This window comes from Pontibaca salina (genome assembly GCF_016307205.1).
Classification (GTDB): Bacteria; Pseudomonadota; Alphaproteobacteria; order Rhodobacterales; family Rhodobacteraceae; genus Pontibaca; species Pontibaca salina.
The window spans coordinates 111,818-168,358 of the sequence record NZ_JAEIJD010000004.1 but is presented as its reverse complement, the minus strand read 5'-3'; the positions used below and the strand labels follow the sequence as shown (position 1 = coordinate 168,358).

Annotated in this window: 54 protein-coding genes (2 of these 54 only partly in view); 28 read left to right on the top strand and 26 right to left on the bottom strand. The window is 59.9% G+C overall.

Going from position 1 to position 56,541, the window contains the following annotated elements:
- From JAO82_RS07305 to JAO82_RS07285, 5 genes are all read right to left on the bottom strand, one after another.
- Positions 1 to 412, bottom strand: the 5' portion of a protein-coding gene (locus JAO82_RS07305) for an ABC transporter ATP-binding protein (RefSeq protein ID WP_198685715.1). 341 nt of this gene lie to the left of the window's left edge; only the first 412 of its 753 coding nucleotides appear in the window; its start codon is at positions 410 to 412; its stop codon lies off the left edge, out of view.
- The gene (locus tag JAO82_RS07300) at positions 409 to 1,395 is read right to left on the bottom strand and encodes a branched-chain amino acid ABC transporter permease (protein ID WP_198685714.1); all 987 of its coding nucleotides are present in this window, start codon (positions 1,393 to 1,395) and stop codon (positions 409 to 411) included. The genes JAO82_RS07305 and JAO82_RS07300 overlap by 4 nt, the downstream gene beginning before the upstream one ends.
- Entirely contained in the window at positions 1,392 to 2,312 is a 921-nt protein-coding gene (locus tag JAO82_RS07295; protein ID WP_198685713.1) for a branched-chain amino acid ABC transporter permease, read from the bottom strand. Before JAO82_RS07295 ends, JAO82_RS07300 begins: the two co-directional genes overlap by 4 nt.
- A gap of 25 nt (positions 2,313 to 2,337) precedes the next feature.
- Complete coding sequence (locus JAO82_RS07290) at positions 2,338 to 3,507, bottom strand: ABC transporter substrate-binding protein (RefSeq protein ID WP_198685712.1); 1,170 nt, start codon at positions 3,505 to 3,507, stop codon at positions 2,338 to 2,340.
- 320 nt (positions 3,508 to 3,827) lie between these two features.
- Complete coding sequence (locus tag JAO82_RS07285) at positions 3,828 to 5,201, bottom strand: NAD(P)-binding domain-containing protein (protein WP_198685711.1); 1,374 nt, start codon at positions 5,199 to 5,201, stop codon at positions 3,828 to 3,830.
- A 150-nt stretch (positions 5,202 to 5,351) separates the two neighbouring features.
- Here JAO82_RS07285 and JAO82_RS07280 point away from each other — a divergent pair, with 150 nt between their 5' ends.
- On the top strand, positions 5,352 to 6,653 hold the full coding sequence (locus JAO82_RS07280; RefSeq protein ID WP_198685710.1) for an ABC transporter substrate-binding protein: 1,302 nt from the start codon (positions 5,352 to 5,354) through the stop codon (positions 6,651 to 6,653).
- Positions 6,654 to 6,675: 22 nt separating this feature from the next.
- On the opposite strand, the gene JAO82_RS07275 is transcribed toward JAO82_RS07280, so the two are convergent.
- Positions 6,676 to 7,407: a FadR/GntR family transcriptional regulator gene (locus JAO82_RS07275; protein WP_198685709.1), complete on the bottom strand. Its 732-nt coding sequence runs from the start codon at positions 7,405 to 7,407 to the stop codon at positions 6,676 to 6,678.
- Positions 7,408 to 7,681: 274 nt separating this feature from the next.
- Positions 7,682 to 10,051 carry a DUF1989 domain-containing protein gene (locus JAO82_RS07270; protein ID WP_198685758.1) on the bottom strand — a complete coding sequence of 790 codons (2,370 nt, stop codon included), beginning with the start codon at positions 10,049 to 10,051 and terminating at the stop codon, positions 7,682 to 7,684.
- Between the two features lie 270 nt (positions 10,052 to 10,321).
- Between JAO82_RS07270 and JAO82_RS07265 the strand changes: the two genes are divergently transcribed.
- The 6 genes from JAO82_RS07265 (at position 10,322) to JAO82_RS07240 (ending at position 16,966) form a co-directional block, all read left to right on the top strand.
- Positions 10,322 to 11,248, top strand: a complete 927-nt coding sequence (locus JAO82_RS07265; RefSeq protein ID WP_198685708.1) for a LysR substrate-binding domain-containing protein — start codon at positions 10,322 to 10,324, stop codon at positions 11,246 to 11,248.
- A 111-nt stretch (positions 11,249 to 11,359) separates the two neighbouring features.
- Complete coding sequence (locus JAO82_RS07260) at positions 11,360 to 12,610, top strand: sarcosine oxidase subunit beta family protein (RefSeq protein WP_198685707.1); 1,251 nt, start codon at positions 11,360 to 11,362, stop codon at positions 12,608 to 12,610.
- Positions 12,611 to 12,623: 13 nt separating this feature from the next.
- Positions 12,624 to 12,911: a sarcosine oxidase subunit delta gene (locus tag JAO82_RS07255; protein ID WP_198685706.1), complete on the top strand. Its 288-nt coding sequence runs from the start codon at positions 12,624 to 12,626 to the stop codon at positions 12,909 to 12,911.
- Positions 12,908 to 15,943 (top strand): sarcosine oxidase subunit alpha family protein, encoded by a 3,036-nt coding sequence (locus JAO82_RS07250; RefSeq protein ID WP_198685705.1) that lies wholly within the window; start codon positions 12,908 to 12,910, stop codon positions 15,941 to 15,943. Before JAO82_RS07255 ends, JAO82_RS07250 begins: the two co-directional genes overlap by 4 nt.
- Complete coding sequence (locus JAO82_RS07245) at positions 15,936 to 16,502, top strand: sarcosine oxidase subunit gamma (RefSeq protein ID WP_198685704.1); 567 nt, start codon at positions 15,936 to 15,938, stop codon at positions 16,500 to 16,502. The genes JAO82_RS07250 and JAO82_RS07245 overlap by 8 nt, the downstream gene beginning before the upstream one ends.
- 119 nt (positions 16,503 to 16,621) lie before the next feature.
- The gene (locus JAO82_RS07240; RefSeq protein ID WP_198685703.1) at positions 16,622 to 16,966 is read left to right on the top strand and encodes a hypothetical protein; all 345 of its coding nucleotides are present in this window, start codon (positions 16,622 to 16,624) and stop codon (positions 16,964 to 16,966) included.
- A gap of 21 nt (positions 16,967 to 16,987) precedes the next feature.
- Here JAO82_RS07240 and JAO82_RS07235 read toward each other — a convergent pair whose 3' ends face one another.
- The gene (locus JAO82_RS07235) at positions 16,988 to 17,995 is read right to left on the bottom strand and encodes a GlxA family transcriptional regulator (protein ID WP_198685702.1); all 1,008 of its coding nucleotides are present in this window, start codon (positions 17,993 to 17,995) and stop codon (positions 16,988 to 16,990) included.
- A gap of 111 nt (positions 17,996 to 18,106) precedes the next feature.
- Here JAO82_RS07235 and JAO82_RS07230 point away from each other — a divergent pair, with 111 nt between their 5' ends.
- The 5 genes from JAO82_RS07230 to glnT all read left to right on the top strand — a co-directional run bounded on the left by JAO82_RS07230 (position 18,107) and on the right by glnT (position 23,879).
- Positions 18,107 to 18,766 carry a helix-turn-helix domain-containing protein gene (locus JAO82_RS07230; RefSeq protein WP_198685757.1) on the top strand — a complete coding sequence of 220 codons (660 nt, stop codon included), beginning with the start codon at positions 18,107 to 18,109 and terminating at the stop codon, positions 18,764 to 18,766.
- 717 nt (positions 18,767 to 19,483) lie between these two features.
- Entirely contained in the window at positions 19,484 to 20,380 is an 897-nt protein-coding gene (locus tag JAO82_RS07225) for a class II glutamine amidotransferase (RefSeq protein WP_198685701.1), read from the top strand.
- A gap of 1 nt (position 20,381) precedes the next feature.
- A complete protein-coding gene (locus JAO82_RS07220) occupies positions 20,382 to 21,065 on the top strand; it encodes a GltB/FmdC/FwdC-like GXGXG domain-containing protein (protein WP_198685700.1) in 684 nt (227 codons plus the stop codon).
- 11 nt (positions 21,066 to 21,076) lie between these two features.
- Positions 21,077 to 22,417, top strand: a complete 1,341-nt coding sequence (locus tag JAO82_RS07215; RefSeq protein WP_198685699.1) for an FMN-binding glutamate synthase family protein — start codon at positions 21,077 to 21,079, stop codon at positions 22,415 to 22,417.
- 106 nt (positions 22,418 to 22,523) lie between these two features.
- Positions 22,524 to 23,879: a type III glutamate--ammonia ligase gene (glnT, locus tag JAO82_RS07210; protein WP_198685698.1), complete on the top strand. Its 1,356-nt coding sequence runs from the start codon at positions 22,524 to 22,526 to the stop codon at positions 23,877 to 23,879.
- A gap of 80 nt (positions 23,880 to 23,959) precedes the next feature.
- Here the strand turns inward: glnT and JAO82_RS07205 are convergent, their stop codons facing one another.
- Together JAO82_RS07205 and hspQ are read right to left on the bottom strand one after the other, a co-directional pair.
- Complete coding sequence (locus JAO82_RS07205) at positions 23,960 to 25,060, bottom strand: TRAP transporter substrate-binding protein (protein ID WP_198685697.1); 1,101 nt, start codon at positions 25,058 to 25,060, stop codon at positions 23,960 to 23,962.
- Positions 25,061 to 25,329: 269 nt separating this feature from the next.
- Entirely contained in the window at positions 25,330 to 25,656 is a 327-nt protein-coding gene (gene hspQ, locus JAO82_RS07200; RefSeq protein ID WP_198685696.1) for a heat shock protein HspQ, read from the bottom strand.
- A gap of 186 nt (positions 25,657 to 25,842) precedes the next feature.
- Here hspQ and JAO82_RS07195 point away from each other — a divergent pair, with 186 nt between their 5' ends.
- Complete coding sequence (locus JAO82_RS07195; RefSeq protein WP_198685695.1) at positions 25,843 to 26,421, top strand: transglycosylase SLT domain-containing protein; 579 nt, start codon at positions 25,843 to 25,845, stop codon at positions 26,419 to 26,421.
- Between the two features lie 48 nt (positions 26,422 to 26,469).
- Here the strand turns inward: JAO82_RS07195 and JAO82_RS07190 are convergent, their stop codons facing one another.
- The 3 genes from JAO82_RS07190 to JAO82_RS07180 form a co-directional block, all read right to left on the bottom strand.
- On the bottom strand, positions 26,470 to 27,066 hold the full coding sequence (locus JAO82_RS07190; RefSeq protein ID WP_198685694.1) for a LolA family protein: 597 nt from the start codon (positions 27,064 to 27,066) through the stop codon (positions 26,470 to 26,472).
- 78 nt (positions 27,067 to 27,144) lie between these two features.
- Positions 27,145 to 30,027: a DNA translocase FtsK gene (locus JAO82_RS07185; RefSeq protein ID WP_198685693.1), complete on the bottom strand. Its 2,883-nt coding sequence runs from the start codon at positions 30,025 to 30,027 to the stop codon at positions 27,145 to 27,147.
- Positions 30,028 to 30,433: 406 nt separating this feature from the next.
- Complete coding sequence (locus JAO82_RS07180) at positions 30,434 to 31,765, bottom strand: amidase (RefSeq protein ID WP_198685692.1); 1,332 nt, start codon at positions 31,763 to 31,765, stop codon at positions 30,434 to 30,436.
- Positions 31,766 to 31,851: 86 nt separating this feature from the next.
- Here JAO82_RS07180 and JAO82_RS07175 point away from each other — a divergent pair, with 86 nt between their 5' ends.
- Positions 31,852 to 33,078, top strand: a complete 1,227-nt coding sequence (locus JAO82_RS07175; RefSeq protein ID WP_232897277.1) for an FAD-dependent monooxygenase — start codon at positions 31,852 to 31,854, stop codon at positions 33,076 to 33,078.
- A 7-nt stretch (positions 33,079 to 33,085) separates the two neighbouring features.
- On the opposite strand, the gene JAO82_RS07170 is transcribed toward JAO82_RS07175, so the two are convergent.
- From JAO82_RS07170 to JAO82_RS07150, 5 genes are all read right to left on the bottom strand, one after another.
- A complete protein-coding gene (locus tag JAO82_RS07170) occupies positions 33,086 to 33,238 on the bottom strand; it encodes a Trm112 family protein (RefSeq protein WP_198685756.1) in 153 nt (50 codons plus the stop codon).
- 38 nt (positions 33,239 to 33,276) lie between these two features.
- A complete protein-coding gene (locus JAO82_RS07165) occupies positions 33,277 to 33,921 on the bottom strand; it encodes an LON peptidase substrate-binding domain-containing protein (protein ID WP_198685690.1) in 645 nt (214 codons plus the stop codon).
- A gap of 27 nt (positions 33,922 to 33,948) precedes the next feature.
- A complete protein-coding gene (gene trxA / locus JAO82_RS07160; RefSeq protein WP_198685689.1) occupies positions 33,949 to 34,866 on the bottom strand; it encodes a thioredoxin in 918 nt (305 codons plus the stop codon).
- A 72-nt stretch (positions 34,867 to 34,938) separates the two neighbouring features.
- Positions 34,939 to 35,727 carry an exodeoxyribonuclease III gene (locus tag JAO82_RS07155; RefSeq protein WP_198685688.1) on the bottom strand — a complete coding sequence of 263 codons (789 nt, stop codon included), beginning with the start codon at positions 35,725 to 35,727 and terminating at the stop codon, positions 34,939 to 34,941.
- 224 nt (positions 35,728 to 35,951) lie between these two features.
- Positions 35,952 to 36,638: a response regulator transcription factor gene (locus JAO82_RS07150; RefSeq protein WP_198685687.1), complete on the bottom strand. Its 687-nt coding sequence runs from the start codon at positions 36,636 to 36,638 to the stop codon at positions 35,952 to 35,954.
- A gap of 154 nt (positions 36,639 to 36,792) precedes the next feature.
- On the opposite strand from JAO82_RS07150, the gene ribA reads away from it, so the two are divergent.
- Both ribA and JAO82_RS07140 read left to right on the top strand, forming a co-directional pair.
- Positions 36,793 to 37,884, top strand: a complete 1,092-nt coding sequence (gene ribA / locus JAO82_RS07145; protein ID WP_198685686.1) for a GTP cyclohydrolase II — start codon at positions 36,793 to 36,795, stop codon at positions 37,882 to 37,884.
- Positions 37,881 to 38,393: a L,D-transpeptidase family protein gene (locus JAO82_RS07140; protein ID WP_198685685.1), complete on the top strand. Its 513-nt coding sequence runs from the start codon at positions 37,881 to 37,883 to the stop codon at positions 38,391 to 38,393. Before ribA ends, JAO82_RS07140 begins: the two co-directional genes overlap by 4 nt.
- A 57-nt stretch (positions 38,394 to 38,450) precedes the next feature.
- Here JAO82_RS07140 and JAO82_RS07135 read toward each other — a convergent pair whose 3' ends face one another.
- Positions 38,451 to 39,104 carry a YggS family pyridoxal phosphate-dependent enzyme gene (locus JAO82_RS07135; RefSeq protein ID WP_198685684.1) on the bottom strand — a complete coding sequence of 218 codons (654 nt, stop codon included), beginning with the start codon at positions 39,102 to 39,104 and terminating at the stop codon, positions 38,451 to 38,453.
- 105 nt (positions 39,105 to 39,209) lie between these two features.
- A complete protein-coding gene (locus JAO82_RS07130) occupies positions 39,210 to 40,193 on the bottom strand; it encodes a porin (protein WP_198685683.1) in 984 nt (327 codons plus the stop codon).
- A 265-nt stretch (positions 40,194 to 40,458) separates the two neighbouring features.
- On the opposite strand from JAO82_RS07130, the gene JAO82_RS07125 reads away from it, so the two are divergent.
- The 4 genes from JAO82_RS07125 to holA all read left to right on the top strand — a co-directional run bounded on the left by JAO82_RS07125 (position 40,459) and on the right by holA (position 45,116).
- Entirely contained in the window at positions 40,459 to 40,953 is a 495-nt protein-coding gene (locus JAO82_RS07125) for a DUF3576 domain-containing protein (protein WP_198685682.1), read from the top strand.
- Between the two features lie 71 nt (positions 40,954 to 41,024).
- Positions 41,025 to 43,568, top strand: a complete 2,544-nt coding sequence (gene leuS, locus JAO82_RS07120) for a leucine--tRNA ligase (RefSeq protein ID WP_198685681.1) — start codon at positions 41,025 to 41,027, stop codon at positions 43,566 to 43,568.
- Complete coding sequence (gene lptE, locus JAO82_RS07115) at positions 43,555 to 44,088, top strand: LPS assembly lipoprotein LptE (RefSeq protein WP_198685680.1); 534 nt, start codon at positions 43,555 to 43,557, stop codon at positions 44,086 to 44,088. Before leuS ends, lptE begins: the two co-directional genes overlap by 14 nt.
- Complete coding sequence (gene holA, locus JAO82_RS07110) at positions 44,088 to 45,116, top strand: DNA polymerase III subunit delta (RefSeq protein ID WP_198685679.1); 1,029 nt, start codon at positions 44,088 to 44,090, stop codon at positions 45,114 to 45,116. The genes lptE and holA overlap by 1 nt, the downstream gene beginning before the upstream one ends.
- Here the strand turns inward: holA and JAO82_RS07105 are convergent.
- On the bottom strand, positions 45,113 to 46,321 hold the full coding sequence (locus JAO82_RS07105; RefSeq protein WP_198685678.1) for a TIGR03862 family flavoprotein: 1,209 nt from the start codon (positions 46,319 to 46,321) through the stop codon (positions 45,113 to 45,115). The two genes, holA and JAO82_RS07105, sit on opposite strands and share 4 nt — an antisense overlap.
- Before the next feature lie 96 nt (positions 46,322 to 46,417).
- On the opposite strand from JAO82_RS07105, the gene JAO82_RS07100 reads away from it, so the two are divergent.
- Positions 46,418 to 46,783, top strand: coding sequence for a SpoIIAA family protein (locus tag JAO82_RS07100; RefSeq protein WP_198685677.1), 366 nt, complete (start codon positions 46,418 to 46,420; stop codon positions 46,781 to 46,783).
- Here JAO82_RS07100 and JAO82_RS07095 read toward each other — a convergent pair whose 3' ends face one another.
- Together JAO82_RS07095 and JAO82_RS07090 are read right to left on the bottom strand one after the other, a co-directional pair.
- A complete protein-coding gene (locus JAO82_RS07095) occupies positions 46,784 to 47,392 on the bottom strand; it encodes an enoyl-CoA hydratase/isomerase family protein (RefSeq protein ID WP_198685676.1) in 609 nt (202 codons plus the stop codon).
- Complete coding sequence (locus JAO82_RS07090) at positions 47,389 to 48,138, bottom strand: SDR family oxidoreductase (RefSeq protein ID WP_198685675.1); 750 nt, start codon at positions 48,136 to 48,138, stop codon at positions 47,389 to 47,391. Before JAO82_RS07090 ends, JAO82_RS07095 begins: the two co-directional genes overlap by 4 nt.
- 172 nt (positions 48,139 to 48,310) lie before the next feature.
- On the opposite strand from JAO82_RS07090, the gene JAO82_RS07085 reads away from it, so the two are divergent.
- The 7 genes from JAO82_RS07085 to JAO82_RS07055 all read left to right on the top strand — a co-directional run bounded on the left by JAO82_RS07085 (position 48,311) and on the right by JAO82_RS07055 (position 55,379).
- Positions 48,311 to 49,801, top strand: a complete 1,491-nt coding sequence (locus tag JAO82_RS07085; protein ID WP_198685674.1) for a DUF2125 domain-containing protein — start codon at positions 48,311 to 48,313, stop codon at positions 49,799 to 49,801.
- Between the two features lie 122 nt (positions 49,802 to 49,923).
- Positions 49,924 to 51,270, top strand: coding sequence for a TldD/PmbA family protein (locus tag JAO82_RS07080; RefSeq protein WP_198685673.1), 1,347 nt, complete (start codon positions 49,924 to 49,926; stop codon positions 51,268 to 51,270).
- On the top strand, positions 51,257 to 52,045 hold the full coding sequence (locus JAO82_RS07075; RefSeq protein WP_198685672.1) for an inositol monophosphatase family protein: 789 nt from the start codon (positions 51,257 to 51,259) through the stop codon (positions 52,043 to 52,045). Before JAO82_RS07080 ends, JAO82_RS07075 begins: the two co-directional genes overlap by 14 nt.
- Before the next feature lie 76 nt (positions 52,046 to 52,121).
- Positions 52,122 to 52,364, top strand: coding sequence for a DUF4170 domain-containing protein (locus JAO82_RS07070; RefSeq protein ID WP_198685671.1), 243 nt, complete (start codon positions 52,122 to 52,124; stop codon positions 52,362 to 52,364).
- A gap of 4 nt (positions 52,365 to 52,368) precedes the next feature.
- On the top strand, positions 52,369 to 53,598 hold the full coding sequence (locus JAO82_RS07065) for a 3-deoxy-D-manno-octulosonic acid transferase (RefSeq protein WP_198685670.1): 1,230 nt from the start codon (positions 52,369 to 52,371) through the stop codon (positions 53,596 to 53,598).
- Positions 53,585 to 54,586, top strand: a complete 1,002-nt coding sequence (gene lpxK / locus JAO82_RS07060) for a tetraacyldisaccharide 4'-kinase (protein WP_198685669.1) — start codon at positions 53,585 to 53,587, stop codon at positions 54,584 to 54,586. The genes JAO82_RS07065 and lpxK overlap by 14 nt, the downstream gene beginning before the upstream one ends.
- Before the next feature lie 115 nt (positions 54,587 to 54,701).
- Positions 54,702 to 55,379 carry a hypothetical protein gene (locus JAO82_RS07055; RefSeq protein ID WP_198685755.1) on the top strand — a complete coding sequence of 226 codons (678 nt, stop codon included), beginning with the start codon at positions 54,702 to 54,704 and terminating at the stop codon, positions 55,377 to 55,379.
- 22 nt (positions 55,380 to 55,401) lie between these two features.
- On the opposite strand, the gene JAO82_RS07050 is transcribed toward JAO82_RS07055, so the two are convergent.
- From JAO82_RS07050 to JAO82_RS07040, 3 genes are all read right to left on the bottom strand, one after another.
- A complete protein-coding gene (locus JAO82_RS07050; protein ID WP_198685668.1) occupies positions 55,402 to 55,803 on the bottom strand; it encodes a c-type cytochrome in 402 nt (133 codons plus the stop codon).
- Between the two features lie 3 nt (positions 55,804 to 55,806).
- A complete protein-coding gene (locus tag JAO82_RS07045; RefSeq protein WP_198685667.1) occupies positions 55,807 to 56,217 on the bottom strand; it encodes a c-type cytochrome in 411 nt (136 codons plus the stop codon).
- A 106-nt stretch (positions 56,218 to 56,323) separates the two neighbouring features.
- Positions 56,324 to 56,541 carry the 3' end of an ABC transporter ATP-binding protein gene (locus JAO82_RS07040; protein ID WP_198685666.1) on the bottom strand. The gene runs 463 nt beyond the window's last position, so 218 of the gene's 681 nt are visible here — the last part of the coding sequence; its start codon lies beyond the right edge, outside the window; the stop codon is at positions 56,324 to 56,326.

The window sequence follows — 56,541 nt, the reverse complement described above, 5'->3', positions numbered from 1 at the left end:
GCCCGACCTCGGCCAGCGCCGCCATCGCAGCCTCGTTCAGCGCCCGCTCACGGGCCGCCGAACCGAAGAACCGGAAGCTAGACCCGGAACGGGCCTGCACCGCCATCGCGACGTTTTCCAGCATCGTAAAACCTGGCAGGATCGAGGTGATCTGGAACGAGCGCGCCATGCCCAGCCGCACCCGTTCGTGCATTTTCAGGCGGGTGATGTCGCGCCCCTCATAGGCGATCTGACCGCTGTCGGGGCGCAATTGGCCGGAAAGCTGCGCAATCAATGTCGTCTTACCCGCACCATTAGGGCCAATGATCGCCTGCAATTCGCCCTCGATAATTTCAAGCGAGAGATCGTCTGTCACTTGCAGCGCGCCGTAAGCCTTGTGCAGATTGCGAGCGGACAGCAACGGGACGCTCATGGCGCTCGGCCCATGATACGGCGGATCAACCCGGTCATCCCGCCCGGTGCGTAAAGCACGACGAGAACAAGAAAAAGGCCGAAAAACAGCCGCCAGTGCTGGGTCAGCACCGCCAGCCAATCCTCAAGCAACAATGCGATGATCGCGCCGCCGATGGCCCCGGTCAGATTGCCGATCCCGCCCAGCACCACCATCACGATCAATTCGCCCGAGCGGTGCCAATTCATGAAGGCCGGCGAGACGAACTCGCTCTGATTGGCCAGCAATACCCCCGCGACCGAAGTCATGCAGCCGGAGATAACGAAAGCGGTCAGCTGATAGGGAAAAGGCGAAAACCCGATGGCCTGCATCCGTATCCGGTTTTCGCGCGTACCGGTCAGCACCCGCCCGAACCGCGAACGCACAAGCGCGGCGCTGAACCCGAAAAGCGCGACCAGAAACCCCAGCGCAATATAGAACAGCGCCAGGTCGTTCTCCAGCAACGGCTGGCCGAACACGGTCGAGCGCTGGCGCAATGTCAGCCCATCATCGCCGCCAAAGCCAGACAGCGAGACGAAAAAGAAATAGGCCATCTGCCCGAAGGCCAGCGTGATCATGATGAAATACACGCCACGGGTGCGCAGCGAAATGCCCCCGGTGATCGCGGCAAAGATTGCAGAAACCACCAATGCCGCAAGCAGATGCAGCCCCAAATCGGTGATGCCGTAAGATGACAGGATCGCCACCGCATAGGCCCCGATGCCCAAATAAGCGGCATGTCCGAAACTGACCATCGCGCCATAGCCAAGGATCAGATCCAGCGCCATCGCGGCAAGGGCAAAGACAACGATCCGTGTCGCGGTGACCAGCAGGAACGGATCGTCAAGCCAGCCCGCCAGCACCGGAACCAACGCAAATGCCGTAAACAGAGCAATCGCGACCCATGTGCGCACAGCGACGCGGGGCGGCACTATCGCCGCAGGATCAGCGTTTTTCACCCTCACGACGTGTTCCGCCCAAACAGACCGGCAGGCCGGGCGAACAAGATCGCCGCCATCAGGATATACACCACCATCGGGGCCAGCGTGCGGCCGGTTTGCGATGCGGCCGCCGGGTCCATGATGGTGCGCAGCAGGATGGGCCCGAAACTGCGCCCCAGCGTATCCACCACCCCAACCAGCAGCGCACCCAGAAACGCGCCCCGGATCGATCCGATACCGCCGATCACAATGACCACGAAGGCAAGGATCAGCACGCTTTCGCCCATGCCGGTATCGACCGACAGGATCGGCGAGATGATCGCCCCGGCAAAGCCTGCCAACATCGCCCCAACCGCAAAGACCAGCGTGAACAGCCGCGAAACATTCACCCCCAAGGCCGACACCGTAGAGCGGTGCGACGCCCCTGCCCTTAGCAGCATGCCAATGCGTGTATGGTTGATGACCAGCCACAGCCCCAGCGCCGTGACCAGCCCCGCCGCAATGATTGCGACACGATAGACCGGGTATTGCAGCGGCCCGGCCAGCGGGATCGATCCGCTTAGCAGCGTGGGCATCGGCACGGTGAGCGGCGCGGTGCCCCAGAGGATCTTGACGCCCTCGTTCACGATCATCACCAGCCCGAACGTCGCCAGCACCTGATCCAGGTGCGAGCGTTCGTAAAGTCGTCGAAACACCAGAAATTCAAGCGCCAGCCCAAACACCAGCGTCGCCGCCAGCGCCAGCAGCAATCCGGCGGCGAAACTTCCGGTGATCATGGTGAAGGCCGCCATCAGATAGGCCCCCACCATGTAAAGCACGCCATGCGCCAGATTGACGAAATCCATGATTCCGAACACCAGCGTCAGCCCGGCGGCGATCAGGAACAAGAGCACGCCGAACTGAACCCCGTTCAGAAGCTGAAGCAAGAAAAGGCTGGTCATCTATCTGACGCCCCCGACATTGCCCTTAGTTGGGCATCACGCATTCCGAGGCGTAATTATCCTGATAATCCTCGAAAATCTTGCGCACCATTGAAGTCTGGAACTTGCCGTCGTCGCGCTTGACCACCTCGGCCAGATAGAAATCCTGAACCGGATAATGGTTGGGACCGAAGGCGAACTTGCCCCGCAGGCTCTGAAATTCGGCGGCTTCCAGCGCCTTGCGCAGCCCTGCACGATCCTCAAGATCGCCGCCGACCGCACGCACCGCGGCATCAAGCAGAAGGGCGGTATCATAGCCGTGCATGGCATAGCTGCCGGGCACCGAGCCGTACTTCTCCTCGTAAGCCGTGACAAAGGCGCGGCTTTGCTCGTTATCCGTGTCGGGGGTCCAGTTGGCACCGGAATAGAACCCGACAGCCGCGTCCTGCTGTGCCGGCAAGGTGCTTTCATCCACCGTGAATGCCGACAGGAACGGGATCGAGGCAAGCCCCGCCTGGCGGTATTGCTTGACCAGATTCACGCCCATCCCGCCAGGCATGAAGGTGAACAGCGCATCGGGCTGCATCGCCGCGATCTGCGCCAGTTCCGCCGAGAAATCGAGCTGCCCCAACTGGGTATAAATCTCGCCAGCGATGCCACCGTCATAGGAGTGTTTGAACCCGCTCAGACTGTCCTTGCCCGCCTGATAGTTCGGCGCCATCAGGAACACGTTGTCATAGCCCTGTTTCTTGGCATGGGCGCCCATCACCTCGTGCATCTGGTCGTTCTGATAGGATGTCGCGTAGAAGTTTGGGTGACAATCTGCCCCGGCAAAGGGCGACGGGCCCGCATTGGGGCTGATTAGGATCGTGCCGCTATCCGTTATCGGCTTGTGTATCGCCAGCGCAATATTTGAAAATGTCGGACCAACTACGAAATCGACCTCGTCGCGGGTCACAAGTTCGCGCGCCTTGTTGGCGGCGACATCGGGTTTTTGCTCGTCATCGACGATTATGACCTCGGTCGGCACACCGCCCAGATCACCGATCTGGTCAAGCGCCAGCAGAAACCCGTCGCGCCCCTGCTCGCCCAGCGTCGCCGCCGGTCCGGACAAGGTGAACATCAGCCCGACCTTCAGATCGTCTGCAGCGTTGGCGGCTCCGGCAAGCACCGTGGCCGCCAGAATCGAGGCAACAAGATTTGATTTAACGCTCATTTGGTCGCACTTTCCCTGTTCGGTGTTGAGTTCATTCCGGTTTTCCATTCCCGATATGCTCTACGTAATTTGGCGGCAAGTGTCGATGGTGCCGCTTTGAGCTAAAATGCTCTCCTGACACGGCTTTCCAGCCCAATAGTGACAGGTAAACAGCCGCCGCTTCTGAACAGGTGTATCAGGCTGAACAGATCTACAAATCGATGATGTTTGCCCGGCGTGCTACCCCCACGGCCCTGAAACGACTGCGCGCCCCCTCAGCATAAGGGGACGCGCAATTACGAGCCTTCAACCCTGCCGCAATGACGTCAGGGTAATTGTCTTCACGCCTTTTCTTTTTCCTTAACCAGTTCGTTTTGCAGGTAAGTTTCGAGCGAGTCGTCAAGCGCATCTTTCCACGGCGTATGGTGCGCAGGTGCCATCGTTCCGGTAATCACCGATCTGTAGGATTTATTACGGAAGGCCATGATGTCTTCCTTCTTATGATCCTTCCAAGCGAAAAACGCCTCGCAAGCCCCCTGCACATCGAAGTCGGGGTAATCGGTTTCCGCAATCAGCTCCTTGACGTAATCGCCCTGATACTGGATCGCATATTTGTCGCCGTCGCCGGCGTCCTCGCGGGCGATCCGCTCTTCGACATCCGCTTTGAGAACATTGAGGTCCGTGGGAACCTCGATCTTGCCCATGATGGCATCGCGGACCCACCACGCCTGCGCATCGAACATGTTAAAGGTGAACCACTGGTCCTGCATCCCCAGATAGAACATCTTGGTGTTGTTGATGAAAACGACACCTTTATAAAGGTCCGCCGTGGCGAGACGGTTGGTTGTCTTCAGGCGCAGATCGTCGGGCAGGAAATTGAAGAAATGCTTGTAGCCGGTGCAAAGGATAATCGCGTCCACATGACGTGAGCTGCCATCTTTGAAATGCGCGATATTGCCTTCCATCCGGACCAATGCCGGCACTTCGTCCCAGTTGTCTGGCCATTTGAAGCCCATCGGCGCGCTGCGATACGACGTGGTGATCGATTTGGCACCATATTTCCAGCATTGTGATCCGATGTCTTCGGCCGAATAGGACGATCCGAGCAGCAGCAGGTCCTTGCCAGCAAACTCACAGGCATCGCGGAAATCATGGGCATGGAGAATCCGACCCTTAAACTCCTCGAAACCTTCGTAATGAGGTACGTTGGGCGTCGTGAAATGCCCCGAGGCGCAGATCACGTGATCAAAGGTTTCCTCATAGGTGGAATCCTTCACCTGATCATGTGCGGTAACCGTGAAGGTTTCGTCGTCTTCGTTATAGCGGACGAACCGTACTGGCGTGTTGAACCGGATCCAGTCGCGAATGCCGGCCTTGAGCACGCGGCCCTCAATATAGTCGAATAGCACGGCGCGGGGCGGATACGAGGCGATCTGCTTTCCGAAATGTTCCTCGAACGAGTAATCGGCGAATTCCAACCCCTCTTTCGGGCCGTTCGACCATAGGTAGCGATACATCGAGGAATGCACCGGCTCGCCGTTTTCATCCAGCCCGGTGCGCCACGTATAGTTCCACAGACCGCCCCAGTTGCTCTGCCGTTCAAAGCAGACGATTTCCGGAATCTCTTCGCCCTTGCTCCGAGCTGATTCGAAAGCGCGCATCTGCGCCAGACCGGATGGGCCCGCACCGATAATAGCTATTCTCTTGGTTTTCATCACTTTCTCCCCTACTGGTATGGACCACTATCTTAACTTTGGCCCCTTTGGTCCTGCAAATGGTGCTATTTTCTATACCAAAGTGTCAACATTTATCCAAACGGGCAGAAAGCGGGTGAACATCCGGGCAAGCGGTGGTACTTAGGAACGATGACCCTTTCCAGTTTTGCACATAAGCTAGCCGTCTCAACGGCCTTCCCTCGCCTCTCGGTTGGGATGAACGAGGCAATAAACATCGGCTTTCTGGCCCCGCTGAGCGGTCCAGTACAGTCTTGGGGCCTGCCGGGGTTGAACGGCTGTCAGATCTGGGTCGACTGGCTGAATCGCAATGGCGGCCTGATGATCGGTGGGCGGCGTTACCCCATTGAAATCAAAGAATATGATTGCGGCTATAGCGAGCAGCGCGCAATTGACGGTGCCCATGAGCTGGTCGAAAAGCACGACATCAAACTGTTGATGATGCTGGGGGGAGATACCTATACGCCGCTGCGCGACTATCTGGGCGAACGGCGGATCTTGACCTCGACTCTCCTGCCCAGCGACCTGTCACCCGACAGCCCCTATCTGATCGCCCCCAGCGAATTGCATCCGGTCTACAATGTCACCGGCGTCGAATGGTTGGCTGCAAATCGCTCAGAGTTGAAAAAAGTCGCGCTGTGCAGCCAGAAAGATGCTCTGGGCATACCCTCGCTTGCGACTTATCGTGCTGCGTTTGCCGCCGAAAACATGCCATTGATCAAGCAGATTCAGTACGATGCCGACAGCACCGATGCGGCAGGGATCGTGCAGGCAATGCTGGACACTGACCCCGATATCCTGTGCTGGTGCACCAGCCGCACGCCAATGGTTCACGCCATGACGGAATATGCCCATGCGCAGGGGTTCAAGGGGCAAATTATCTCATGCACTCTGGATCAATACGAACATCTGGTCGCCCGCACATCTGCTGAATTTATGGAAGGTGTGGTGTTCCAGTTTCCGGATTTCGATGATCCGCTGCTGCGGGAAAAGGCCTTCTTTTTCAACCAGCCCCATGTTTTTTTCGAACAGTATAACCGCCGGTTTCCCGACACTTGGAGCGCAGTAAGCTGGGAATATGCGGCGATTCTGGACATCTGGCACGGCGCTGTCGAAAAGTGCAACAGTATCAGACCCGAATCGGTGCTGGCTGCGATGAAACAACTGGGGCATGTGACCCATGCCTTTGGCCCTGCGCACTGGTGGGGGCAGGATATGTTCGGCATCGATAACGCTTTGATCGGCGACTGGCCCATCGTCACTATCCAGAACGGCAAGGCCAGGATTGTCGACTTTGGCTCCATACCAGATTGGCTGACACGTCACGGCGACCTGCTCAAAAAGGAAATGAGAGACCTAGGGCAGCTGTGGCATCAGCGCATCCCCACGGATCGGACCAAGATGATTCAGCGTGAGCAATGGGCGACGCCCTGATCGCGATCGCAGATATGAAGCGTTAAAAGTCCTGCAAGAGCAGTTTTTGCTCTTCAATCAGATGCAGCTTGATGAGTTCGACAGCGCGCTCGACATCACGTGATGCAATGGCGTTGAACAGGGTATTATACCGCTGCTGGTATTCCAGAATCCGCTTGGGCGTCAGATGCCGTCGCAGCAAGGTCGTGCGAAAACTGACCCGGCAAGCCTCGATCGCCAAATCATAGCATGACGCTAATAGCGGGTTGCGGGTACCGGCTGCGATCTTGCGATAGATATTCTCCTCGCATTTCACAAACGCTGTCACGTCGGTGCGGACATGCTCGATCTCGGACATCAGCTGCTCCAGTTCCCTGATCTCGCGCGGCGTCATGTTGATAACCGCCAGTCGCACCATTTCGGGCTCCAGAATTCCGCGCACGACAAGATGGTCTAAGGGGCTGGTCTCAAAAGCGATGGACTTGTCGACCCGCTCGGCTGGAGGCGTTTCCGATCGATAGGTGACGAAACTGCCGCTGCCGGGGCGCCGTCTGATCACGTTGCGAGCCTCAAGAATGTCCAGCGCCTCACGCACGGTGTTGCGCGCCACACCAAGCTCCGAAGCGAGTGCTCGCTCGGACGGAAGGCGGGTATCCACCGGATATTCCTCATTTTTTATCTGGGCGAACAGACGATCCAAGACCACCTGTACCGTCGCACCGACAGAGTGAGTCGCGATGATCTGCGAGGTTATTTCCTGATTGTCGGTACTCATTTAACTGCCTTAAGAGAGGTTACGTCCTAACTGATGCCCAATAATCCTGACGGACACGGCAAGATAGCAGCAATTGGCAAATTTGGTCCAGCAACTAAACTCAGGAAAACTCAAAACCAGCGACGGGTCAATTTTGGCCAGTGCCGGTCCGGACAAACAAGGCAGAACAACATCCGCGAATATTTAATAGGCATGTCCGTTCATTTCTGGCTCGCACATGAGAAAGCCCCGGAAACTGTTCCGGGGCTTTTCATTTTTTCAACCGCTGTCAGGCTTAGCTGTAGTTGCCCTTGACCCGCTCTTTCTTGGGGTCGAAGTGCGGATAGGGAACAATCGTGGCCTTCAGGCGCTTCTGATCGCCATCCAACTGACCGATCTCGACCTCAGTGCCATATTCGGCATGAGCGAGATCCATCCGCGCCAGCGCGATGACCTTGCCAAGGATTGGCGATTTCATCGCCGAGGTGATTTCGCCGATTTGCGGCTTGCCGATATGGACGCAGTTGCCCGGCACCGGCACAATGCCGCCTTCCAGATCCAGACCGACCATCTTGCGCTGAGGGTGCGCTTTCCGGCGCTCCAGAGCCTCGCGCCCGATGAAATCATCCGTTTTCGACTTCAGCGGCACCGTAAAGCCAATTCCGGCTTCCATCGGGTCGGTTTGGTCGTCGAATTCGGAACCGGCAAAGATCAGCCCGGCTTCGATGCGCAGCAGGTCCAGTGCGGCCAGCCCCAGCGGGATCATGCCCATCGGCTCACCGACCTTCCAGATTGCTTCGAATACTTCTTCGGCATCCTTGGGGTGGCAGAACACCTCATAACCCAGTTCGCCCGAGTAACCGGTCCGGCTGACCACAACGGCAGGTCCGTGATAATCGCCAATACGACCGATGGTCAGACGGAACCAGTCCAGCTCTTCGAGGGTCGAGTTCTCTGGCGGGGTCCAGATCACCTGCTTCAGGATCTCGCGCGACAGCGGACCTTGCACCGCAACGTTACAGTGGTGGTCGGTCGAGTTGCGCACCCAGACATTCAGATTCCGCTCAACCGCTTGCTTGCGCAGCCACAGCCCGGACTGGTCGTTGCCGCCGATCCAGCGGAAGTTGGTTTCGCCCAGACGGTAGACTGTGCCGTCGTCGATCATGCCACCATGCTCATAGCACATCGCAGTGTAGACGACGCCACCGACTGGCAGCTTCTTCATGTTACGCGTCACGCAAAGCTGCATCAGCTTTTCTGCGTCTGGTCCGGTGACCTCGTATTTACGCAGCGGCGACAGATCCATGATCACGGCTTTTTCGCGCGCAGCCCAGTATTCGGCGATCGCACCGTGGTTGCTCATCTGGTTGGGCAGCCAAAAACCCTGATATTCGACGAAGTCCCGCGTGTGCTTTGCAAAGCACTCGTGGAAACCGGTCTTTTTCGTTTCTTCCATATCCGCCTCCGGAAATTTCCGCCAGCCGATCGAACGGCTGAATTCGTTGGTTTTTTCATAGGTCCGGACCTGAATGTCCGTGGGGTTCCAGCCATTGGCCGGGTCGATGTCGCAGGGACAGGCTGTCGAGATACAGACCAGATCTGTCATTGCACGCAACAACACATAATCGCCAGGACGCGAATAGGGGTCGTCCATGGTGATCGAGTGGGTATCGTCCAGCATTGTGTTGAAGAAGAAGTTGATCGCTGGCCAGCCGCCGCGCGGACGTACGCCATACTGACCCAACTCGACATTGATATTGTCCGAGCAGTTGAGGTGTCCCGGATAGCCGAGCTCCTCGTAATAGCGCGCGGTACAAGCCAGCCCGAATGTGTCATGCCGCCCGACCGTGTCCTGCACGATCTCGACCAAACGCTCCTGATCCGAAGAGCAGTAGCGCGAATGCAGACCCGGATTGGGATAGAGCGAGCCCATCAAGGCCCGAGTCGTGGTCGGGTCGATCTCGCGCTCAAGTCCCTTGTCCAGCGCGCGCATCGAAAACGCCTGGAAATCCGAACATTCGCGCCCCTGCACGTCAAGCACTTGGATATACTGGCCCTTGCGAACCTCATAAGCCTTTGCTTCGCCGGGCAGAATATTGATATCGACAAGCGGGTCGGCCAATGGCTCGGGCGGCAACAGCTTGCCTTTTTCATCTCCCGGATTGGCGCGGCTGATATACAGCGCGATTTCGGTCGGTATCCACTGCTCATGCGGGCTCGTCGCGACACCGGGCGCGCAGACGATCAGCAAGCCGTCGCTGGTGGCAGTGAATTTCTCGACCTCACCGGCGCGTGAACCATCGCTGAAAATCCGTGTTCCATCGGCGCGACCGATGTCGAAACCGGCAGCGTCCAGCGCCCGCAGCACCTTGGCTCCGGATTTATCGCTGAGCAGCGCGGCTTTCAGCCCTTCGGGGTCGCGTCCACCGCTGGCCCCGATCATTGCCGCATCCGAGGTTCCGTCGGGCGCAAAAAACACGAGCTCAACCGGTTGCAGGCCTTCCCGGTCCTGCACGGTGATTTCGTCACCTTGGAAAATCTGAACTGCGCGGCTGCCCCCACCCGGGATCGGATGCCGCTCAACCCCATGAGGCAGGATCGGCAATCCCGGCGTCACCACGCCGGCCCGTTCATAGGGGTTTTGGAAGATTACGTTGGTATTCATGGTATTCATGGCGGCGTCCCCCTTGATAGGGTCATAGGTGACTTCGAAGACCAGTCAGAGCGCTGGTCGACGCATATGGTTGCTTCGTCCGAATCAATTTTCGGACTGGCCCCACTATGGCAAGTAAGTTGCTTTTCTCTGAATGTTTTTTTGATACTCTATGCCCGCGTTAATTAGAGCCAAGAGGTCGCTCGCCATGGTTTGGCAAACATGCTGTATAGCAGCAAACGAATCACGGAGTGGAAATCCGGTCATGGACGGTCTGAACGAATGAGAAAGGGCAACCCATCGTTGCCGCCACTGGACTATCTGCTGGCCTTCGAGGCTGCGGCAGAAGATCAGAGTTTTGTCGGAGCCTCCCGCAAACTCAACATCAGTGAGACCGCCATCAGCCGAAAGGTCCGATTGCTTGAACACCACTATAACGTGCCGCTATTCATACGCGGGCACCGCTCGATCCACCTGACCCCGCAAGGGCAGCGGTTTCTGGGCGAGATCAAGCCCGCCCTGCAGGGATTACGCGATGCCTCGCGCCGGATTGTGGCCGAAGATCAGGTCCGGACGGTGACGCTGGCCGCGACCAATTCAGTTGCCGCGCTGTGGCTGATGCCGCGCCTGCAGGCATTCACTCGGGCCAATAAACATATCAAGATCATGCTTGTCGCTTCGGACAACGATGCCGAGTGTCTCGCTGATTCCGTCGATCTGGCGATCTTGCGCGGCAGCAGCGATTGGCCCGGCCATGAATCCCGTCTGCTTTTTGGGGAAACCATTTTTCCGGTCTGCACGCCCGAATATATGGCGGCGCACCCCGGCGTGCAGAATCTGGCGGACCTGCCAAAACAGGACCTGATCGAGGTGGCATCGACCCGCAGCGAATGGATGAACTGGAACACTTGGCTGTCCCGTATCGGCGCTTCAAGCGCGAATATTGACCAGGGAGCACTGTTCAACACCTATCCGCTGGCTGTGCAAGCGGCTGTCGACGGTCTGGGCGTCGCGCTGGGGTGGGGCCACCTGGTAGACCGACACCTAGAAGACGGCAGGCTGGTGCGCCCTCTGGAGGAGCGGCAGGTGCGCACCGAACAGGGCTATTATCTCCTACGTCCTCGCAAGGCCGATCATTTCGATGAGTGCCGTGTCGTCGAGAATTGGCTGCTCGAAGTCAGCGCTGCCGCGTCGAGGCCCGGTCCCTAATTCGAGAAAAAAGTGCCGCCTTGTCGGATCCGGTAAGGTGATTGTCCGATCCGAAGGTTAACTCCTCATTGAAATTGCGCATTGTCGTGTCGCAAATGAATGAGGTCATCCATGGGCTATTCCGGTTTTCGGGTCATCAAAGAAGCACTGACGGGTCACAAGGGTTGGAAGCCAGCCTGGCGTGACCCTGAACCACAATCGGCTTACGATTACATCATCATCGGTGGTGGTGGGCACGGGCTGGCGACAGCCTATTATCTGGCCAAGGAGTTCGGCAAGAAGCGAATCGCCGTGCTGGAAAAGGGCTGGCTGGGCGGCGGCAATGTGGGCCGCAACACCACCATTATCCGCTCGAACTATCTGCTGGATGGTAACGAGCCGTTCTACGAATATTCGATGAAGCTCTGGGAAGGGCTGGAGCAAGAACTGAACTATAACGCGATGGTCAGCCAACGCGGCATTCTGAACTTGATCCATACCGACCCGCAGCGCGACGCCTTTACCCGGCGCGGCAATGCGATGATCCTGAACGGAGCCGATGCAGAACTGCTGAGCGTCGAGCAGATCAAGAAGGAATATCCTTTCTTGAATTTCAACGACGCCCGCTTCCCGATCAAAGGCGGGTTGGCGCAGCGACGCGGCGGCACGGTGCGCCATGACGCGGTGGCCTGGGGTTACGCCCGCGCCGCGGATCGCCTTGGTGTCGATCTGATCCAGAACTGCGAAGTCACCGGCTTCCGCATCGAGAACGGAGTTTGCAAGGGGGTCGAAACCTCGCGCGGCTACATCGGTGCAAACAAGGTTGCAAGTTGTGTCGCCGGCTCGTCTCCGCGCGTGATGTCCCACGCCGGGATACGCCTGCCCATCGAGACCACGGTCATGCAGGCCTTTGTCACCGAAGGGCTGAAGCCAATCATGCCGGGGGTGATCACCTTTGGTGCCGGACACTTCTATTGCAGCCAATCCGACAAGGGCGGGCTGGTCTTTGGCGGCGACCCGGACGGCTACAACTCGTACGCGCAGCGCGGCAACCTGCCCACGGTCGAGGATGTCTGCGAAAGCGGCATGGCCCTGATTCCGGCTCTGGGGCGCGCCCGCATGCTGCGCATGTGGGGCGGCGTGATGGATATGAGCATGGACGGCTCGCCCATTATCGACAAAACCGAAATCGGCGGGCTCTACTTCAACGGCGGCTGGTGTTACGGCGGGTTCAAAGCAACGCCGGCCTCGGGCATGTGCTATGCGCATCTGCTGGCCACCGACACGCCGCACAAATACGCCGCCGCCTATCGTTTCGACCGCTTCCGTCGCGGTTATGTCATCGACGAAAAAGGCATGGGCCCATCGCCCAGCCTGCATTGAGGAGCAGCCAGAGATGATTATCAATCACCCGCTTCTTGGACCGCGCGACGCGCAGGAATTCACCTTTCTGGGCTCTGCGTCACTGATCGACCGCCCTGATTGGCAGGCCGAAGACGCATTGGAGCAGTTCAGCGATTACACCTATTTGCGAAACGACACCGGTGGTGAAAACCGTGAACTGTGGTTCCACGAAGCCGGCGATCGCAGCTGGCTGGTGGTGACGCGCAACACGTTTACCCACGAAATCACCAATGTCGAGATGGCCAGTGATGTGGCCCGCGCACGGGGGCGCAGCAAATGACCTATACCAATCGGGCAGATGGCAGCCAGATCAACCAGCCGACCGCGCGCGCCCAGACCGGCGCTCACAGCGGAAAAACACAGGTCAATCGACTGGCCGGCGGGCAGATCGATCAGCAATCGTCCATCAACTTCAGCTTCGACGGCAAGCAATATCAGGGCCATCCGGGCGACACGCTGGCCTCGGCGCTGCTGGCCAACAACGTGCGCTTAATGGCGCGGTCGTTCAAATATCACCGCCCACGTGGGGTGCTGACTTCGGACAGCGCCGAGCCGAACGCCTTGGTCGAACTGCGCACCGGCGCGCGGCAAGAGCCGAACACTCGCGCCACAACCGCCGAACTTTTTGACGGCCTGGTGGCCAAAAGCCAGAATCGCTCGCCCTCGCTGAAATATGACTTCATGGCGATCAACGACCGTTTCTCGAACTTTTTGACGGCGGGTTTCTACTATAAGACCTTCATGTGGCCGGTTTCGTTCTGGGAAAAAATCTATGAGCCGATCATCCGCAAAGCGGCCGGTCTTGGCTCGCTCTCGTTAGAGGAAGACCCGGATGAATACGACAAGGGGTTCCTGCACTGCGATCTTCTGGTCGTCGGCGGAGGTCCTTCGGGTCTGTCGGCTGCTTTGACAGCGGGCCGCGCTGGCGCGCAGGTCATTCTGGCCGACGAAGACTATCTTTTCGGTGGCCGCCTTAATGGCGAAACTTTCGGCATCGGTGAGCAGTCCGGGCAGGATTGGGTAGCCGCAACCGTGGCGGAACTGCATTCGCTACCGAATGTGCGCTGCATGTCTCGGACCACCGTCAACGGCGCCTATGACCACGGCATCTACAGCGCGGTCGAAAGGGTGTCGGACCATCTGCCGGTGCCGCCCGAGGGCAAGCCGCGCCAGATCCTGTGGCGCATCTACAGTAAGCGCACCCTGCTTTGCGCTGGTGCAATCGAGCGTCCCATCGCCTTTGAAAACAACGACCGCCCCGGCATCATGCTGGCCAGCGCCATGCGCGATTACGCCAACCGCTGGGCGGTAACCGCGGCACATAAGGTCGCCATCTTTACCAACAACGATGATGGGCACCGCACCGCGGTCGATCTGATCGCGAAAGGCGTCAAGGTTGCGGCGGTGATCGATACCCGTGCCGATGCACCGCGGATCGCCGATTGCGAATTGCTCGCGGGCGCACAGGTGATCGACACATCGGGTCGCCTCGGGCTGAAATTCATCAAGGTTCGGCTGGCCGATGGCTCGGAGCGCAGTATCGAATGCGGTGCCTTGGGTGTCTCCGGCGGCTGGAACCCCAACGTGCATATGACCTGCCACCAGCGTGGCCGCCCGATCTGGAATGAGCAGATTTCAGCCTTTGTGCCGGGTGAAGACAGCATTCCGGGCATGACCGTGGCCGGGGCCGCGAACGGCGATTTCTCGACCGCCGCCGCGCTGGAAACCGGTAGCGCACAGGCCGTTGCGGCACTGGGCGATCTCGGCATCAAGACCAGCAAGATCGACCTGCCCCAGGCCGAGGACGCGCCGGTGAACATCCAACCGTTCTGGCATGTCCGCCATGGCAAGGGCCGGGCGTGGCTGGATCAACAGAATGACGTCACCGTAAAAGACGTGAAGCTGGCCCATCAGGAAAACTATCGCTCGGTCGAGCACCTCAAGCGGTATACGACTCTGGGCATGGCGACCGATCAGGGCAAAACCAGCAACATGGGCGGTTTGGCAATCATGGCCGAACTGACCGGCCAGTCGATCCCCGAAACCGGCACCACGATCTTCCGCCCCCCTTATAGCCCCGTCGCCATGGGAACCTGGGGCGGGCGCGCACGCGGCAAGGATTTCCATCCGGTTCGCGAAACCCCAAGCCACAAGTGGGCGCTCGAAAACGGTGCTTCCTTTGTCGAAGTCGGCAACTGGCTGCGTGTCCAATGGTTTAGCCAGCCCGGTGAAACCCATTGGCGCGAAAGCGTGGACCGCGAGGTGCGGGCCGTACGGGCATCGGTTGGCGTGTGCGATGTGACCACATTGGGCAAGATCGACATTCAAGGCACCGATGCGGCACCATTCCTCAATACGGTCTATGCCAACGCATTTGCCAAACTGGCCGTTGGCAAAACCCGCTATGGATTGATGCTGCGCGAGGATGGCAATGCAATGGACGACGGCACCACCGCCCGCCTGTCCGAACATCATTTCGTGATGACGACAACGACCGCCAACGCTGTGGAGGTCTATCGCCACATGGAATTCGTGCGGCAGTGCCTGTTCCCGGACATGGACGTGCAGCTGATTTCAACCACCGAAGCCTGGGCACAATATGCCGTGGCTGGACCGAACAGCCGCAAGCTGCTGCAAAAGATCGTGGATCCCGAATTCGACCTCTCCAATGAAGGGTTCGAGTTCATGGCCTGTCGCGAGATCACCGTTTGCGGTGGCCTGCGCGCGCGCCTGTTCCGGATCTCGTTCTCGGGCGAGCTGGCTTATGAAATTGCGGTGCCGACACGTTATGGCGACGCACTGTTCCGCCGGATTATGGAAGCAGGCAAGGAATTCGATGTCGTCGCCTATGGCACCGAAGCGCTTGGCGTGATGCGGATCGAAAAAGGTCACGCTGCCGGGAACGAACTGAACGGCACAATCACCGCGCTGAACCTCGGGATGGGGCGAATGGTTTCGAAAAAGAAGGACAGCATCGGGTCCACCATGTCCGAGCGCGAGGGCATGAACCTGCCCGATGCGCTGAACATGGTCGGTTTCAAGCCGGTCAACAGCGCCGACAAAGTGACCGCCGGCGGTCACCTGATGACAAAAGGAACGCCTGTCGATGCGGAGCACGATCAGGGCTATGTCACCTCGGCGTGCTATTCGCCGATCCTTAACTCATCGATTGGCCTGGGCTTCCTGAAAGACGGTGCCAACCGCATGGGCGAAATTGTCAGCCTTGTCAGTCCGGTAACCAACCTGAATGTTGACGTCGAAGTCGTCAATCCGCAGTTCGTGGATCCAGAGGGAGTACGTGTCCGTGCATGATTTGAAACCGATTACGCCCCTCTGGGGCACCGTCGCGCAAGTCGATAACATTGGCGGGATGCGCATCTCGGAATGCCCCGATTGGGCGCTGGCATCAGTCGCGTCGCGCCGTGGAAAAGAGGACGCGGCGGCCGCCGCCGCGGCCAAATTCCTTGGCTTTGATCTTCCGGATGTGGCGCGCTGCGCCACCAAGGAACCGTTCGCCGCGTTCTGGATGGGACCCCATCAATGGATGATCGAGGCCCCTCATGACACCCATGAAGACCTTGCCGCCCAAGTTACGGCAGCCGTGGGCGAAAACGCCTCGGTCACCGAACAAACCGACGGCTGGGTGCGGTTCGACTTAGAAGGACCGCATTGCCATAGCGTGCTGGAATTGCTGTGCAACGCCAACACGCGCGCGATGGATCAGGGCGCTGCGCTCAGAACGCAACTGGCCCATCTGGGTTGCTTTCTGATCTGCCGTAAGACCGGCACGCATTTCAGCGTGATCGGCCCGCGTTCTTCAGCAGGATCGCTCCGCAATGCGCTGATCACCGCTGTCAAAAGCGCAACCTGAGCCAGCGCCTGCGGGCGTCTGTAGAAACCTTGTGGTCCGCTTCGGCGGGCCACTTTTCGTTTCACCGCTGCGAAAAAGGCGCAAACATGTTATGGTTACACCTCGGTTGCGAGGGCGCCATGTTTCGTTTGATTGCCGCGTTTCTGCTGGGTTTGTGGGCGACAACTTCCGCTTCACAAAACTGCTTGGAAATCCGATTCGACCGCGGCCATTCCTCGGGCGAGGTCAGCGGACAGGTTAGCGACGGTTGGCCGATGTGCTTTGTGTTCGGAACCGGTGCCGGCCAACTGGCACGATTGGAGCTTTTCGGCAGTGAAAACACCTGCTTTACCGTGCCCGACGTCATCGATTGCCAGGGCGACTACAGCTTTTACACCGGATCGGGTTTCTATCAGGTCATTGTATTTCAGCTGTTTCGCAGACCGGCATCCGAGCAATTCACCCTGCGCCTGTCCATCCAATAGCCTCGTCGGCGCACGTTCAATCTATGTCGACGGGATCGAGCGGTTGTCCTTGACCCGGAACATGTTGATTGTCTTGCGGTCCTCTTCCGGACTCAGCCCAAATGTCTGCCGGTAGTGACGGACCATCGGCGTTGCGGTGGCATAACCGACCGCGTTGGCGATTTCGGTCATCGTATCCTTTGAATATAGCACAAGCTGGCGCGCGGCGTTCATCCGCAACGAGCGATAATAATGCGACGGACTCTGGCCGGTCGCATGTTTGAAACTCCGCTCAAGCTGACGCGCCGAAACACCAATGGTCTGCGCCACATCAGCGACGGCGACAGGTTCGTCAATATGGTCAGAAAAAATATCGATCGCCTGCGCGACGACCGGCGGCAGCATGTCGGATGTGCTTTGGTTGCGTACGGTCGGAATTTTCTGCCGCACCCCCTGCCCCCGCACGAGCGGATGCTGGAACCAGCAGGCAACCTCGGTGGTGACATCCTCACCCAGCCTTTCCTCGATAATGTGCAGCATCAGGTCGAAAGCAGCCGCAGCCCCCGACACTGTATAGCGGTTGCGATCGATCCGGATCACATCATCGGTCATGCGGTGGTCAGGAAATTCGGCAGCAAAAGCAGCTTCGTAACACCAGTGCACGCTGCATTCGTACCCCGTCATCAGACCCGAACGCGCCAGCGGAAACACTCCGCCGCTGATGCCGCCCATCTTGACCCCGTGACGGGCAAGCCGCCGCAACAGGCCACCCGAAGCCTTGGGGTTTTCGAACGTAGACTGCGGACTGCTGAGCAAAAACAGGTAATCCAGATCATCGGCCTGATCCAGCGAAAGGTCTGGGTCAAACCCCACCTCGGCGCTTGAGCGTACCCGCGCCCCGTGCTCCGAGATTAGCTTCCAGCCAAAAGCGGTCTTTCCCGCGATTTCATTGGCCGCGCGCAAGGGTTCCACAGCCGAGGTCAGACAGGCCATCGGAAAACCCGGAAAGATCAAAAAGCCCAAAATCGTTGATTTTTCCGCCAAGGTCATTAATTATTCCTCACATGAAAGATTATGGACGACGCGGGCTGTGTGCAGGAGAGTGTATATGGCTTCTCCCCGGACAAATATGAAATTGAAACGTCAAGGATAAGGTCAATCATGCCCAAAACGGCTAAGCGCGATCTCAAGTCAGGCCGCAAGATATTAAGTCAGGACCCACACAAAGTCGCCAGCAGTCGCGAAAAAGTGCTTGAGGTCGCGATCGGTAAAGAGGTGCGAGCCCATCGCCGCCAGCAAAAGATGACCGTGTTCGCCTTAGCCGAGGCCACCGGTTTGTCCATCGGTATGCTCTCCAAAATCGAAAACGGCAACACGTCGCCGTCTCTGACCACCCTCCAAGCTCTGTCCCATGCGTTGAGCGTGCCACTAACAGCATTTCTGCGAGGTTTCGAGGAGACACGCGGTGCCATGCTCACCAAGGCTGGCGAAGGCGCAGAAACCGAACGGCGCGGAACACGGGCGGGGCATCAATATAATCTGCTTGGACATATCGGATCAAACGCCAGCGGTGTAGTCGTAGAACCCTATTTGATCACGTTGTCGGAAACTTCGGATACATTCCCGACGTTTCAGCATGACGGGATCGAGACGATTTATATGCTGGAGGGCGAGCTGGGTTACCGACACGGAAACGTCGTCTACTTTCTGGAAACCGGCGATACCCTATTTTTCGACGCCGATGCGCCCCACGGGCCAGAGGAGCTTATCAAGCTCCCGATCCGTTATCTTTCAATCATCGCTTATCCGCAGGCGAGCTAAGCGCAAGTTTTCGGCCAGACCGATTCGACCTGCTCTGGCTTCTCGTCAGACCCGATCTCCGTAGGTCTGGGCAGACCTCCCTTGACTAGCACCAGATATTCGAGCGCTTGGTGTCGTCACAGACATTTCACAGCCGCTCGGTGAGATTTCGAATCACATAGTGCCGGACCACGACCTATAGGCGGCCACTTTGGCTACGGCCTCTCTGCGGGCACCAGCGGGGTGCTTTTGTGGCGCATCGTCCCCTGCCGTAGGGGGCTATTTCCGCAGGTGTCTGGGCTATGCCCATCCCTCCATAGCAATACATCCCTGCCCCTTGGCAGAGGGGAGCGCTCCGCAAATTGCGAACCTCTCAGCGCGCTTAAGCGCAGCGCCGCAGCACAAGTTTCCTGCCAGGCAACGCAGCCGGCAAGAGGCAGCCTCTTCGACAATATATTGAAAGATTTCAGTTTCAGCGGCGGCTTGACCCTGCCCCAACACGCGGCGCGCAGCCTGCCATATATGGCGCTAGCCGCGAATTTCGCCGTCGTCCCCAGTGCAAACCAGCCCTGCCAACCCAAGCAAAAGCAGTGTTTTTAAGGCGCGGTTTCCACGCCCGCACTGGATGCAACGGGATGCAGTTCGATCCTCTGGTGAAAATAATATTCTTGCCAGTTGAATTGTGAAATTGAATTCGCTAGCCTGCGAATCGACAGTTCTCAAAAAAGGATCTATGCGATGTGTGGGATCGTTGGACTATTCCTAAAGGATAAATCGCTCGAGCCGCGTTTGGGCGAGTTGCTGACCGAAATGCTGGTCACAATGACTGAACGTGGCCCGGACAGTGCGGGTATCGCGATCTACCGCAATGGCGGTGGTGATGCGTCGAAACTGACCCTTCAGTCGGAAAACGCTGACGAAGATTTCGCAACTATCGATGCTGATCTGGGCAACGCGATCGGTGCGACAGTGACTTCCGAGCGGAATGATACGCACGCGGTGCTTTCCGTGCCAAGCGACAAGATCGACCTGGCGCGGGACGCCCTGAGCAAAATTCGTCCGGACGTTCGCATCATGAGCGTCGGCGAAACCATCGAGATCTACAAGGAAGTTGGCCTGCCCAAGGACGTGGCGGCGCGCTTTGCTGTCGAAAAAATGGGCGGCACTCACGCAATCGGGCACACCCGCATGGCCACCGAGTCAGGTGTTTCGACCCTGAGTGCGCACCCGTTCTCGACCGGTGATGATCAGTGCCTGGTGCACAACGGCTCGCTGTCGAACCACAACAGAATGCGCCGCCAGCTGCGCCGTGAAGGCATGGTCATCAACACCGAAAACGACACCGAAGTCGGTGCCGCATATGTCAGCTGGAAAATGAAAACCGGCAGCACGCTGGGCGAAGCGCTGGAAAGCACCATCGACGATATCGACGGCTTCTTTAACTTCGTCGTCGGCACGAAAGATGGCTTTGGTGTCGTCCGTGACCCGATCGCGACGAAACCTGCTGTGATGGCTGAAACCGATCAGTATGTCGCATTCGCCAGCGAGTATCGCGCGTTCGTAGACCTCCCCGGTATCGACAACGCCCGCGTCTGGGAGCCGGAGCCTGCAACCGTTTATTTCTGGAATCATTAAGATGAACACAGTAGACCTTGAAACTCAAAGCCTTCGCAGCTTGAACCAGTCCCTCCACGATCTGATCGGAACCACCGAAAAGACAAAGTGGACAGTTCTCAACCCCAAAGGTGCCCATGCAATCGCGGCCGGGATCGACTCTCCGATGGATATCACGATCGACGGGTCCGCCGGGTATTTCTGCGCCAGCATGAACAAGCAGGCCGATGTTCACATCAAGGGTTCGGCTGGTCCGGGCCTTGGCGAGAACATGATCTCGGGCACCATCACTGTCGACGGTGACGCCAGCCAGAACGCCGGAGCGACTGCGCATGGCGGACTGCTCAACATCAAGGGCAACGCCAGCGCGCGTACCGGTATTTCGATGAAAGGCGTGGATATCGTCGTCCATGGCAGCATCGGACACATGGCGGCATTCATGGGTCAGTCGGGCAATCTGGTCGTACTGGGCGATGCCGGCGAAGCCCTTGGTGACAGCTGCTATGAAGCGCGCTTCTTTGTGCGCGGCGAGGTTAAAAGCCTTGGAGCGGACTGCGAGAAGAAGGAAATGCGTCCCGAACATATCGAATTCCTCAAGGACATCCTGGAACGCACAGGTGCCGATGCAAAGCCCGAGGAATTCACCCGCTATGGTTCGGCGCGTAAACTCTACAACTTCGACGTCGATAACGCGTCAGCATACTGAGGATCATGACCATGAAAGATTACGATTCTAAGGGCATTCCGCACACTACGCCACGCCAGTCCGCCACTTATACACTGGACGCCAACAGCGACATCCGTCGCGCGGCGGCAACCGGTATCTACGATATTCGCGGCGGCGGTGCCAAGCGCAAGGTGCCGAGCTTTGACGATCTGCTCTTCTTGGGTGCGTCGATCTCGCGCTACGCGCTGGAAGGCTATCGCGAAAAATGTGATACCAACGTTGTCCTTGGGACACGGTTTGCCAAGAACCCGATCGAGATCGATATCCCGATCACCATCGCTGGTATGAGCTTTGGCGCCCTGTCCGGGGCCGCGAAAGAAGCCCTAGGCCGTGGCGCCAACGCGGCTGGCACGTCGACCACAACCGGCGACGGCGGGATGACGCCTGAAGAGCGCGGACACTCCTCCAAGCTGGTTTATCAGGTGCTGCCATCGCGTTATGGGATGAATCCAGACGACTTGCGCAAGGCCGATGCGATTGAAATCGTCGTTGGCCAAGGCGCAAAGCCGGGCGGTGGTGGAATGCTGCTGGGTCAGAAGATCTCGGATCGCGTGGCCCAGATGCGCAACCTGCCCAAAGGCATCGACCAGCGGTCGTCCTGCCGCCACCCTGACTGGACTGGCCCGGATGATCTGGAAATCAAGGTGCTCGAGATCCGCGAGTTGACCGACTGGAAGGTTCCGATCTATATTAAGATCGCCGGTACACGTCCTTACTTTGACACCAAGCTGGCGGTAAAGGCCGGTGCGGATGTGATCGTGCTTGACGGTATGCAGGGCGGCACCGCCGCAACGCAAGACGTGTTCATTGAACATGTTGGCCTGCCCACCCTTTCCTGCATTCGCCCGGCGGTTCGGGCGCTGCAAGAGATGGACATGCACCGCAAGGTCCAGCTGATCGTATCGGGCGGTATCCGTTCGGGCGCCGACGTGGCCAAGGCGATGGCACTGGGTGCCGACGCTGTGGCGATCGGTACTGCCGCGTTGATCGCGCTTGGCGACAACGACCCGAAGTGGGAAGCCGAGTACAACAAGCTTGGCACGACTGCGGGCGCCTATGACGACTGGCACGAAGGTCTCGATCCTGCGGGTATCACCACGCAAGACCCCGAGTTGATGAGCCGGTTTGACCCTGTCGAAGGCGGGCGTCGTCTGCGGAACTATCTCAAAGTGCTGACGCTGGAAGCGCAGACGCTGGCACGAGCATGCGGCAAGAACCACCTCCACAACCTCGAACCCGAGGACATGGTGGCTCTGACCATGGAAGCCGCCGCAATGGCGCAGGTGCCGCTGGCAGGTACGGACTGGTACCCCGGCAAGGACAAGTTCTAAATAATCATGGCGCGGCATCCATTCTGGGTGCCGCGCTTTTTGTTTGATGCTACGAAAGCATACCAACTTTACTGACACCATACCAAATAGGGAGCGAATTTTGGCCATGGCGAAAGATCAACTAGTTCAGGAATCAGCAATCGACCTTGAAGAGTGGGGCCGCGAACGCGGCGTCAAATACTACATGGTCAACTTCACCGACATGCACGGCACGCAGCGCAATAAGCTGGTGCCGATCCGCGCGATCGGCCGCGTCCAGCGCAACGGCGCTGGCTTTGCCCCTTTTGCCGCTGGCTTTGACACAGAACCGTCCGAACCCGATATGACGGTGCTTCCCGACGCCGACGCGGCGATCCAGATCCCGTGGCAGCCGGAAATCGCCTGGGTTCCGGGCAACCCCGTCATGTATGGCGAATATTTCATGCAGGCCCCGCGCAACGTATTGCGCAAGCAGATGGACGACGCGGCCGAACTGGGACTTTACTTCAAAACCGGAGTGGAACCCGAGTTCTCGCTGCTGACACCCGACGGCAAGGCGCTTGCGGATGAGTTCGATAATGATGTGAAACCCTGTTATCACCAGCAGGCGATCATGCGGAACTATCACATCATCCGCGAAGTCAGCGAATACATGCAGGAACTGGGCTGGGGCTGCTACCAGAACGACCATGAAGACGCCAACGGCCAGTGGGAAATGAACTGGGACTTCGACGATGTGTTGAAGATGTCCGACCAGCTCAGCTTCTTCAAGTTCATGATCAAATACGTCGCCGAGAAGAACGGCATGCGCGCCAGCTTCATGCCCAAGCCGCTGCCAGAACTGACCGGCAACGGCCTGCACATTCACATGTCAGCGTGGGATTCTACCGGCACCCCCAAGAACAACCTGTTCGCGGGCTCGGGTGATACGCCGGCAGGACAGCATGGCCTGTCCGAGATCGGCGGGAATTTCCTAGGCGGCATCCTGCGCCACGGGGCGGCCTCGACGGTTATCGCCTGCCCGACGGTCAACAGCTACAAACGCATCGGCCTGCGCAGCACCGCGACCGGATCGACCTGGGCACCGAACTATGTGACTTGGTCGGGTGACAACCGCACGCACCTGCTCCGCCTTCCGGGTGATGGGCGCATGGAAAACCGTCTGCCCGACGGTGCGGTGAACCCCTATCTGCTGCCAGCGGTGATGATGGCTGCCGGCCTCAACGGGATCCGCACCAAAGCTGATCCGGGTCAGGCGCTGGATATCAACATGTATACCGAGCTTGACAAAATCCCAGCCGGCACACCGCAATTGCCGCGGAACCTGCTGGATGCCTTGCGTCTCTTCGAAGCCGATGAGGCATTGGTAAAGACGCTGGGCGAAGACTTCGCACGCGCGTTCCTGAACAAAAAGCACGAAGAGTGGGACGAGTACAGCAACCACTTCACCGAGTGGGAGCGCGAGCGCACGCTCGACTGCTGATACTTCCGCAAGGCAAGCGAACAGGAAAGGCCCGTGGCGATTGCCACGGGCCTTTTGACTTTCTCGTTCCCCTCGGCTTTTCAGCCGAACTTGAAGTATTTGTCCCGGGCCTGAATAAAGGACAGGTCGGTGCCTTCAGTCCGGGTCCGCAGAAGGTTCAGCGCGTCCGTAAAGCTGGCAACAGTTTTCTGGACCAACGGATCGCCGCTATCGCGCAACTCGCCCAAAACCTCTTCGGCGGCTTTGGCCCCGGCCTCGAGAATATCATCCGGAAATTTCGGGTGGGTAATGACGCCGTGGTCGTTCACCAATGTCTGCAATGCCCGGGGATCATTCGCAAAGATATCGGCGGTCATGTTATCGTATTCCGCCTGGGCACAATCGCGAATGATCGCCTGCAGGTTCGCGGGCAATGCCTGATACTTGGCCTTGTCCACCACAACCTCAGGCGCAAGCCCCGGCTCGATGAAGGAAGACGTGTAGTAATGTTTGCACACCTGATAGAAACCGAGTGCGAGATCGTTATAAGGTCCAACGAATTCAATCGCATCCAGCGTGCCGTTCTGCAACGCCTGAAACAGGTCGCCAGCAGCCATGTTACTGACCGAGGCTCCAATTTTCTGCCAAACCTGCCCGCCCAATCCGGGGGTTCTGAATCGCATACCCTGAACATCTTCAAGGCCGGTCAGTTCTTGTTTGAACCAACCACCCGTCTGAATACCGGTATTGCCCGCCAGAAATCCTTGAACTCCGAACTGATCATAGATCTCGTCCCAGATTTCCTGCCCGCCCATGAAGCGGATCCAGGCCGTCAATTCTCGTTCGGTCATACCATAGGGCACGCCGGTAAAAAAATTGAGCGCGGGTGATTTGTTCTGCCAGTAATAGGCCGCTCCGTGGCTCATCTCGGCCGAGCCGTCGATGACCGCATCAAGCGATTGCAGCGCCGGCACCAGCTCTCCGGCAGAGAACAGCTTGATCGTTAATTGTCCGTCGCTGGCGGCAGTGATGCGGTCGGCGAGGCGTTGCGCACTGACCCCTAGTCCGGGAAAGTTCTTGGGCCAGGTCGTCACCATGCGCCAAGTCATCTTGCCTTGGGCGACGGCAGGTGCCGCCAGCGAGGTCGCCGAAACCGCAGCCCCGCCCAGCGTGGCCCCCTTCAGAAAACCGCGACGATCCATACTTTTCTCCCTTGCTGTTTTGATCATTGCCGGTGAGCAAATATAGGGTAAAGCATAACCTTCCAGTTTTGTGGATAAAAGCCACGACGCGCCCGCCTGCCCCTTTTTAAAGGCACTGGTCCCACTGGCGATAGATGTGTCGCAGCCATTGCCCTTGGCAAATGCAGCAGCCCGATTCCCTGAGAGGCGAACCCGGCCGTCGGCTCTGCGTTACCTTACGTCTGAACGAGTGTCGCTAGAAAGTCCGCTGGCCTGCGCGGCCGAACAGATCAGTTCATCTGGAACTGAATGGCATAAATACCGTCCTGCAACGCGCCGAACATTTCGGGCACGTCCGGATGATCCACTGGTTCGCCCGAATGATCCGCCATCAGGTTTTGCTCGGATACATAGGCGATATAATAACTTTGATCGTTTTCCGCGAGCAGGTGATAGAATGGCTGATCCTTCACGGGACGGATGTCCTCGGGAATGGATTCGTACCAATCATCGGAGTTGGAAAACTCAGGATCGACGTCGAAAACTACACCCCGAAAGGAGTGTTGTTTGTGACGGACGACTTGTCCCAAGCTGTATTTCGCGCATGACCTAAGCATTTCCCGGTGCCTCTAGCCTCCGATTTTCGCGGTATCAAGGGTCTATTGTCAATTATAGCAGGGTGTGTGGTACAAAAGCGGTCCGAAAACTTTGTCCTAACAGCGGAGCAGAGTGAGCTGTCGGAAATTCAGATTTCAACACAGGGCCAGATGCTGTATGGTTTTACCAAAAAAGGCACGAGGCAAATGAGCAGATTTCTTTGGGCCATGACATTGGCTGTCTTACTGGCATCCTGCGGGGCTCGACACAGCGCGCCGCCGGGCAATATCAACGATGCATGCAGCATCGCCAAAGAGCGTCCGAAATACATGCGCGCATTCAAGGCCACCGAGCGTAAATGGGGCGTTCCGGTACACGTCCAAATGGCGACGATCTATCAGGAAAGCAGTTTCCGCGGAAATGCGCGCACTCCTTTCCGTTACGTGCTGGGTATTCTGCCTATGGGACGACAAAGCAGCGCCTATGGCTATAGTCAGGCGCTGGACGGAACATGGGACGATTATCGCGCCGATACCGGCAAACGACGCGCCAAACGCGACCGGATCAATGACGCGGCGGATTTCATCGGCTGGTATATGGTCAAGTCACGTCAACGCAACGGCATCCCGCTCCATGACGCGCGCAATCAATATCTCGCCTACCATGAAGGGCATACCGGCTATGCCCGTAGAAGTTATCAGAGCAAAAGCTGGCTTGTACGTACCTCGGGCCAAGTAGAAGCGCGCGCAGCGATGTATGCCAGACAACTTGCCGCATGCCGGTGATACTGGCACCATCACAAGGCTTTTCCACTATTGGCTTGGCGGGCGCGCTCAGCGCCCTCCGGACGATCCTGCGTGCGGCGGGGTGAAGAGGTTCGAGTTCAGGCGCATATCGGTTTCCAACACGCCCAATATCACCGTGGTTGAAGTGCCCGAGCTGTCATTGATAACCCATTTGCGCAACTCCACAGGATTGCCGGTAAACATCAGTTCGATATTGCCGTAATCTGGGTGTTCGGGGTCCTGAGCGGTTACAATCGTACTAGTGCCATCGTAACTGTGCCCGACGACCATGTTGGCGCGACCCAGATCCACATTACGTTGTAGAATTATCGATAGCGGTGTGCGTTTGAGCGGATAGCTTTCAGGGGGCTGATTCGATTTCGGGTCCTGAATCACAACCGTACCCCCGCCGGCCATCACCACGGCGTTGTTGGGTTTTTCATACTGAAACCGCATGCGACCGGGGCGGTGTATATAAAGTTTTCCAGTAGACAGCGATCCGTCGTCATTGATTTGGGTGAACGGCGCTTGCGCGGTGGTCATACCGTTAAGATATTGCGATATTTCGGAGAGGGAGAGCTTCCCTTCGGCCCATGCAGAGGGCGCAGAGAGGATCAGAGCGGCGGCAAGGACAAGCTTTTTCATGGCCCAAAGATAGGGGTGGACCATTCAAAGGGGAATAGTCCACCTGCCCTTGCCGCGTGCAAATTTTCGTGTGCCGGCTCAATGCTGTTCCGGCACCAGAATTTCGCGTCGGCCGACATGGTCGGCGGGAGTGACCAAGCCTTCCTCCTCCATCTGTTCGACCAAGCGCGCCGCCTTGTTATAACCGATTGCCAGCTTGCGCTGGATATAGGATGTCGAGCAGCGGCGATCCTTGATGACGATCTGCACCGCTGTGTCATAGAGCGCATCTTCGCCGTCGGTATTGCCACCAAGCCCGAGAACCTGATCGATATCGCTTTCACGATCTTCCGACGGGCCATCCAGAACCGTGGTCACATATTCGGGCGGGCCAAACGCCTTGAGGTGATTGACGACTTCCTCGACCTCTTCATCGCTGACAAAGGGACCATGGCAGCGCATGATACGCCCGCCACCGGCCATGTAGAGCATGTCACCCATACCCAAAAGCTGCTCGGCCCCCATTTCGCCAAGAATCGTGCGGCTGTCGATCTTCGACGTCACCTGAAAACTGATCCTTGTGGGAAAGTTCGCCTTGATCGTCCCGGTGATGACATCGACACTGGGGCGCTGCGTGGCCATGATCATGTGGATCCCGCTGGCCCGCGCCATCTGGGCGAGTCGCTGGATGCAGGCCTCGATCTCCTTGCCGGCGACCATCATCAGGTCGGCCATCTCGTCCACGATTACGACAATGAACGGCATCGCTTCGGGGGCGAATTCCTCGGTCTCGAAGACCGGATCGCCGGTTTCATCATCGAATCCGGTCTGCACCGTGCGGCTGAACATCTCGCCCTTATCCAGCGCCTCTTTAACCCGGCCGTTATATCCGTGGATGTTGCGCACGCCCATCTTGGACATCTTGCGATAACGGTCCTCCATTTCGCCCACCACCCATTTCAGGGCGACGACCGCCTTTTTCGGGTCGGTGACAACGGGGGACAGCAGATGCGGGATACCATCATAGACCGACAATTCCAGCATCTTGGGGTCGATCATGATCAGGCGGCATTCCTCGGGTGTCAGCTTGTAAAGCAGGCTCAGGATCATGGTGTTGATCGCCACCGACTTCCCCGAACCGGTGGTCCCAGCGATCAGTAGGTGAGGCATTTTGGACAGGTTGGCGACCACCGAATCGCCGCCAATATCCTTGCCTAGCGCCAGCGGCAGGCTAAGATTGCTGTCGCCGAATTCCCGGCATGACAGGATCTCGCGCAGCACCACTTTTTCGCGGCTGTCATTGGGCAGCTCGATCCCGATGACCGAGCGCCCCGGCACGGTTGAAACCCGCGCCGACAGCGCCGACATGCTGCGCGCAATGTCATCTGCCAACCCGATCACGCGGCTCGCCTTAAGGCCCGGCGCCGGTTCCAGTTCGTACATGGTCACGACCGGGCCGGGCCGAACGCTGACGATCTCGCCCTTGACCCCATAGTCGTCCAGCACCGATTCCAGCATCCGCGCGTTTTCCTCAAGCGCCTCGTCGCTCAGGTGAAGGCGGGGGATACTGGCCGGATTGGTCAGCAGACCAAGTGGCGGCAGCTCGTAATCACTGGCCGACCCGTCAAATTTCCGCACCGGTCGCCCCCCGGCCTGCCCTGCGCTAGCAGCCGGCAGGGGTTGGCGTACCGGGTTGTCAACCACTTTGCGCGGCTCGGTGGCCGGGACACGGGCTGCTTCGGGTGCGGTCGGGGTAATTGGCAGCGGCTGAGCTTCGGGCGCATCGGCCTGAGGCACGTCATCATCCCCAGCCATCATTGGTAATGGTGCGGTCTGCGGCTGCCCGCCGACCACCGGCGGTTCCGGCGGCAACGCCATTGGGCCACGGGTGTCCAGCAACAGCGGATCGGGTCGCCGCCCACGCCCCTTGGTCAGAGGCAGGTTCGGGTCGGGTTCGGGCGGCAGTTCCGCCTGACGGCGCGATCTTATGACATCGGCAATCCGGGCACTGATGCGGTCATCAGCAGGAATCTCGTCATATCGATCGCTCGGATTAGAATCGACCCGATCGGGGTCTGGCGACACATCAGGGCGGCGAATAAACGATGGCATGCGCGATAGGAAATTCCCGCGCTCGTCGGCCTGTTCAGCGGGCTCAGGCCAGTCCGTTTCGATTGGGTCGAAATCATCTTCCGGCGACGACATAATAAGACCGGACGCGACGGCCTCAGGCGCGGATGCCTGTGCTTGGGCGCGCGCCTCGCGGGCTTCGCTGCGCTTTTGGGCAAGTTGCGCCTGCCGATTACGTGCAGCGGTCATGGCGGCGCTGGCGCTGCGCCCCAACAGAACCATCAGCGCGCCGTAACTCATGATAATACCAATCAGGACCATCCGCGCGCCGCGCGCCAATTCTGGTCGGGTAAAGCCCAGTACAAACGCCCCCAAGCCGAGCATCCCCACGGCCAAAAGCAAAGACAACACCTTGATCGCGAAATGCGAGCTGACCGGCAGAAGCGTCAGCAACGCGCCCAAAACCGTGTCGCCAAACAGCCCGCCCAGACCATAACTATGCGTCGCGCTCCAGTCCGCGCCCGGCACCAGGGTCGCAGCATAGACAGCCGCAACGGCGACCATTATTGGCGCAAAGATCACCCGTGCGACGGCGCGCTCTTCGCTCCGGTGCAACGCAAAACGCAGACCCCAAGCGACAAGAACCAGAGCGATTGCCCACGACCCCCAGCCCACGACCATGAACAGAGGCGCGGCAATCGATGCGCCCGTCCGACCCAGCCAGTTCTGTACCGGAGCATCTGTCGACACCATCCAGTTCGGATCTTCCGGCGTATAGGAACCGATCATTGCGGCTGCCGCTACGCCAAGACATAGCAGCACGATACCCAGCAATTCCTTGCCGCGCTTTTCGATGGCTTCCTGCATGTTGCTGTCCAGCAGTGGATCGCGGCTGCGTGAATGATATGCCATTATAATCGGTCCTCAGTTATGCAAGCAGTCGTCAGGCCACTTGCCCGGCGCTGCATGTCGTCTTTTTTGGGCCATCATCGCAGCCCTTATAGTTCCCGCACCGGGTTCGCGCCCGTCGCATTTTACGTGGATCAGGCTCGGATCACAGCCCGCACGTCACTTTGCTGCGCTATTCCCAGCTTCCATGTGAATCTGTGTCGCTGCCTGTGGCAACGGCTTTGGCGGCGCAACATCAGTCTGTGCGCGCGAGCACAGAAATGCATAATCCGTGGGCTTGAAAACCGCTCGGGAAACTTCATCGATTTGCCTCAAAATCAGGATCATTGGCGTCCCGTTGCCTTCTAAGGTACAGATCGCGCGCACGGGCGTCCAGACAAAGCGGCGTAACACGTTGTAATTGTGGTTTTCAGGCCAAGGCCTGTTCGGCCGCTGCGCCGAGGCGTAGCAGTGCTGTTTCGCCAAAAGGCCGTGCCATAAGCGTTATGCCGCAGCCGGGCGTGGCCGTGGGCAGAGTTAGGGCGGTTACCCCCATCAGATTGCCGATCCGAGTGTTGCGCAGGGTCAACAGATTCTCAGAAATGTAATACTCGTTATCGGTTCTTAACCTTTCTAGATTTGGCGGCAAATTGGGCGCGGTCGGGCACAGCACCGCATCGAATCCGGCGGTGGCACGGCCCCATGCTGTGCGCGCGGCTTCCAGCGCCGCCCATCCGGCAACATAATCCGCCCCCGCGGTCCCCCTGCCCTGCCGGAATCGGTCGCGAATAGAGGGGAACATGGCATCGGGATTGGCTTCGATCTTGTCGCGCCACAGGCCATAGGCTTCAGCGGTATAGAGAGCCCCGCTGAGTTCCATCGCCTCGTCAAGTGCCGGCAGGGCGACGTTCGTCACTACCGCCCCAGCATCGGCCAGCCGGTCCACGGCTTTGTCAAAAGCGGTGCGCGGTGCCTCTCGGATGTCGTCCAGCGCAACGGTTTGCAAAATCGCCAGATGCCGCCCCTTCAGACTGCTTCCGCGCAGATCGGCTGGGCAATTACTCCCCTCCAAAACAGCGAGCATCAACGCGGCGTCCTCGACGGTGCGGGTAAGCGGGCCGATCGTATCGAATTTCAGACATAGCGGCACCACGCCGCCCAGATCCAACCGCCCCGACGTGGTTTTCAAGCCGATCAGATCATTCCACGCCGCCGGCACCCGGACCGAACCGCCGGTATCCGAACCGACCGCGCAAGCCGCAAGATCGAAAGCCACCGACGCCGCGGCGCCCGAGGACGACCCCCCCGGTGCAGCCTCCGCATCGGTGATATTGGGTGGGGTTGCAGTCGAGGGGTTATAGCCTAGCCCGGAAAAGGCCAACTCGCTCATATGGGTCTTGCCCAGACAGATTGTTCCCATCGCAGTGGCGTTGCGCAACACTACGGCGTCTTGCTCCGGTACCCGCCCTTTCAGCAGGCCTGACCCGGCTTCGGTCGCGATGCCGCCGGTGTCAAAGGAATCCTTCCAGCTGATCGGCACCCCATCCAGCAAGGACAGACGCCGCCCGGCACGGGCACGCTCTTGGGCGGCACCGGCCTCGGCCAAGGCGCGCTCGGGCGTGACGCGCGCATAGATCCGGTCGCGCATAGGATGCCCGTCAATCGCAGCGAGAAAACCGCGGGTCAGGTCCAGCGGATCGATCCGGCCCGCCGCGATGTCGCGCCCCAGATCCCCTGCACTCATCCTCAGCCAATCTTGCATATTGCCCTCGTTTTTGCTCTGCGCTCTTGACGGTAGCGACCGCACCCCACATGGACAATCCCGAACACACGATCATATTGCAGAGCATGACAGAACAACCCCATGTCCTTATTGTTGGCGGCGGACTGAACGGTCCGGCCTTGGCGCTTGCTCTGGCGCAAGGCGGAAAGCGCGTCACCGTGATCGACGCCTTGCCGCAGGATGTGCGCCAAGCAGATGAGTTTGACGGCCGCGCCTATGCGCTGGCCTTGGCATCGCAACGGTTGCTCTCTGCCATCGGCATTTGGGCACGGATCAATGACCACGCCCAGCCGATGCTTGAGATCAAGGTCACAGATGGTCATGCAGGACGCGGCCCATCGCCGTTCTGGATGCACTTTGACCATGCCGAGATCGAAGAAGGTCCGATGGGATATATGGTCGAAGACCGCTATTTACGCCGTGCCCTGATCGACGCGATGGCAGAAAATGATGCAATTACGCTGCTCGATGGGCAGTCAGTGGTGGCGCAAACCGTGTCACCCAGTGGAGTTTCTGTCACGCTGGAGGATGGCATTGAAATCACCGGCGACCTTCTGGCTGGCTGCGACGGACGCACCAGCGGCACGGCAACCCGCGCGGGGATCAAGCGGTCTGGCCGGGATTACGGCCAGACCGCGCTGGTTTGCGCAATCACCCACGAGAAGCCGCATCACGGCGTCGCGCATCAGTTCTTTATGCCGCCGGGGCCGTTGGCTATTTTGCCTCTGACCGGCAATCGCTCACTGATTGTCTGGGCCGAAAAGACCGAGTTGGCGCAGCAGATCAACGCATTGGATGACCACAACTACCTTGAGGTTCTGCGCCCCAGGTTCGGCGATTTTCTGGGCGAGCTCGGGCTGGAGGGGAAGCGTTTTACCTATCCGCTCAACCTGACTGTCGCCAACGCGCTAATCGCCGAGCGCCTCGCGCTTGTCGGGGATGCCGCACATGGGATCCATCCGATCGCCGGTCAAGGATTGAACGCCGGATTGCGCGATGTTGCAGCCCTTGCGGAAACGGTCATTCTGGCAGCACGACGCGGTGAGGATATCGGATCAATACAGGTACTGGAACGCTATCAGCAGTGGCGACGCTTCGACATGGCGACGCTGGTGACCGCGACAGACATGTTCAATCACCTGTTTTCGAATGATAATCCATTGCTACGCGCGGGGCGCGAACTGGGTCTTGGACTGGTCAATGCCCTGCCACCCGCACGCCGTGCGTTTATCCGCGAAGCGGCGGGCCTGACCGGTGACCTGCCCCGCCTGATGCAGGGCAAAACGATCTAGAAGCGCTTCATTCCAGTTGCCGGGCTTCGTCAACCAGCATGATCGGAATGCCCTCGCGGATTGGAAACGCCAGCCTCGCTCTGCGCGATACGAGCTCCTGCCGCGCTGCGTCGTATTCCAGCAGCCCTTGGGTCTGCGGGCAAACCAAGGCCTCAAGCATATGGCGGTCGAACGCCGGCGGTGGCTTCTTGGTTGCGGTCACTGCATGATTTCCTCATTATCGTCGCCGCTGCGCAGCGCATATTCGATCAGCATCACAAGGGTTTCGCGCCGTGTTGTCAAACATGGGGCCTCAAGCAGGGCCTGCTTGTCCTCGAAATTGAAATCCAGAATCATCGACAGAGAATTGATCAGCAACTCGTCATCCGCCTCTTTCAACGTGTCCCAATCGGTCGAAAGTTCCCGCGATGCGAAATAGCGCCCCAACAGGCTCAGAAACGCAGGCCGGTCGAACCCCGTATCGCACTCGACGCGGTCGAGATCCTTTTCAAAGCCGTCCCAAGTCACTTCGCAGCGGCGATAGGGCGCGAAGCCGTCCACCTCGTGCCTAACTCGATAGCGCGAAACGCCAGCCAGCGTAATCAGGTACCGGCCGTCCTCGGCCTCGGAAAACTGTGTGATACGTCCCGCGCAGCCGATGGAATGCAACCCCTCCCCGCCGGACACGCCCGGTTGAGGCTGCACCATTCCGACCAGGCGATGAGGCGTTTTCAATGTGTCCTCGATCATCTGCAGATAGCGTGGTTCGAAAATATGCAGCGGCAAGCGCGAGCGCGGCAACAGGAGTGCGCCGGGAAGCGGGAACACAGGGATCGTATCAGGAAGATCACCAACCGAGATCATACTCAGGAGTCTAGCACTCCTCCTCATTTAGACAAATATCATCGACGAAAGTCGGCGTCGCCCGTTCAGAACGATGGGATCGTTGGCTTTCAGCGCATCGAATATCTTGAAAAGCTGCGTTTTTGCGGCCTCGTCATTCCACGCGCGGTCCTTGGAAAACAGGATCAAAAGCTCATCGACCGCCTCTTGCACCTTGCCATTGGCATGCAGAGCCAGTGCCAGATCGAATCGCGCCTGATGGTTGTCGGGCTCAGCCTCGACCTTGGCAGCCAACTCGGAAACCGGTCCGGCCTGTGCCGCCTGTTGCGCCAGCTCCAACTGGGCATGCATTGCCTCAAGCTCGGGCGAGGTTGAAATTTCGGCCGGCGCACCGTTCAGAACCGCTTCGGCCTGTTCCAGATCATCCATTGCGATATGGCACTTCACGAGCCCCGCATAGGCGGCGGCATGGTGTTCATTTTCGCCCAAGATGGCAGCAAAGGTCTGCGCCGCATCCGTGGCCGCGCCCTCTTCCAGCATCGCTTCGGCGGCCTCGACTGCCTCGGCCAGTGGATCGCCCGACGCCTGGCCGCCACCGGCTGCAATCACGCGATCGACGAAGGCCTTGATCTCGGATTGCGGCAGCGCGCCCTGAAATCCGTCGACCGGCTGTCCCTTGTAAAACGCATAGACCGTCGGAATCGACTGGATCTGCAACTGCCCGGCAATGGCCTGCGCCTCGTCGACGTTGACCTTTACCATCCGCACCGCGCCATTGGCGGCACGGACCGCATCTTCCAGCAGCGGACCCAGCGTCTTGCAGGGGCCACACCACGGCGCCCAGAAATCGACGATAATGGGCACTTCGTTACTGGCCTCGACCACATCGGCCATGAATCCGGCCTCGGTCGTGTCTTTTATCAGGTCTGCTGCGGGGGTACTGCCGCCGGTCGATAATTCGATCATATTCAATCTCCTGAGCGTCTGCATTCTATATGCAGGCTGGGTGGGTGAAAACCAAGGGTTACCTGCGTCGTTTCACAGATCGAAGCTGGCAAAAACCGGTGCGTGATCGCTGGGCCGTTCCCAGCCGCGCACATCGCGCAGGATACGGCTGGAGTGGCCGGCATTGGCGATATCGGTGGTGGCCCAGATATGATCCAGCCGCCGCCCCTTGTCGGCTGCATCCCAATCGCGCGCCCGGTACGACCACCAACTGTAAAGCTGCCCCTCGGGGATGTCCTGACGTGTGATGTCGACCCAGCCACCGGCATCTTGGGTCTCGGCCAGATGCTCAACCTCAATCGGAGTATGGCTAACCACCTTGAGTAGCTGTTTATGCGACCAGACATCATCCTCACGCGGAGCGATGTTCAGATCCCCCACAAGGATCGACTTTTCGGGGCGGTCGCTATGGAACCAATCGCGCATTTCGGTCAAGTAATCCAGCTTTTGGCCGAATTTCTCGTTGACCTCGCGGTCGGGCACATCGCCACCTGCGGGCACATAGAAATTATGGATCACCACGCCGTTTTCCAATTCCCCGGCGATATGACGGGCATGCCCCAGCGCTGCAAAATCCTGTGCCCCGACCTCTTTGATGGGCAGGCGCGACAGGATCGCAACCCCGTTATAGCCCTTATCGCCGCGCGCGATCATGTGGCGATAGCCCAATTCCGCAAAAGTTTCGGTCGGGATCTTGTCAACCGGTGACTTGCATTCCTGAAGACATATTACATCGGGGGCTTGCTCCTGAAGCAATCTGGCGACCTGCCCCTCGCGCAGGCGGATCGAGTTGATGTTCCAAGTGGCAAGTGTGAATGGCATAGTGGATGTCCTATTTTGCGTCGCGCGCACCGTAACGCCGCCCGGTGCAGGATGCCATGTGTGGGCGCAAAAAGACCGGACCATAAGGCCCGGCCAAGTTCCAACAAGGACTTGCGTGTCGGCAACCAACGACCCGATACACAAATTACCCGGACACGCGCGGGCCGCGCCAACACGGCGCGGCCCGCACGACGCGACATCAAGATGACTCGATCAGCGCCCAGTTATACCACCAGCCGATAACCACCGCTTTCCGTAACAAGAATGCGCGCATTCGACGGCTCCGGCTCGATCTTTTGACGCAGCCGATAGATATGGGTCTCAAGCGTATGCGTCGTTACTCCCGCATTGTAGCCCCAGACCTCGTGTAACAACACATCCCGCGCCACCACGCCTTCCGGTGAGCGATAGAGAAACTTCAGGATGTTGGTTTCCTTTTCGGTCAGGCGAATCTTGCGCTCGTCCTCGGCAATCAGCAGCTTCATCGCGGGCTTGAACGTATACGGCCCGATCCGAAACACCGCGTCCTCGGATTGCTCGTGCTGGCGCAACTGCGCCCGGATCCGCGCCAGAAGCACCGGAAACTTGAACGGTTTGGTCACGTAATCATTCGCGCCCGCGTCCAAGCCCAGAATGGTGTCGGCATCGCTGTCATGCCCGGTCAGCATCAGGATCGGGGCCTTGACCCCTTGCTTGCGCATCAACCGGCACAGCTCGCGCCCGTCCATATCTGGCAGGCCGACATCCAGAAGCACCAGATCGAAACGCGACTCATGGGCGCGCTCCAGCGCGGCATGGCCATCGCCGGCTTCGACGACGTTAAATTCCTCGGTTACGATCAATTGTTCGCTCAGTGCATCGCGCAGATCGTCATCATCGTCTACCAGCAGGATTTTTTTGAGTTGTGACATGGCGATACCTCCTATTTCTCTGTGAGATGTGCCAAATTGCCCACAACGGCAAGAATTGCTGCACCCGCCTCACGCCGTCGTGTCCCACAAGCGGTAAATGTTTCACATTCCAATCCACAGCGCTTAGATAGGGCGCACTGAGAGGATATCCCGAATGAGCCTTTATCCCAACATTGCCGAACTTCTGGCCCGCGCCCGCGCCGATCTGCGCATGGGGGTACCGCTGGTGCTGATATCGGGCGATCGCGGCGTTCTGGCTCTGGCGGCGGAAACGCTCGGGCCCGACCGGCTGGCCGATCTGCTTGCTCTGGGCGGCGAATCCTGTATCGCCATCACCGCACGACGGGCCGAAACGCTCAAGGCGCGCCCATATGATGGCGATCTGGCCCGCATTCTGCTGCCCGATGATGTTGACCTTCCCTGGGTCCGCGCCCTCGCCGACCCCGCCGACGACCTGAATTCGCCAATGAAAGGCCCCCTGATCAGCCAGCGCGGCGGCCCTGCCGACCTGCACCGCCTTGCCATCTCGCTGATGAAATCGGCCCGGCTTCTGCCCGCCGCCCTGCTCCAGCCGCTGCCTCACCCGCAACAATTCGCCGCGCTGAACGGGCTGACGCTGATCGACGAAACCCGCGCCGCCCCTTTCCTGACCCAGCGCAGCCCGATGCACCCGGTGGTCAACGCCCACTTGCCCATTGAGGTCTCGTCCCAAGGCCGCCTGCACGTCTTTCGCCCCGAAGACGGTGGCGAGGAACATTACGCCATTGAAATCGGCCGCCCCGACCGCGCCAAACCCGTACTGGCGCGGCTGCATTCGGCCTGTTTCACCGGCGATCTGATGGGCAGCCTGAAATGCGATTGCGGGCCGCAACTGCGCGCCGCGCTGGCCCAGATGGGTGCGGCCGGGGCCGGGGTGCTGCTTTACCTCAACCAAGAGGGGCGCGGCATCGGGCTGGCCAACAAGATGCGCGCCTATTCGCTTCAGGATCAAGGCTTCGACACCGTCGAGGCCAATCACCGTCTGGGCTTCGAAGACGACGAGCGCGACTTTCGCATCGGTGCCGATATCCTGAAATCGCTGGGTTTCCTCTCGGTACGCTTGCTCACCAACAATCCGGCAAAAATCACCATGATGGAAAAGACCGGCATCACCGTGGCCGCGCGCGTGCCGCTACATGTGGGCGAAGGCGAACATAACCGCGCCTATCTGGCGACCAAGCGGCAGAAATCCGGACATCTCGAATGAGCCCCGCCGACATGGTGCTGACCAAGCGCGGCTTGCGCTTTGCCGGGCGGCTATATCCTTGCACCCTCGGGCGCGGCGGGGTCACGCACGACAAACGCGAAGGCGACGGCGCGACCCCGGCCGGCACCCACCATATCACCGGGCTGCTGTACCGGCCCGACCGGATGACTCCACCCGCCCCTTGGGCGCAGCCGATCCGCCCGCGCGATCTGTGGTCCGATGACAGCAATGACCCGGCCTATAACCACAAGGTGCGCGCGCCGCATCGCTTCAGCCATGAACAATTGCGCCGCGCCGATCCGCTTTATGATCTGATCCTGCTGACCGACTGGAACTGGCCCGATGCACAGGCTGGGCGCGGCTCGGCCATTTTCCTGCACCAGTGGCGCCGCCCCGGCCATCCGACCGAAGGCTGCATCGCCTTTGCACGGCCCCATATGCGCCAGATCGCCCGACAAGCCGCGCCCGGAACGCGGCTGATCGTCCCCAAGGCGTCTTTCTGGTCTTAAATACCCATTGCGCTGCGGCGTCCTTCAGGGAACTTGCACCGCAAGTCGCCCCGCGCCTCAGCCGGTCGGACGCTCCCCGAAAATCGCCGAGCCGACCCGCACATGGGTGGCTCCCTGCGCGATGGCGCTTTCGAAATCGCCGCTCATGCCCATCGACAGCCCCTTTAACCCGTTGCGCTTGGCGATCTTGGCCAGCAGCGCGAAATGCAGGCTGGCTTCCTCGTCCAGCGGCGGGATACACATCAGGCCGCGCACCGGCAGGTCCAGCTTGCGGCACTCGGTGATGAAATCATCCGCATCATCCGGCAGGATACCGGCCTTTTGCGGCTCTTCGCCGGTATTGACCTGCACGAACAGATCGGGGCAGGCACCGCGCTCTTGCGCCAGCCGGGCAAGGGTATTGGCCAGTCGCGGGCGGTCCAGCGAATGGATCGTATCGCACAGCTCCATCGCCTGACGGGCCTTGTTGGTTTGCAACGGGCCGATCAGATGCAGCACGATCCCGTCAAAGCGGTCGCGGTAAGCGGGCCATTTGCTTTCGGCCTCTTGCACGCGGTTTTCACCAAAATGGCGGTGGCCCTGTTCCAGCACCTTGACCACCCGCTCTTCGGGCTGGGTCTTGGTCACGGCGATCAGGTTGACCGCGCCCGCCTTGCGCCCGGCGGCGGTTGCGGCGGCTGTGATACGGGCTTGGATTTGTTCAAGTGACATAGGACCCCCGGTCTTGCGGCTTTACGGGCGAGCAATGCTACAAAAGGGCGCAAAAGAAAAGGGCAGGCCCAAAGGCCTGCCCGAATTCGAGTCTGTCAGATCAGCTTAGAAGCTGAAGGCCACACCGGCCTGAACCTGTGTCTGGTCGTTGGCTGTTTCAGCTGCACCGGCCTCGAACGACGCGCCGCCGCCCAGGTCATAGGAGTAGTTGATACCATAGGAGGTGCCTTTGGTGCCGCCGTCCAAACTGTTATCGAAGCGGCCCGCGGTGACGTCTGCTGCCGAAACCGCATCTTCATAGGTCACCCACAGCACGACATTGCTGGCGGCGCCGATGTCCATATTGCCGTACAGGCCATATTTGTCGATGCCGTCGTTATCGGCATAGGCAAAGCGCACACCGTACTGGCCCAGATCAGCCATCACGGCGAAGAACACTTTGTCTTCCCATGCTTGGTTCGAATCCTGTCCACCCAGAACCGCGGTCCAGTCATTCCATGTATAGGCGACGTGGCCTGCGGTGCGCTTGGCGTCAGATGAGTTCTCTTTTGAGTACGAGAGCTGACCGCTGAAATCGCCTGCCGAATACAGCACCTCAACACCGTTTTGCCCTGCGCCCTTCGACGAATACTGATCGTAATTGTCATATTCGTCTAGTAAGCCAGCGGCGCCGCCGTTGACGTTGGTCACGAGGCTGTTGAAGCCCATGCCGTCAACACCAGTGCCGGTCGAACGGGTTTCCAGATACAGGCCCGGTGCGTTGTCCAGCCCGCCAAAGATGTTGCCCACACCCAGCGTGAAGCCGCCATAGGTGGCAAAGAATCGCGCGCCGTTCCACGATGCCCCCCGGGCCGTGCCGCCGTCAGTGTTGTCTGCCTGTGCCCGCAGACGCGCACCCAGCGTCACGCCACCGTCGGTTTCGGTCGACATGTCGAACTGCAGACGCAGACGGCTGGTCAGGTTGGTCTCGGTGGCGTTCGCGTCGTTATAGTCCAGACCAAAACGGCCATAGCCGCTGATGGTCACATCTGCTGCAGCCATTCCCGCGGTCGCGATCAGCGCGGTTGTGGCGAAGAGAACCTTTTTCATGATTTTGTCCCTCGGTTTTTCAATTCCATGCCCAAACCGGGGCATCCGGCGTGGGTATGAGTGTGGTTTCGCCCGTTCACCCCTCAGTTGGCAAGTCCATGCCGACCCTGCCTCACAAAGTCGTCAAAGATGGTGCAGCTTTGCCACAGTTATGCCGCTTGACCCCGCAGCGGCGGCGCGCCTGTCGCGCCCCGTTGCACTAAGCCCCTTGCTCCACCGCCCTTGCTTGGTTAGGACATTCTCCAAACAGGTTCGGGATGGTGACATGACTTTTCGACAAACGCTCAAGACGACAATCGGTCTGGCGCTGTGCCTCGGGCTGGCCGCCTGCGGGTCGGGAAGTGGCTCCAGCGACGGCAATGCCTCGCCGGGGGGCAAGAGCTATCACCGCCCCGAAACCGCCGGCACCAACTATGACAAGTCGTCGATCTGGGACGTGTTCGGCCCCAATAAAAGCGACCAGACCGTTCAGGTGAACCGCTATATCTGGGCCGCAACGCTGGATGTGCTCAGCTTTCTGCCGGTGCAATCGGTCGATCCGTTCACCGGCGTGATCGTTACCGGCTATGGCAATCCGCCCGGCGGCGGGCAGGCCTATCGCGCCACGGTGCACATCAAAGACCCGGCGCTTGAAGCGCGTTCGCTGAATGTGGCGCTGCAAACCCGCAACGGCCCGGTCAGCGCCACCACCGCCCGCGCGGTCGAGGACGCCATTCTGGCCCGCGCCCGCCAGCTGCGCATCGGCGACAGCAAGCTGTAAACGCGTGGGCGATTCAGAATTTCCGCGCCGGGCCAGCTTGCCCGGCGTTTTCAATTAGGGAACCGCATCCGATGGCACGATATTCGGCCGCAGAAATCGAAACGAAATGGCAACAGGCCTGGGACAAGGCCGGAATCTTCACCGCACGCCGCGACCAAGGCAAGCCCAAATACTATGTGCTGGAGATGTTCCCCTACCCGTCGGGGCGCATCCATATGGGCCATGTGCGCAACTATACGATGGGCGACGTGATCGCGCGCTATAAGATCGCCACCGGCCATAATGTGCTGCACCCGATGGGCTGGGACGCCTTCGGCATGCCCGCCGAAAACGCCGCGATGGCGATTGGCGGCCATCCCAAGGACTGGACCTATGGCAACATCGCCGACATGCGCGCCCAGATGAAGCCGCTGGGCCTGTCGATCGACTGGAGCCGCGAATTCGCCACCTGTGATCCGGAATATTACGGCCAGCAACAGGCGCTGTTTCTAGACATGCTCGACGCCGGGCTGGTCTATCGCAAGAACGCCGTGGTCAATTGGGACCCGGTGGACATGACGGTTCTGGCCAATGAACAGGTGATCGACGGCAAGGGCTGGCGTTCAGGGGCCGAGGTCGAACGGCGCGAGCTGACGCAATGGTTTTTCCACATCGCCGACTATGCCGAAGACCTGCTGGAGGCGCTGGACGGGCTGGACAATTGGCCCGCCAAGGTGCGGCTGATGCAGGAGAATTGGATCGGCAAGTCACGCGGGCTTCAGATGGCGTTCGACCTGTCCGCGCCCGCCGACGGGTTCGAACAGATCGAGGTCTATACCACCCGCCCCGACACCTTGGCCGGGGCCAGCTTCATTGCGCTGTCCACCGATCATCCGCTGGCCCGCGCGCTGGAAGACGGCAACCCGGAACTGGCCGCCTTCAGCGCCGAGTGCCGCAAGGGCGGCACCACCGAAGAGGCGCTGGAAAAAGCCGAAAAGCGCGGCTTCAACACCGGGCTGACGGTGCGCCATCCGCTGTATGAGGGGCAGGAACTGCCGGTCTGGGTGGCCAATTTCGTGCTGATGGATTACGGCACCGGCGCGATTTTCGGCGTGCCCGCCCATGACCAGCGCGACCTTGATTTCGCGCGCAAATATGACCTGCCAGTGATCGACACCTTTGTCGCCCTCGACGATGATACACGGGTCGAGAACGCCGCCTTTGTGCCGCCCAAGACCGAAAAAGTCCGCTGGATCGACCAGCCCGCCGGAGTCGACGTGGCCACCGGCCAAGAGGCGATCGACGCCACCATCGACTGGGCTGAACAGCAGGGTCTGGGCAAAGGCGTGACCAATTATCGCCTGCGCGACTGGGGTCTGTCGCGGCAGCGTTATTGGGGCTGTCCGATTCCGGTGGTGCATTGCCCGGATTGCGGCGCGGTGCCCGAGAAGAAGGAAAACCTGCCGGTCCGCCTGCCCGACGATGTGTGCTTTGATAAACCCGGCAACCCGCTGGATCGGCACCCGACCTGGGCGCTGGCCGATTGCCCCGCCTGCGGCAAACCGGCAAGGCGCGAGACCGATACGATGGACACCTTCGTCGATTCGAGCTGGTATTTCGCCCGCTTCACCTCGCCCCATGCGGCCACCCCGACCGACGAAGAAGACGCGGCCTATTGGATGAATGTCGACCAGTATATCGGCGGCATCGAACACGCGATTCTGCACTTGCTCTATTCGCGCTTTTTCGCGCGGGCCATGCACCAGACCGGCCATCTGCCGGCCTCGGCGATCGAGCCGTTCGACGCGCTGTTCACGCAGGGCATGGTCACGCACGAGATCTATCAGACGCGGGACGAACAGGGCCGCCCGGTCTATCACCTGCCCGAGGATGTGCAGGACGGCAAACTGGCCGATGGCACCGAGGTCGAGATCATCCACTCGGCCAAAATGTCGAAATCCAAGAAGAACGTAGTCGATCCGGTGCACATCATCGACGCTTATGGTGCCGATACCGCGCGCTGGTTCGTGCTGTCGGACAGCCCGCCGGAACGCGATGTCGAATGGACCGCTTCAGGGGCCGAAGCCACGCATAAATACCTGGCCCGGGTCTGGGCGCTGAGTGAAAAGATCGCCGCCATGCCCGAGGGTGCGGGCAAGGGTGACGACGCCCTGCTGCGCGACATGCACCGCGCGATTTTCGACGTCACCCAAGGGATTGAAAGTTTCGGCTTCAACGCCGCCATCGCCCGGCTTTACGCCTTTACCAACGTGCTGGCGAAATCCGATGCGGGCAAGGCTGCGAAACGTCAGGCGGTGATGGTTCTGGCGCAACTGATGTCGCCGATGACCCCGCATCTTTCGGAAGCGATCTGGCACGCGCAGGGCGGCGACGGTTTGGTTGCCATCGCGCCCTGGCCCAAGGCCGATGAGTCGATGCTGATCGACGACAGCGTGACGATGCCGATCCAGATCAATGGCAAGCGGCGCGCGGAAATCAGCGTGCCGCGCGACATGGACCGCGCCGAGGTTGAAAAACTGGCGCTAGAGGTCGAGGCTGTGCAAAAGGCGCTGGCTGGGACGGCGCCGAAAAAGGTGATCGTCGTGCCGGGGCGTATCGTTAATGTCGTCGTTTGACCGCCGCACATTTCTGCTGATGCCGCTGGCGCTGGCCGCCTGCGGCTTCACGCCGGTCTATGGCCCGGGCGGCACCGGCACCGCGTTGCACGGCAAAATTCGGGTCGACGCGCCCGATAATCAGGACAGCTATTATCTGGTCAGAAATCTGGAAGAGCGCTTCGGCCCTACAACCGCGCCCGAATATGATCTTTCCTTTACTGTCCGAACCAGCGAACAGGGTCAGGCGATCACGGCCGCCGGTGACATCACGCGTTACTCTATTGTCGGCACGGTGGATTTCACCCTGCGCCGCGCGGCAGACGAGGCCATCATTGCATCGGGGCAGGTCAAGAACTTTGCCGGTTATTCAGCCACTGGGCTGGCGGTGCCGATTGATCCGGATGATCCAAGCCAAGGGTCGCTGAATGCCTCGACGGTGCAGACCCTCGCGGCCGAGCGCGACGCTCGGGAACGGCTGATGGTGATGCTGGCAGACCAGATCGCGACGCGGGTGCTGGCCACTGCGGACCTGACGTAATGAAACTGGCTGCGCGCGACGCTGATGCGTATTTCGCCAAACCCGACAAGACCCGCACCGGGCTGCTGATCTATGGCGGCGACAGCATGCGCGTGGCCTTGAAGCGCCAACAGGTCATTGCCGCACTGCTGGGGCCGAATGCCGAAGAGGAAATGCGTCTGGCGCGTCTGTCCGGGGCCGAACTGCGCCGCGACCCGGCACAGTTGCTTGATGCGGTCAAAGCCGTCGGGTTTTTTCCCGGCCCGCGCGTCGCCTTTGTGGAAGAGGCCGGCGAGGGCACAGTTCCTGCGTTGCAATCGGCGCTGGCGGATTGGCGCGAAGGGGATGCGCAAATCATCGTGACGGCAGGTGCGCTCCGGGCCAATTCGAAACTGCGCAAATTGTTTGAGGGGCATCGCAATGCCTATGCGGTCGGTCTCTATGATGACCCGCCATCGCGGGCCGAGGTCGAGCGCTTGCTAGGGGCCGCAGGCCTGCGCGATGCGTCTGGCGAGAGCATGGACGCGTTGACTGAACTGGCGCTGACACTTGGTCCGGGGGATTTTGCACAAACCGTTGAAAAGCTGGCGCTTTACAAACTGGACGACAGTACTCCTGTCACGCCCGAGGATGTCGCCATATGCGCGCCCCGCTCAACCGAGGCGGCGCTTGATGCTTTGCTGAACGCCGCCGCCGAGGGTCAAAGCGACCGGATCGGCCCGCTGATCGCGCGAATGGAATCGCAAGGAGCAACCGCCGTCAGCCTGTGCATCGGCGCGATGCGGCATTTCCGCCAGCTTTACACGGTCATGGCCGACCCTGACGGTGCTGCCTCAGCGCTTAACCGGATGCGTCCACCGATTTTTGGCGCGCGGCGCGATCATTTGATGAAGCAAACCAAGCTCTGGTCGCCCGAGCGTCTGGAAAGCGCACTGGGCGAGTTGACGAATACCGATTTGCATCTGCGTTCGGCCGGTCAGACCGCACCTGCCATGGCGCTGGTCAGCCGCACCCTGATCCGGCTCGCCGCAATGGCTCGGCGGCGTTAGAGCGTCATCCCGCGTTGCGCCCAACGCGCGGCCGCCCGCCCGGCCCAGCGCCCGGTGGCAAAACACGCCGTCAGAAGATAGCCGCCGGTCGGCGCTTCCCAATCCAGCATTTCACCGGCGCAAAACACGCCGGGGCGGGCGCGCAGCATAAGCTCTTCGGTCAGCGCCGCCCGCGACACCCCGCCAGAGGTCGAGATTGCTTCGTCCAGCGGACGCAATCCATCGTGACGCAACGGCAGCGCCTTGATCACCCGCGCCAGCGCCTCGGGATCGGTCGGCAAAGGGTGTACAAATTCGTTCAGCATTGCAATGCGCGCCGGGTCCAGCCGCAAGGCCTTGCGCAAGTGGTTCGATAACGAGGTCTTGCCACGCGGTCGCGAGAGACGAACGGTCAGGTCAGCAAGGCTGCGCTCGGGCAACAAATCAATCTGGACCGGATAGCCCAGCCGAATGGCCTTGCAGATCGCATAGATTCCGCCGCCTTCCAGCCCGTGCGCGGAAATTACCGCTTCGCCCCGACTGCGCGCTATCCCGGCGCGCCACTCCACACCCTTGATGGGCTTCCCGAAATGGCGCGCCATATGCGCTGACCACTGGACGTTTAGCCCGACATTAGCAGGCGCGAAGGGTTCCAGTGTCACCCCTTCGGTGCTCAGGATTCTGGTCCATTCGCCATCCGACCCCAGCCGTGCCCAGCTTGCCCCGCCCAGCGCCAAGACTATCACATCCGGCGCACAGGTGACTGGCCCTTCGGGCGCGTCGAAAGCTACCGCATCGCCCCGCCAGCCGGTCCAATACCAGCGCAGGCGCCGCTGAACGCCCAGATCGTCGAGCCGCGCCAGCCAAGCGCGCAACAGCGGCGACGCCTTCATCGACACTGGAAAGATCCGCCCCGTCGATCCGGTGAACAAATCCTGCCCCAACCCGCGCGCCCAATCTTGCACCGCCACTGTGTCGAAATCCTCGATCATCGGGCGCAGCCACTCTGCGGCCTCGTCATAGGCGGACAGCATCTGCGGGAGGGGTTCGGCTTTGCTTAAGTTCAGTCCAGACTTACCCGCCATGAGAAACTTGCGCCCGATTGATGGCTTGGCCTCGGCCAGCGTCACGGCACATCCCGCGCGCGCCAGTTCCTCGGCAGCCATGAGCCCCGCCGGGCCGCCCCCGATCACCAGCGCGTTTGCCTGTTTGCCGGTCACGTTCATTCCCAATTTACCTGCACCGATGGGAACGCAGCCGCCTGAAACTGCGTTGATGCGGTGAACACGAAAACAGCCGCTTTAGTCAAGAAGGAACAGACGATGCCCCTGACCTATCGCGAAGACGACACGCACAAGCTGGTTGAATTGGAGGTGCATGGAAAAATCACCAAGGCCGATTACGACGAGGTGATCCCCAAAGTGCAAGCGTTTATCGACCAGCATGGCACCATCCGCTTGCTTGAGGTGGTCGAAGATTTTAGCGGTTTTGAAATCTCGGTTCTTTGGCCCGGCATAAAATTCGACATTCAGAATCTGAAACATATCAGCCATGTCGCGGTCGTGTCAGACACCGGCTGGATCGGCGCACTGGCCAAAGCCGCCGGTTCCTTCATGTCCACCAAGCTGCGCACATTCGACCTGTCCGAACTCGCAGAGGCGCGGGCATGGATCCGCAAGCCGGAGTGATCAGCGACACAACTCGGCAATGCCTTGCGCAATCTCGGGATCAGCGGCCAGTGTATCGGCGACCAACGCCTGCGCTGCATTCATCAGATCAGCAGGCTCAACGATCCGGTCGATCAATCCGATGCGCAGCGCCTCCTCCGCTTCGATATTCTGGCCCGCCATTAGGATCAGCTTGGTGCGCGCCGGGCCGATCAGGGCGGCCATGCGCGCCGGATCCGAAGGTTGCGGCAGGAAGCCCAGACGCATTACCGGATAAAAGAACTTCGCCCCCGGCACGGCAATGCGCAGATCACAGGCCAGCGCCATCCCCATCGCGCCCCCGGCCAATGTGCCATTCAGCGCGGCCACGGTCAGACCGGGCAGGCTCGCGATGGCACCTGACAGACGCTCCCAATCGGGCGAGGTCGCCATACCGGCGCGCGCCGCCTCAAGATCGGCCCCGGCACTGAACACCCTGCCCCGCCCGGTCAGGACCAGCGCCCGCGCCTCTTGCGCGGTTTCAGCAATATCGGCCAGTCGTGCCAACATGTCAGGCGTCAGCGAATTGGCCTTTTCCGGACGGTCGATGGTGACGGTCCACAGTCCGTCCCGCTTGTCGAGCGCGATCATACCAGACCCACCCGGCGGCGGATGTCCGGGTCACGCAGGGAAATCTCGGCGCCGATGAACTCATCCGCCTCGGAGGAACACATCCACAGCAATGTGTGCGCGGGCCAGTCGGGCGGAATATGGTCGGACCAGTCCAACCGGCTGACCGGATTAACGCCGGAGGCCTTGATCTCGCGCTGCATTTGCGTGGCCACCGTGCCGGGGCTGAGGCCCATGACGCGGATGCCGCTGGCGCGCGCCTCGTAATCCAGACTGGCGGTCAGCATCGCCACACCGGCCTTGGCGGCGCAGTACTGGCTCCATGCCTCAACCGGAGAATGGGCGGCACCCGAACTAACGGTCAGGACGGTGCCGCCGCCTGCTTTCTGTATCACCGGAACCGCGGCACGCATGCCGTGAAACACGCCCTTCAGGTTGATGTCGATACCCTTGCCCCATGCCTTGGGGTCGGCCTCGGTCAGATGCGCGATGGGTTCGATCACCCCGGCATTGTTGATCAGTACATTCAACCCGCCGAAGCGATCCAATGTCTGCCGCACCGCGTCGTCGACCTGATCGTAATCGGACACGTCGCAGGCCAACGCCAGTGCTTGCGCTCCGATCTCTTCCGCCAGCGTCACCAGACTGTCACCGCTGCGCGCCAGCAACGCCACATTCGCCCCCGCGCCAGCGAAAACGCGCGCCGCTTCGGCTCCGATGCCGCGGCTTGCGCCCGTGATCAGCACCGTTTTTCCTGTCATGTCCATGTCGGCCTCCAGCTCTGGTTGGCATTGATCTTTGGTAGTGTGAGGAATTGGCCGGGTCCAGCCCCGCGAAGACTTGACGCGCGCGCCGCAAGCGCACAGCATGCGCAAAATTTGTCGAAAGGTACTATTGATGACAGTTGTTCTCGCACGTAGCTGCGGTGCTGCGCTTGCAATGTCTTTTTTTACATCGGCTGCTTACGCCGATCTAACCGCACAAGACGTTTGGTCGGACTGGCGCGATTACATGGTCAGTGCCGGCTATGAAGTATCGGGTGACGAATCCATGTCGGGCGATACTCTGACGGTCAGCGATATTACGATGCGCCTGCAAATGCCCGACGCGCCGGGTGGCGGCGAAATTACCATTTCGTCCCTGCAACTTACCGAGCAGGGCGACGGCAGCGTTGCGATCACGTTGCCCGACACGATCCCGATGCTGATTCAAGGCAAAAGCGATGATGGCGAAGATTACAACGCCACAATCAACTATGGCCTGTCCTCCAGCACCATGAACGCATCCGGCACGCCCGGCGACACGCGCTATGATTTCCAAGCCGCGCAAGTGACAATGGATCTGGGAACCGTGACTCTGGACGGTGAAGTGCTCCCGCCCGAGATATTCCGGGCCAACCTCGTGCTGGATGCTGTTACCAGCGTCACCGAAATGAAACAGGGCGGCACACGGGAATATACGCAAAATACACAAGCCGACAAACTGGCCTATGACATCGCCTTTGAAGACCCGGGCGAAGACGCGGACGAAAAAGGCGCGATCAAAGGGGAATTGCGCGGTCTGCAACTTGAGAGCAAAGGCGCGCTTCCGGCCAATATAGACATGGAGAACATGGCGGCGCTTCTGGCCGATGGTTTCGCGGTCAAAGGCAAATTCACCTACCTTTCGGGAATGAACAGCATTGACGGCACCTCGGAGGGATCGCAGTTCAAGGTGCAAAGTTCGTCCAACGGGGGCGAAATCGCAATGGTGATGAATGCCGAGCAACTGGTTTACGATGTCAGCCAAAAGGACACATCGCTGAATATTGCGTCTGACGATCTGCCAATGCCGATCTCGCTCGACATGGAAGAGGCGGCCTTTCATCTGGATATGCCGATCAGCAAATCCGACGAGGTGCAGGACTTCGCGCTATCGTTGAAACTGCGCGATTTCACTGTTCCCGAGGCGATCGGAGCCATGTTTGCTGGCAGTGAAGAGCTGTCGAAAGAGCCGGCGAACCTTGCGCTTGATCTGAGCGGTCAGGCCAAGATCCTATCCGATTACATGAGCCCCAAAGCCGTCGAGCAACTGGCAGTGTCGGATCAGCCACCCGCAGAATTGCACGCGCTGAAGATCAATAATCTGCTGGTATCGATATTTGGCACCACGCTAACCGGCAAAGGTGGGTTCACCTTTGACAATACCGATACCGAAACCTTTGATGGCGCACCCCGGCCCGAAGGTCAGGCGCAACTGAATTTGGCTGGCGCCAATGCCCTGCTCGACAAATTGATCGAAGCGAAAGTTCTCTCCAAGGATGATGCGATGGGCATGCGGATGATGCTTGGCATGTTCGCAGTTCCGGGCGAAGGCGAGGACACGCTCACCTCGACCATCAAAGTCGACGAAAAGGGACAGGTGATGGCGAACGGTCAGCGTCTGCGATAAAATCCGACGCGCCGAACACTCCGAGGGCCGCCTTTCGCGCGGCCCTCTTTTGCTGTCGTACCCTTGCAGGTCGGACTGTGCGCGGTTACCTCGAACTGCAAGATGTTCGTGAAAGGTGAGTGATGACCCAACCCCTGGATGAGATCGCGCAGGCCTTGCTGAGGGCCGCGCACAAAGCCGGTGCACTGGCGGCAGACGCCATCGTGGCCAGTGGTAGTTCGGTCTCGATCGACATCCGCGCCGGCGCGCTGGAACAGGCCGAAAGATCCGAAGCGACCGATATTGGCCTGCGGGTGTTCATGGGGCAGCGGCAAGCGATGGTGTCTGCCTCGGACACACGCGAGGCAACCCTTGAAGCGATGGCGACCCGCGCCGTCGCGATGGCACGCGAGGCCCCCGAAGACATCTATGCCGGGCTGGCCGATCCGGACCAACTGGCCCGGGATTGGGACATCGCGGCATTGGAACTGGTTGACCCCGCGCCCGAACCCGCCCCGACCGAACTGGAAGAGGACGCACGCCGCGCCGAAGCATCGGCACTTGCAATCGATGGTGTGTCTCAGGTGCAGGCGGCGAATGCGTCCTATGGCGTCAATCAGGTGCATCTGGCCGCCAGCAACGGGTTTACCGGCGGCTATCGGCGCAGCACCCGCGCGTTGTCTTGCGTCGCCATTGCCGGCAGCGGCACCGGGATGGAGCGCGACCATGACGGTGATGCCCGCATATGGCAGTCCGATCTGCGCAGCGCCGAGGATATCGGCACCATTGCCGGTGAACGCGCCGTCGAACGGCTCGGCGCACGGCGGCCCAAGACCGGGCGCTATCCCGTGCTGTTCGACGAGCGCATTTCCGGGTCATTGATCGGTCACCTGCTGAGCGCGACCAACGGCGCAATGATTGCGCGCGGGTCATCATGGCTGAGCGATGCATTGGGCCAGCCGGTCCTACCGGACCACCTGTCCCTGATCGAAGACCCCCACCGCCCCCGCGTTGGGGGTTCGCGTCCGTTCGATGGCGAGGGCTTGCCGACCCAGCGGCGCGCGATTGTGCAGGATGGCGTGCTGACCGGCTGGACGCTAGACCTATCCAGCGCCCGCAAGCTGGGGCTGGAATCGACCGGGAACGCGGTGCGCGGCACCTCGTCGCCGCCCTCGCCCGCGAACTGGAATCTGGAGCTAACGCCGGGCGATCTATCGCGCGAAGATCTGATCCGCGACATGGGCACGGGGCTTCTGGTCACCTCGCTGATCGGCAGCACGATCAACCCCAACACCGGAGATTATTCGCGGGGCGCTTCGGGGTTCTGGGTAGAGAATGGCGAAATTGCCTATCCGGTGAATGAATGCACCATCGCGGGTAACCTGCGCGACATGTTGCGCCGCCTCCAACCCGCCAATGACGCGCGGCCTTGGTTGTCGCGGGTGGTGCCATCGCTGATGATCGAAGGAATGACCCTTGCCGGAGGATGATAACGATCTGCCCCTGCTGATTGAAGCCGCCCGCGAGGCGGGGCGCATTGCCCTAGATATGTCCGGGCCATCGCTGCGGCATTGGAGCAAGCCCGGCGAGGCCGGCCCCGTATCCGAAGGCGATCTGGCGGTCAACGAGATGCTGGAAACCCATCTGCGCGCGGCCCGGCCCGATTATGGCTGGCTGTCCGAGGAAACGCCGGACAGCCCCGACCGCCTTGAGCGCGAAATCGCTTTCATCGTGGATCCTATCGACGGGACACGCAGTTATATCGAGGGCGCGAAATCCTGGTCTCACGCGCTGGCGATAACGCGGCACGGTATGGTACAGACGGCGGTGATCTATCTGCCGCGCCTTGATCTGCTGTATCATGCCAGCGCCGGTAAGGGTGCCTTCCTGAACGACGAGCCAATTCACGCCTCGCAGTGCGACCAGCTGGAGCAGGCGGAAATTCTGGCGACCCGGCGCAATATGGACACGGCCCACTGGCACAAGGGCGAGGTTCCGCATTTCAATCGCGCCCATCGCCCGTCGCTCGCCTGGCGCATGGCATTGGTCGCAGAGGGCAGATTCGACGCCATGCTGACCCTCCAGCCCAGTTGGGAATGGGATATTGCCGCTGGCGATCTGATCCTGCGCGAAGCGGGGGCGACCTGCACCGACCGTAAGGGCAATCCTCTGCATTTCAACAACCGCTACCCAAAGCGCGACGGCGTGGTGGCTGGTAACCCATTACTGTATGACAAAATCCGGGCGGCGCTGCGCCGGGACTGAACCAATACCTGCCTTGACCTCTCCGCCGGTTGACGTAATTTGCCGGCACGTACCGCCTTGAGAAAAGGAACTTATCATGAGCCAACGCCTACATCTCGTCTTTGGCGGTGAATTGACCGATCCGACCAAAAACCAGTTCAAGAATGTCGATGACATCCATGTCGTCGGCATGTTCCCGAACTATGAAAGCGCCTATGACGCATGGAAGGCCGAGGCGCACCGTACGGTAGACAATGCCCATATGCGGTATTTCATCGCTCATATCCATCGTTTGCGGGATGAAGAAACCGAGACCTCGAGCACGGAAGAGCTTGGCTAATCACATGGCTGCTCCGCTGGGGATTGCGACATATCGCGCGCTGCTGGGCCGTAAGATCCCGGCACCCTCGCAAAGCCGACGCAGTGACGAAGAACTGGTCTGGGTTCATGCAACCAATGGAACCCGCTTAGCCGCGCTACTGGATTTGGGCCATCGCCTGCAATCCTTACGCAACGATGTCAGATTGCTGGTCACGGTGGACGGCAGGGGCTTTCCTGCTGCGCCGGTACTGGATGACGACTCTACGAAACTTGTGGTGTTAGAGGACGATCAGCCTTCCGCCATCCAGCATTACCTTGATGAATGGGCCCCCAATATCTGCCTTTGGGCCGGTGGAAACCTGATGCCAAATATCATTGCAGCGGCCGCTGCACGGGCGGTGCCGATGGTGCTGCTAGATGTCGGAGAAACCGATCTGCCCACGCGTCGGCGTAAATGGTTCGTCGACATGACCCGATTGACGCTGGGAAAGTTCGATAAGGTGATGACAACCAGCGCCCCCACATCAGAAGCAATGCGCCGCCTCGGTGTGGCGGATGCGCGTCTGTCGGTGACCGGCCGTCTTCGTCCATCAGTCGCACCACAGCCCTGTTCCGAAAGCGAACTGACTTCGCTAACCCAGAAATTGTCCAGCCGCCCGGTTTGGCTGGCGGCGCACGTACAGGCATCGGAGTTCGCCTCTGTGATCGAGGCCCACCATGCCGCGCTGCGTCTGATACACCGATTGTTACTGGTGATTGTACCCGAACACGAGAACGATGCTGACCAACTGGCCGACATGCTGGCAGCGTCCAATCTGCGTTTCATGTCCTGGGAAAAATCCGCCCCGATCGAGGATCACAAACAGGTGCTGATCGCACCAGACCCGGCGAATATGGGCCTTTGGTACCGTGCCGCGCCCCTGACGTTTATGGCCGGCTCGCTGGAACCGGGTGTCGGCGGGCACAGTCCGCTTGAGGCGGCGGCGCTTGGTTCGGCAATCCTGTACGGGCCCAATATCAGCGCCCATCTCGAAAGCTATACGCGGCTGGCGGCGGGAGGGGCTGCCCACAGCGTCCATGATGGCCCCTCGCTCGGCGCTGCTGTCCTGCAGATGATCGCGCCCGACACTGCTTCGGCCATGGCGCTGGCCGGCTGGGAGGTCGTCACCGAAGGGGCCGAACTGACCGATCGGCTGCTTGATCTGATTCAGGACACGCTTGACTTTGGGCAGGTTCCCGATGCGCGCCCCTGAGTTCTGGAATGCGCCCCCCGATGCGCCGGGCTGGCAGGCAAAGATGCTGGCGCCGCTGGGCGCGCTTTATGCCAAAGCCACGGCGAGGCGGTTGGCCCACGGCACCGGAATTAATCCCGGCATTCCGGTGATCTGCGTCGGCAATTTGAACGCCGGCGGCACCGGCAAGACGCCGACGGTTATCTGGCTGTGCGAGGCCCTGAAGCTCATGGGCCATCAGCCCCACATCTTGTCGCGCGGCTATGGCGGGAAACTGCGCGGTCCGGTCGAAGTTGACCCCACCCGCCACCACGCCAACGAGGTCGGGGACGAACCCCTGCTGCTGGCCGCCTTTGCGCGCACCTGGATTGCGGCTGATCGCGCCGGCGGAGCGCAGACCGCCCAGCGCGAAGGGGCCAGCATCTTGATCTTGGATGACGGATTTCAGGATCCGTCGCTGGTCAAATCGCTGTCGATCATCGTGGTTGATGCGCAAACCGGGTTTGGCAATGGGCGCTGCCTGCCGGCCGGCCCACTGCGGGAACCGGTCGGAGCCGGCTTGGCCCGTGCCGATCTGCTACTGTCCATCGGCACCGACGCCGCGCAAGGTAAATTCGCCGCCCAGTGGGGCAAGAAGTTGACGGTGCCGCATCTGACTGGTGCGCTGGAGCCGCTGAAAACCGGGATGGACTGGGCCGACACTCCGGTTCTGGCTTTTGCCGGGATCGGTCGCCCCGACAAGTTTTTCGAGACATTGCGCGCTCTTGGTGCCGATCTGCGCCGCAGCGAGGCGCTAGTGGATCATCAGCCCCTATCACCCGCCCTCATGACCCGCCTAGAGGCCGAGGCGTTCGCCGTTGGCGCGCAGATGGTGACAACCGAAAAAGACGCGGTGCGTTTGCCCCCCACCTTCCGCAACAAGGTTCTGACCCTGCCGGTGCGGCTGCGGATCAATGACCACGATCAGCTGTGCGATATGCTACAGCAGGCTGCCCCGCCACTGGGGTGAATGGTCCGCCGATGCTCCCCGCTCCGGCATGAACAACGCAGATCGTGGCCGTCTCCGGCGGGGTGTGGACACAGAGTTTGACCAGTGCCGCATTCATCGCCAAATATGCGCCATGATGCTGCGTATATTGCTTCTCTTGTCCGTTCTCGCCGCTTGCGGAAGACCGCTGACGCCTGCCGAGACCGAGTTTGCCGCCCTCCTGCAAGGCGATGCGCTGGACCCCGAGCGCGTGCGTCTGGTCAAGGGCGCGCCGCTTGGGCCGGTCACCTTCCGCTATAAGCAACGCCCGCGCACCACCTGCCGCGAACGCATCCTGCCCCCTGTCACTGACGAGTACGTGACCAGCAAACCCACAGCCATGGCACTGTTCAACCATGTTCTTTTTACCCGCGAATGGTATTCCGACGATTATCTGTCGGGCTATCCCGAGCGTATCAATCTGATCGGCGCGATGCTGCTGGGACACGAGCTGACCCATGTGTGGCAGTGGCAGAACCGCGCGCAAACCGGTTACAGCCCGCTGCGCGCCGTCAGCGAGCATGGCAGCATTGACGACCCCTATTTGTTCGAAGTGACCGGCACATCAGAATTTCTGGACTACGGCTTTGAGCAGCAGGGCGCGATTGTCGAGGAATATGTCTGCTGCCGTGCCTTGGCCCCGCAGGCGGCGCGCACGGAACGCCTGCACAATATGCTGCGTCGCGCGTTTCCGGTGTCTGATCTGCCCGCATCGCGCGAACATGACGTGCTGCTGCCGTGGCGCGATGTCAAGCTGCGGGGCATCTGCGACTGATCTGCCGAATTTGCCGCGTGTCCTATCCTTTCTGGATCGATCCCAGAAAGACCATCAGCGCTGCTAGCGGGCGGGGCGTGGGTGTCATGACGCCATCCACCTCAACCGGAACGGATTCACCCTGCAACAGCAGCCCGAACTCGGGCATCGCATCGCGCGCCACCTTGCCGTGGCCATAGCCGTCGATTTGAGACAAAACGCGCGCGCGGGGAAATTCGCCGCCGTTACGGTCCGCAATCCGTGTCAGGTCCGGGGCGGTTTGTCCGCTGGTGAGCCTGCCGGTGCCTGCGCCGCGCGGGCCGTGGCAGGCGGTGCAGTTGTCGGCATAGACTTGCGCGCCCTCTTGCGCGGTCGGCATCAGATCGGCCGCACAGGACAGCGTTAACGCCAGAGCCGGAAAGGCAACAAAGGCTATTATTCTCATGGCTTAGCCCTCATTGTTTTGCAGCGATTCCAGATAGGCCAAAAGATCGGCGATTGGCACGCTTGTCATGATTGGCTGGCCATCAGGAGTTTTGATCGCGATATCTTCGCCCTCGAAAAACGGGCCGTAGACCGGCATTTGACTGCCATGGCTTACCAGCGGGTCACGTCCGTCAATACGCCGGACCACCCGTTCGGTTGGAAAGACGCCGCCGTTCTCTGCCGCCAGTGCGGTCAGGTCGGAAGGTTGCACCAACAGGACCCCGGCCATCGGTCCCTGACCCTGCATGTCGATGCCGTGACAGGTAGCGCAGTGCACCCGGTACAGATCTTCACCCATTTCGGCATCCTGCGCCATGATTGGCATAGCTGTCATGGTTAGCACGGTGGAAAAGGTCAGATGCAGCAGCTTCATGTCGCTTTCCTTGGGCATCGCTGCCGACAAGGTTCCAGCAAGCGCTGCAATATTTCAAGCTAGAATCCGTTTTGTGCCGGCTTTTTGTGGAAAGACTGGGGGCATGTCAGCCCACAATCTGTCCCTCTTCCAGCCGCAGCATACGATCCATACGCGCGGCCAGCTCCATGTTGTGGGTCGCAATCAGCGCCGACAGTCCCGTGCCGGACACCAGTTCCATCAGTGCAGCGAACACCTGCTCCGAGGTGGCCGGGTCCAGATTGCCGGTCGGCTCGTCCGCCAGCAACAGGCGCGGCCCGTTCGCCAAGGCGCGGCAAAAGGCGA

Excerpts from the sequence above, each read along its gene's own strand:
- lpxK (WP_198685669.1), top strand. The coding sequence starts at position 53,585 with ATGCGCGCCCCTGAGTTCTGGAATGCGCCCCCCGATGCGCCGGGCTGG.
- JAO82_RS07080 (WP_198685673.1), top strand. The coding sequence starts at position 49,924 with ATGACCCAACCCCTGGATGAGATCGCGCAGGCCTTGCTGAGGGCCGCG.
- JAO82_RS07215 (WP_198685699.1), top strand. The coding sequence starts at position 21,077 with ATGAAAGATTACGATTCTAAGGGCATTCCGCACACTACGCCACGCCAG.
- JAO82_RS07240 (WP_198685703.1), top strand. The coding sequence starts at position 16,622 with ATGTTTCGTTTGATTGCCGCGTTTCTGCTGGGTTTGTGGGCGACAACT.
- JAO82_RS07295 (WP_198685713.1), bottom strand. The coding sequence starts at position 2,312 with ATGACCAGCCTTTTCTTGCTTCAGCTTCTGAACGGGGTTCAGTTCGGC.
- JAO82_RS07155 (WP_198685688.1), bottom strand. The coding sequence starts at position 35,727 with ATGCCATTCACACTTGCCACTTGGAACATCAACTCGATCCGCCTGCGC.
- JAO82_RS07045 (WP_198685667.1), bottom strand. The coding sequence starts at position 56,217 with ATGAAGCTGCTGCATCTGACCTTTTCCACCGTGCTAACCATGACAGCT.
- JAO82_RS07220 (WP_198685700.1), top strand. The coding sequence starts at position 20,382 with ATGAACACAGTAGACCTTGAAACTCAAAGCCTTCGCAGCTTGAACCAG.
- JAO82_RS07165 (WP_198685690.1), bottom strand. The coding sequence starts at position 33,921 with ATGATCTCGGTTGGTGATCTTCCTGATACGATCCCTGTGTTCCCGCTT.
- JAO82_RS07090 (WP_198685675.1), bottom strand. The coding sequence starts at position 48,138 with ATGGACATGACAGGAAAAACGGTGCTGATCACGGGCGCAAGCCGCGGC.
- JAO82_RS07205 (WP_198685697.1), bottom strand. The coding sequence starts at position 25,060 with ATGGATCGTCGCGGTTTTCTGAAGGGGGCCACGCTGGGCGGGGCTGCG.
- JAO82_RS07290 (WP_198685712.1), bottom strand. The coding sequence starts at position 3,507 with ATGAGCGTTAAATCAAATCTTGTTGCCTCGATTCTGGCGGCCACGGTG.
- JAO82_RS07150 (WP_198685687.1), bottom strand. The coding sequence starts at position 36,638 with ATGTCACAACTCAAAAAAATCCTGCTGGTAGACGATGATGACGATCTG.
- JAO82_RS07255 (WP_198685706.1), top strand. The coding sequence starts at position 12,624 with ATGATTATCAATCACCCGCTTCTTGGACCGCGCGACGCGCAGGAATTC.
- JAO82_RS07180 (WP_198685692.1), bottom strand. The coding sequence starts at position 31,765 with ATGCAAGATTGGCTGAGGATGAGTGCAGGGGATCTGGGGCGCGACATC.
- JAO82_RS07190 (WP_198685694.1), bottom strand. The coding sequence starts at position 27,066 with ATGAAAAAGCTTGTCCTTGCCGCCGCTCTGATCCTCTCTGCGCCCTCT.
- JAO82_RS07105 (WP_198685678.1), bottom strand. The coding sequence starts at position 46,321 with ATGAACGTGACCGGCAAACAGGCAAACGCGCTGGTGATCGGGGGCGGC.
- trxA (WP_198685689.1), bottom strand. The coding sequence starts at position 34,866 with ATGATCGAATTATCGACCGGCGGCAGTACCCCCGCAGCAGACCTGATA.
- JAO82_RS07195 (WP_198685695.1), top strand. The coding sequence starts at position 25,843 with ATGAGCAGATTTCTTTGGGCCATGACATTGGCTGTCTTACTGGCATCC.
- JAO82_RS07135 (WP_198685684.1), bottom strand. The coding sequence starts at position 39,104 with ATGTCACTTGAACAAATCCAAGCCCGTATCACAGCCGCCGCAACCGCC.
- JAO82_RS07170 (WP_198685756.1), bottom strand. The coding sequence starts at position 33,238 with ATGCTTGAGGCCTTGGTTTGCCCGCAGACCCAAGGGCTGCTGGAATAC.
- leuS (WP_198685681.1), top strand. The coding sequence starts at position 41,025 with ATGGCACGATATTCGGCCGCAGAAATCGAAACGAAATGGCAACAGGCC.
- JAO82_RS07175 (WP_232897277.1), top strand. The coding sequence starts at position 31,852 with ATGACAGAACAACCCCATGTCCTTATTGTTGGCGGCGGACTGAACGGT.
- glnT (WP_198685698.1), top strand. The coding sequence starts at position 22,524 with ATGGCGAAAGATCAACTAGTTCAGGAATCAGCAATCGACCTTGAAGAG.
- JAO82_RS07070 (WP_198685671.1), top strand. The coding sequence starts at position 52,122 with ATGAGCCAACGCCTACATCTCGTCTTTGGCGGTGAATTGACCGATCCG.
- JAO82_RS07260 (WP_198685707.1), top strand. The coding sequence starts at position 11,360 with ATGGGCTATTCCGGTTTTCGGGTCATCAAAGAAGCACTGACGGGTCAC.
- JAO82_RS07185 (WP_198685693.1), bottom strand. The coding sequence starts at position 30,027 with ATGGCATATCATTCACGCAGCCGCGATCCACTGCTGGACAGCAACATG.
- JAO82_RS07095 (WP_198685676.1), bottom strand. The coding sequence starts at position 47,392 with ATGATCGCGCTCGACAAGCGGGACGGACTGTGGACCGTCACCATCGAC.
- JAO82_RS07050 (WP_198685668.1), bottom strand. The coding sequence starts at position 55,803 with ATGAGAATAATAGCCTTTGTTGCCTTTCCGGCTCTGGCGTTAACGCTG.
- JAO82_RS07065 (WP_198685670.1), top strand. The coding sequence starts at position 52,369 with ATGGCTGCTCCGCTGGGGATTGCGACATATCGCGCGCTGCTGGGCCGT.
- JAO82_RS07055 (WP_198685755.1), top strand. The coding sequence starts at position 54,702 with ATGCTGCGTATATTGCTTCTCTTGTCCGTTCTCGCCGCTTGCGGAAGA.
- JAO82_RS07275 (WP_198685709.1), bottom strand. The coding sequence starts at position 7,407 with ATGAGTACCGACAATCAGGAAATAACCTCGCAGATCATCGCGACTCAC.
- JAO82_RS07100 (WP_198685677.1), top strand. The coding sequence starts at position 46,418 with ATGCCCCTGACCTATCGCGAAGACGACACGCACAAGCTGGTTGAATTG.
- JAO82_RS07130 (WP_198685683.1), bottom strand. The coding sequence starts at position 40,193 with ATGAAAAAGGTTCTCTTCGCCACAACCGCGCTGATCGCGACCGCGGGA.
- JAO82_RS07270 (WP_198685758.1), bottom strand. The coding sequence starts at position 10,051 with ATGAATACCAACGTAATCTTCCAAAACCCCTATGAACGGGCCGGCGTG.
- ribA (WP_198685686.1), top strand. The coding sequence starts at position 36,793 with ATGAGCCTTTATCCCAACATTGCCGAACTTCTGGCCCGCGCCCGCGCC.
- JAO82_RS07085 (WP_198685674.1), top strand. The coding sequence starts at position 48,311 with ATGTCTTTTTTTACATCGGCTGCTTACGCCGATCTAACCGCACAAGAC.
- JAO82_RS07225 (WP_198685701.1), top strand. The coding sequence starts at position 19,484 with ATGTGTGGGATCGTTGGACTATTCCTAAAGGATAAATCGCTCGAGCCG.
- JAO82_RS07285 (WP_198685711.1), bottom strand. The coding sequence starts at position 5,201 with ATGAAAACCAAGAGAATAGCTATTATCGGTGCGGGCCCATCCGGTCTG.
- JAO82_RS07140 (WP_198685685.1), top strand. The coding sequence starts at position 37,881 with ATGAGCCCCGCCGACATGGTGCTGACCAAGCGCGGCTTGCGCTTTGCC.
- lptE (WP_198685680.1), top strand. The coding sequence starts at position 43,555 with ATGTCGTCGTTTGACCGCCGCACATTTCTGCTGATGCCGCTGGCGCTG.
- JAO82_RS07265 (WP_198685708.1), top strand. The coding sequence starts at position 10,322 with ATGAGAAAGGGCAACCCATCGTTGCCGCCACTGGACTATCTGCTGGCC.
- JAO82_RS07235 (WP_198685702.1), bottom strand. The coding sequence starts at position 17,995 with ATGACCTTGGCGGAAAAATCAACGATTTTGGGCTTTTTGATCTTTCCG.
- JAO82_RS07230 (WP_198685757.1), top strand. The coding sequence starts at position 18,107 with ATGCCCAAAACGGCTAAGCGCGATCTCAAGTCAGGCCGCAAGATATTA.
- JAO82_RS07125 (WP_198685682.1), top strand. The coding sequence starts at position 40,459 with ATGACTTTTCGACAAACGCTCAAGACGACAATCGGTCTGGCGCTGTGC.
- hspQ (WP_198685696.1), bottom strand. The coding sequence starts at position 25,656 with ATGCTTAGGTCATGCGCGAAATACAGCTTGGGACAAGTCGTCCGTCAC.
- JAO82_RS07280 (WP_198685710.1), top strand. The coding sequence starts at position 5,352 with ATGACCCTTTCCAGTTTTGCACATAAGCTAGCCGTCTCAACGGCCTTC.
- holA (WP_198685679.1), top strand. The coding sequence starts at position 44,088 with ATGAAACTGGCTGCGCGCGACGCTGATGCGTATTTCGCCAAACCCGAC.
- JAO82_RS07250 (WP_198685705.1), top strand. The coding sequence starts at position 12,908 with ATGACCTATACCAATCGGGCAGATGGCAGCCAGATCAACCAGCCGACC.